This is a genomic window from Alkalimonas sp. NCh-2 (assembly GCF_039631345.1).
GTDB lineage: Bacteria > Pseudomonadota > Gammaproteobacteria > Enterobacterales > Alteromonadaceae > Alkalimonas > Alkalimonas mucilaginosa.
The window spans coordinates 171,525-228,679 of the sequence record NZ_JBDIUV010000001.1 but is presented as its reverse complement, the minus strand read 5'-3'; the positions used below and the strand labels follow the sequence as shown (position 1 = coordinate 228,679).

The window sequence follows — 57,155 nt, the reverse complement described above, 5'->3', positions numbered from 1 at the left end:
GTGACTACCACGGCTTCATCGGCAAAATACAGCGCCATCATGGCACCGGCTTCAATGCCTGCGGGTGAGTCACAAATAATGAATTCAAAGTCTTTCGCCAGCTCGTGCAAAACTTTTTCGACGCCTTCTTTGGTCAGGGCGTCTTTATCACGGGTTTGCGAGGCGGGTAAGATAAACAGGTTCTCGACCCGTTTGTCTTTAATTAAGGTTTGTTTCAGATTGGCTTCACCGTTGATGACATTGACGAAGTCATAGACCACACGGCGCTCACAACCCATAATCAGATCCAGATTGCGTAGACCAATATCAAAATCAACAATCACGGTTTTGTGGCCGCTAAGCGCCAAGCCTGTGCCAATAGCAGCGCTGGAGGTTGTTTTGCCAACTCCGCCCTTTCCTGAGGTAACCACGATAATTTTAGCCATGGTAAAAGTTCCTTCCTACAAATCGGTCAATTATTAGTACAGCTCGCTAATAGCAATGCTGTCGTCCTGCATACGAATACAGGCTGCTTTATTCCAAAAATCACCCTGCAAACTGTCACTTAGCCAATAATGGCCGGCGATGGACACCAGCTCGGCTTGCAGGTTGTGACAAAAAATACGCTTGCTGGTGTCACCACTGGCACCGGCAATAGCTTTACCGCGCAAACTGCCGTAAATATGGATATTGCCATCGGCGATCACTTCAGCGCCGGCTCCCACCGCGCCGCGTACAATCAAATCCGCACCCTTGGCATAAATCTGTTGGCCAGAGCGAATGTTTTGCTCTACCACCTTGGTATGCATAGGGACCAGCTCGGTAGGTACTTCTGCAGAGTTTTTAACGGGCTCGGTTGCGACAGCCTTGCTGTCCTGGCCCAGCCGTAACACAGCAAGCCCCGCTTGCTGTGCCTGTTGCTTTTGTTCGGTATCGGCACCTGTTACTCCGACCAATACCAGCTTTAATTGTTCAAATAGCTGTTTTAGTGCTATAAAATCAACGGCCTGATGCTCGGGTGTCAGTTGGATCACCATGGCAGCCTGATGAAAAAAACCAGGTGCCTGAGCCAGCTTTTGTTGCAGGGAAGTGCGCAGGCCAGCAACCGACAAGTCGTGGCTACGGATGACCGACAGCGGGAACAGGCTGCCTTTCAGCTCAAAGAATGGTTCGGACATAGTTTGTAATGATCATCTCAATTGGTTGAATGCAGCGCACACTCAAAGTGTTGTTTTCATTGTCATGCAAGAGCAAGGCTGGCACCGCACACAGACATGCTGGAACAGTCGATGTGGTAAGGAACACCCTTTGGGTGAATTTCATCCTGTTAACTCAGCTTCAGGGCGGGAAGCGCGGTACAAGCCAATGGCTTCATGGTATAGTTTAGCGCTGTGTTAGGCAAGTTCGATTAGAGTGATTTTACGCCATGCTGTGTGCTATCTATAAAAGTCCAAACAAAGATCAGACCTATCTCTATTTGGAACGCAGGGATGATTTTGCTGCGGTGCCTTCGGCCTTGTTGGCCAGCTTTGGCAAACCTGAATTGGTGACACTGATTAATCTGGATAATCGAACTTCTTTGGCTTTGGCGGATCTGACTAAGGTAAAGGCAGAGCTAACCAACAAAGGCTACTACCTGCAGTTGCCTCCGCCACCAGAAGATTTGCTGGCAGAGCACAAAGCATTCATGCAAACAAGATCGTAAAAGGGAGTGTTATGCGGATAAATTCCTGGTTTAAAGCCACAGCTCTGAGTGCGTTGTTGGCTTTTCCTGTCCTGGCTAAACCTAGTTTCACCGAATATGCTGAAGGGTTGCAGCAAGAAGCTGTCGAGCGTGGCTATGATGCCGCTCTGATAGAGCAGGTTTTTGCCAGCCTGCAATACCACGAGCGGGTAGTGACGGCTGATCGCAATCAGCCGGAGCGAGTAGAAACCCTGGATACCTATTTACCTAAGCGGGTCAGTGAAACCCGTATTCGTATGGCGCGGGAACGTTATCAGCGCTATGAAGAGCAACTGAAGGAAGTGGAGGCGCGCTATGGGGTGCAAGGCCGCTTTATTATTGCTTTGTGGGGGCTGGAAAGCAGTTTTGGCCGTTTTATGGGCAATCATTCGGTGCCCTCATCGCTGGCGACCCTGGCCTACGAAGGCCGGCGCGAAGCTTTTTTCCGCAGCGAGTTTTTCCATGCGCTGGATATTCTGGCCGCGGGCCATATTGAGCTGGATGAGATGAAAGGCTCCTGGGCTGGCGCTATGGGGCAAAGCCAGTTTATGCCCAGTTCCTTCTTATCCTATGCTCAGGATTTCGACGGTGATGGCCGTAAAGATATCTGGGGCAATCAGATGGATGTGTTTGCCTCTATAGCCAATTATTTGAAAAGCCTGGGGTGGGATAACAGCCAGACCTGGGGGCGGGAAGTAAAACTGCCTGAGAATTTCTCGATGGAATACACCATTCCAAGAGGCACCCCCAACCGTGCAGCCTGGTTGCGGGAGTGGGCCCGGACCGAGCGCACCCTGGCTGAATGGCAAGCATTGGGGGTACGGCGGTTGGATGGTCGCGACTTACCGGAGCGTGATATCAAAGCTGCGCTGATCTTGCCGGATAATGAAGGTGGTCGTGCTTATTTGGCCTATGATAACTACAAGACCCTAATGCACTGGAATCGATCCTATTATTTCGTTACCAGTGTTGGTTACCTGGCCGATTTAATCATAGCGGACCAATAGGTCCTTAAGCAGCGGATGGCGTATGTACCAGCATCGAACGATTTGTGGCGATAAGATTGACTTGCCCATTGGCAAAGTGATTTGTATTGGTCAGAACTATCAGGACCATATCGCTGAAATGAAAAGCCAGGTTGCTGCTGAGGCCTTGTTTTTTATTAAACCAGCCTCTGCCCTGGCCGATTTAACGCTACCGGTAGCCATTCCACTGCAGCACGGTGCTGTGCACAACGAAACGGAACTGGCGGTACTGATTCAAGCTCCGCTTCGCAAAGCGGCTGTCGAGCAAGTAGCACCGGCAATTTGGGGCTACAGTCTGGCACTGGACCTGACGTTGCGGGACATTCAAACCGAGCTGAAGCGGCTGGGCCGGCCCTGGGAAATAGCCAAAGGCTTTGATGGGGCTTGTCCGGTCGGGCCTTTTTTGCCCCAGGCCCAAGTGAAGCATCCGCAGCAGCTGGATTTCAGCCTGGCGGTCAATGGCGAGCTGCGCCAATCCGGCACCACCGCCACCATGATCCGTGGTATTCATCAGATGATCAGTGAAATGTCGCACTGGTTTAGTCTGCAGCCCGGAGATATCGTGCTGACCGGAACTCCTGCAGGCGTTGGGCCTTTGCAACCAGGCGATGAGTTGCAACTGCAACTGGCCGACTTACTGACCATTTCGACCAAAGTGGTGGCGGCATGAATCTGGCAGAGCGTTTCTGGGAGCATAAATCTCTGGCGGAGATGACACCGCAGGAGTGGGAAGCTGTTTGCGATGGTTGCGCCAAATGCTGCCTGAATAAATTCATTGATGATGAGGGGCCAGAGCTGGATTTTGCGCCGACCGATCAGCTGCATGACGATGAAGAAGTGCATTACACCAACATTGCCTGCCGCTATCTGAACTCGCACAAATGCGAGTGTACCGAATACCAAAACCGAACCGTGCTGGTGCCGGATTGCATTGAACTGACCAAAGACAATCTGAAAGACATCTTTTTTATGCCGCCCTCTTGCAGCTATCGTCGCTTGCATGAAGGCAGAGGTTTACCAAGCTGGCATCCACTGCTGAACAATGGTAAAAAAAGCCTGATGCATAAAAAACAAATGTCGGTGCGCAACAAAACCATTTCGGAAGCTCAGGTCGACATGCACGACTTTGAGGATTTCATTGTGCGCTGGCCACTGAACGACCTTGATTGAGGCTAAATGCGCTTAAAGCAGATCCGGCTGGCGGGGTTTAAATCTTTCGTCGACGCAACCTCGGTGCCTTTTCCACAGCAAATGACAGCAGTGGTTGGCCCCAATGGCTGTGGTAAATCCAATGTGATTGATGCGGTGCGCTGGGTGCTGGGGGAAAGCTCGGCCAAAAACCTGCGTGGCGATGCCATGACCGATGTTATTTTCAATGGCTCGTCACAGCGCAAACCCGTGTCTCAGGCCTCGGTTGAGCTGGTCTTCGAAAACACTCAGGGCCGGGTGCAGGGATCGATGGCCGATCGCAGTGAGATAGCCATCAAGCGCTTAGTGACCCGTGATGCCCAATCCAGTTATTTCCTTAATGGCAGTAAATGCCGCCGCCGGGATATCACCGATATTTTTCTTGGCACCGGCCTTGGGCCCCGCAGTTATGCCATCATTGAACAAGGCATGATTTCGCGACTGATTGAATCCAAACCGCAAGAGCTGCGGGTGTTCATTGAAGAAGCGGCTGGTATTTCCAAATACAAAGAACGGCGGCGTGAAACCGAAAATCGCATCCGTCACACCCGGGATAACCTGGATCGCTTATCCGATGTGCGGGAAGAGCTGGGTAAAAATCTCGATAAGCTCAAGCGTCAGGCCAGTGCGGCAGAGCGTTACAAAGAGCTGAAAGCCCGTGAGCGCACTTTAAAAGCGGAGGTGACCGCTTTGCGCTGGCTTAAATTCCATCAGCTGCAAACTCAGCTGGAGCAGCAACTGGCCGCTGAAGAAACCGAGCTGGAAAAATACCAGGCTGCGCAAATGGGCGATCAGCGGGTGTTGATTGAACTGAAAGAGCAGCAGCAGGATTTGCGCCAGCAACAAGCCATCGAGCAGGAAAGCTTTTATCGGTTGGGGGCGGAAGTCAGCCGTATCGAACAACAATTGTTGCACCAACGCCAGCAGCGTCAGTTGCGCAGTACCGAGCTGGATAAAGTGCGGCTGCACTTGCAGGATGCCAAAGCCCACTTGCTGTTGGAGCAGCAACAACTGGCAGAGCAGCAGGCACTGTTGGAAGAGGTACTGCCAGAACAGGCGATCTGTGAGGAGCAGGTCTGTCAGTTGCAGCAACAGCTGGAAACGCTGGAATTGGCACAGCAAGAAGCCGACCAAGGCTGGCAAAGCTGGCAGCAACAGCAGTTTCAGTTACAGCGACAGCAACAGCAGGTGCAACTGCAACTGGCCAATGCCCAGCAGCATTACCGTCAAAGCCAGCAACGCGCAGACAAGCTGCAGCAACAGCAATACGAGCTGCAAAGCCAACTGGCCGCTCAGACAGATACTAGCTTAGAGCAGCAATGGCTGCAGGCCAAAGCAGACACGGAGCAGCACGCAATCCGGCTGGAGCAGGCCAGTCTGGGGTTGCAGCAAACACAGCAGCAGCTGCAACAACTGGAGCGCCAGCACGACCGTCTGCAGTTGCAATGTCAGCAACTCAGGCAGGAGCAGCAGCGACTGGAGCAGGCGCAACAACAGGCCAGTCAGCAGCCATTGCTTAGCCAGTTGCAGGTGGAGCCTGGCTGGGCCGAAGCTGTGAGTCTGGCGCTTGGTGCCTTGCAGCAAGCCGCTTTACGTACTGGCTGGCCAGAGAGCCTGACACAGGCGATGCTGTTAACCGAGCCCCCGGCGCAATCTTTTCATCAGTTGTCAGGCCCTTGTCTGGCCGATAAAGTGCAGGGTACCGCGATACCCGATTATTTTTACCGTATTCTGTTGGCTGCGGATGATGCCAGTGCGCAGCAGCAACTGGTGACCTTAACCGATGGCTACACCTTGATGACTGCCGCCGGCCATTGGTATGGCCGCAATTGGTGCCTGGTCGCAGGTCTGGATGAGCAGGACAGCTATCTGGCACGGGCTGAGCGTTTAATCGAGTTAACGGCGGAACTGACCAGATCGCAACAACAGGAAGACACTTTATCGGTGGAGCTGTTAGCCACTCAGCAGCAGCTAAGTCAGCAGCAGCAAACCCTTGCATCTTGCCAGCAGGCGCACAAAGAGGCCGGGCAGCAAGAGCAGGAAGCCCGTACCCAGTGGTTGTTGCAGCAACAGCAAATGCAGCAATGGCAGCAGCAGCAACAGCAGTTGCAGCAGGAGTTGCAACAACTGACCGCGGAGTTGGAAGAGTCTCTGATGCAACAAGAGGGGCTGGCTGAACAGTTGCTGCACCATGAAGATGAGCTGCAGCAGCATCAACGCAATGAACAGCCGTTGGAACTGAAACGGCAGACAGTGCAGCACCAATTACGCCAGCATCGATCAGGGCTTGAACAGCAGCAACAACAGTTGCAGCAACTGAATGTGCAACTGGCCAGCAGCCAGCGTCAGCTGCAACTGCTTGAGCAAAGCCTGGTGCGCAGTCGTCAGCAACAGCAGCACTTGCTGGAGCAAGAGCTGCAGTTGCTGTTGCACAGTGAGGATGACGAACCCGATATAGCACTGCACGAGGCGTTGCAGGAGACTTTGTTGCAGCGTGAAGCCGTGGAGTTGCAGTTGCAACAGCTGCAAAATCAGTTATCGGATTGTGAGCAGCGCAGCCGGGAACTGGAGCAGGGGCAGCACAGTATTCTGCAACTGGTGAACCAAAAGCGTCAGCAGTTGGAGTCATTGAAGCTGGATGCGGAAGGGCATCGCATTCGTGCCAACAACATGCTGGAGCTGTTGCAAGAACAGCAGGTGCAGTTAAAGCAAGTACTGGAGCAACTGGCCACCGATGCGGATGAGAAATCCCTGCAGACGGAGCTGGATAAAACCAGCGATGCGATAGCGCGCTTAGGGGCTATTAACCTGGCCGCTATTGACGAGTACCAGCAGCAGGCCGAGCGAAAAAGTTATCTGGACAGCCAGCATCAGGACTTAACCGATGCACTGGAAACACTGGAAACGGCTATTCGGAAAATTGATCGGGAAACCCGTCAGCGGTTTAAAGACACTTTTGAGCGAGTGGATCAGGGGCTTCGTACCTTGTTTCCTAAAGTATTTGGCGGTGGCAGTGCCTATCTGGAGCTGACAGATGATGACTTGCTGGAAACCGGCGTCAGCATCATGGCAAGGCCTCCCGGGAAAAAAAACAGCACCATTCATTTGCTATCGGGTGGTGAAAAAGCGCTAACCGCATTATCATTGGTGTTTTCGATTTTTCAGCTGAATCCAGCCCCTTTTTGCATGCTGGACGAAGTGGATGCGCCCTTGGACGATGCCAATGTCGGGCGTTTCTGTAATCTTGTACGAGAGATGTCGGAAACGGTACAATTTATCTATATTAGTCATAACAAAATAGCCATGGAGATGGCAGCTCAACTGATGGGCGTGACCATGCAGGAGCCTGGCGTGTCCAGGGTGGTTGCAGTCGATGTTGATGATGCAGTAAAAATGGTTGAAGCCTCTTAGAATCAAAAGGATCCGGGAATGGCGAGTGAATTACGTATAGCGCTTTTTATTTTGATAGCCCTGGCCATCGGGGCTTTGTTGTTGCATGGGTTGTGGACGGTTCGCAAAAATGCCAGCCAGAAACACCGTTTTTATCCCGGCCGGGATGACAGCACGGCCAACGGATCTTCCGATGCAGCCGATGGTTTTGACGAGTTTGGTGTCGGCAAAGTTCGGGTGATTAAAAAAGCTCAACCGGAATCGAGCCCGCAGCAAGCGACAGCGCAAAGCAGCGAGGATGAGCGGTCTGAAACTCAGAGTGAGTTTGATTTTCAGGAGCCAGCAGAGCCACAATTGAATTTCAGTGCTCTGGATGAAAACGATGAGCCGCCGGTTCGTGCTGCGCCTGTTGCCAGCAGCAACTCTGAGTCGTCAGAGCCGGCAGATGAAAGCCAGTCCAAAGCAGAGTCGGCACCTTCTGAAGTGCTGATCCTCTATGTGTTGCTGCCAGAAGGGCGGGAAATCAAAGGTCAGGATCTGCTGCCTTTGTTACTGACGCTTGGTTTTAAGTTTGGCGAAATGGATATTTTTCACCGGCATCAGGACAGTGCGGGCTCGGGTGAAGTACTGTTTAGTCTGGCCAATATGTTTAATCCGGGTACCTTTGATATTGAGCAGATGGATAAAATCAGCACCCGCGGGATTAGCCTGTTTATGGCTTTGCCGGGACCAGGTGAGCCGTTGCAAAACTTTAACCTGATGAACAATGCAGCCAAGAAAATTGCTGAAGAATTCTCCGGTCAGGTGTTGGATGGCCAGCGCAGTGTACTTACCGTGCAGACGGTACGCCATTATGTCGAGCGAATTCGTGAATTTCAGCGTCAGCAATTGATCCGCGGCGCCCGTTAACTTGCCACAGGCAGCCCAACGGGCTGCCTGTTTTATGCCTGGCTTTATAAGAGTGATCTTCCTGTCATGACAACTCCGACGCAGTTCGATGTCGAGCAATTGCAGCAGCAATTGAATCAATACAGTTATGAATATTATGTGCTGGATCAGCCGAGTGTGCCGGATGCCGAGTACGATCGATTGTTTCGACAACTGCAAAGCTGGGAACAGCACCACCCTGAGTGGGTGCGGCCAGATTCGCCGACCCAACGGGTTGGTGAAAAGCCGCTGGGGCAATTTGCTCAGGTGCAGCATCAGGTACCTATGTTGTCACTCGACAATGCTTTCGCGGATGAGGACTTTCACGCTTTTTGCAAGCGAATGGCAGACCGGTTGGATTACAGCGGCGACTTTCGCTTTTGCTGTGAGCCTAAGCTGGATGGCCTGGCGGTCAGTATACGTTACGAGCAAGGGCAATTGGTGCAGGCCGCCACCCGTGGGGATGGCAGTACCGGCGAAGATATCACCAGTAATGTCAAAACCATTCGGGCAGTACCACTGATGCTACGGGGTAAGGATTGGCCGCCAGTGCTGGAAGTGCGTGGCGAAGTCTTTATGCCGCTGGCTGGCTTTGAGCGCATGAATGACATTGCCAGGCGCCAGGCGGACAAAGTCTTTGCCAACCCGCGCAATGCTGCTGCCGGTAGCTTGCGGCAGCTGGACCCGAAAATAACCGCCAGCCGGCCTTTGATGTTTTATGCTTACGGCATCGGTGATGTGCAGGATCCGGCAGCATGGCTGGATAGCCGCAGTCACTACCAGCGGCTGCAACAGCTCAAAGGCTGGGGATTTCCGGTTTGCCCTGAAATTGCTGAAGTGCAAGGGGCTGCTGACGTATTGGCTTATTATCAGCGAATTGCTGAGCGACGGGCTGAGTTGCCCTACGAAATTGATGGCGTGGTGATCAAGGTCGATAGTTTGGCACAGCAACAGGCGTTGGGTTTTGTCGCCCGGGCACCACGTTGGGCCATAGCCTTTAAATTTCCGGCTCAGGAACAACTGACCACCTTACTGGATGTGGAGTTTCAGGTAGGGCGCACCGGCGCCATCACCCCGGTGGCCCGGTTGGCACCTGTGCTGGTGGGGGGCGTCACCGTCAGCAATGCAACCTTGCACAACCAGGATGAAATCAATCGTCTGGGCGTGCGGATCGGCGATACTGTTACGGTACGTCGTGCTGGTGATGTGATTCCGCAACTTGTATCGGTATTGACTGAGCGTCGTCCAGCCAACAGCCAGCCGATTGTATTTCCAACCGAATGCCCGGTTTGTCAATCCAAAGTGGAGCGGGTTGAAGGCGAAGCTGTCGCGCGCTGTACCGGTGGCCTTTACTGTGGTGCCCAGCGGAAAGAAGCACTCAAGCACTTTGTTGCCCGTAAAGCACTGGATATTGATGGCATGGGCGATAAGTTGGTTGAGCAATTGGTCGATCAACAACTGGTGCAAACACCGGCCGATATTTTCAGGCTGGACCTGCCGGCGCTGGTTGGGCTGGAGCGGATGGCTGAAAAGTCGGCCAGCAAATTACTGCAGGCGATAGAAGCGGCCAAGCAGACAACCTTGCCCCGTTTTATTTATGCCTTGGGAATTCGTGAAGTAGGCGAAGCCACTGCACTTAACCTGGCGCAACACTTTGGTGAGTTAACCGCCATCATGCAGGCCGATGAAGTCGCCTTGCAAGCGGTGCCGGATGTTGGCAGTGTGGTGGCACAGCATCTGGTGGCTTTTTTCCAGGAACCACATAATCAGCAAGTAATTGCTGCACTGCTGGCAGCAGGGGTGCACTGGCCGGTTATTCGTGTGCAAGCAGTCGGTGAGCAACCCTTGGCAGGGCAGACTTTGGTGCTTACCGGCACACTCAGCAGCATGGGGCGGGATGATGCCAAGGCACGCTTGCAACGCTTAGGCGCTAAAGTATCCGGCTCGGTCTCGAAAAAGACCTATGCGGTGATTGCGGGTGAAAATGCGGGCTCCAAGCTCAGCAAAGCGGAAGAGCTGGGCGTTGACGTCTGGGATGAAACCCGGATGCAGGCTTTGTTTGAACAATACGGAGTGCTTTGATGGATTGGTTGCAAGAGATGTTGTTGCAATGGGGCGCTTTGTTTCGTCCTTATGTGCGGGATATTGCGTTGGCCATGGTGGCAACATGCCTGGTGGTGTTTGGTGATGATATCAACCGCTTTATTCGGCGTCAGATCCATAGTCTGCACTTTATCTGGCGTACACTGATTTTTGTACTGGTTTGTGCTTTTGGCTATGGCGCCGTGACCCTGTTTCTGACGCCTATTGTTGCCAAACAGCTGGCAGGGCTCAGTAATCTGTGGTTGCCCTGGGTGACCCTGGGTATCTTTACCTTGCTGGGGATCCTGGCACAGCGCAGGCGTCAGGCCTGATGCCGTCACAGCCCCACTTATGGCCACTGGATGAAGACGGTTTGGTGGTCATTCCGTTGCGGCTCTATTTGCTGATTTTGTTGTTGTTACGCCCTATAGTGAGTTGGGTGCTGGCATTGACTATGCCAGAGCAGAAAGGCGAGATGCTGGCTTTCTTTTACCCCGAGCAGCAGCAATTCTGGCTGGCTTGCCTGTTAGCCATACCAACGGTTCTGCTCTGTGTAGCCCTGACGCAGCGACGGCCAAAAGGTCAAGCCGGCTGGTTTCGTCTCTGGCGCTGGGGGAAATGGTTATTATTGCTTAATTTAATCCCTGATTTGCTGTTAACTATCCGTGCTTTACCCCCTTATGTTGCTGTCGAGCAGCCCTGGTTACTGCTGGCACCATCCTTGTTGTTTGTTGCTGGTCTCTGGCTGGTACGAAGCCGCCGTTTACCCCTTATCTTCTCCGAATGGCCAGAGCCTGCCGGCGCAAAGCACTAGCTTTTTTGCATCTTTCTTAGCGACAACTAAACTAAGAGTCTCAGGTCCGATACAGGATGTAGAGGTGAGCACTGCCATTGCTAACACCGATAAAACACTCTTTCAACTGGTTGCCAGGCTTTCTGCTGCATTAACCGGTGCCAGCAGCGCCCGGATGGATGAAGCCATTGAGCTGGCACTGGCAGCTATTGGCGACTATTTTTCTGCTGATCGCAGTTACCTGTTTGCCTTTAGTGCAGATCTGAAGTTGGCAAGAAATACCCACGAATGGTGTGCTGTTGGTGTGTGCAGCCAAAAGGCCGAGTTACAGCAACTGGATACTGCGCTCTTTGCCAGTTGGATGCATCAGATGCAGCAAGGGCTACCTGTAGCAATTGATGATGTGAGCCGCCTGTTACCCCAAAGTGCGGAGCGCTTGCTGCTGGAGTCACAACATATCCAGTCGGTCATAATGTTGCCGATGATGGCGGCAGATCAGCTACTTGGTATCTTTGGTCTGGATATTGTTCGCAGCAGAGTGCAGTGGCCCCAGGAAACCATTGCTGCCTTACAGCTTATTGCTGGGAATATTGCCGGTGGCCTGATGCGTCAACAAGTGGAAACCAAAGCTGAGCGACTGGCTTTTTACGACGAGCTGACAGCTTTGCCAAACCGGCGGTTGTTGCATGAACTGGTGCAGCAAATGCTGGCAAGTTCAGCCCGTTCTGGTCAGTATGGTGCATTATTGCTGGTTGATCTGGATCATTTCAAGCGCCTGAATGAGAGCCATGGCCATCAGTCGGGGAATCAGTATTTACAAAGAGTGGCCGAGGTTATTCGTCACAGCGTACGCGACAGTGACGTGTTGGCACGTAGTGGGGGAGATGAGTTTGTTCTGGCTCTCAGTGAGTTGGGTGACACCAGCCAGGATGCAGCTTTGCATGCACGCAAAGTAGCTGATCAGTTGCTTAGCAGCATTAACTGCCCACTGCCGTTGCAGAACCATCGATATCAGGCTTCGGTAAGTATTGGTATCAGCCTATTCCAGGGCGACAAGGGCGGTGTGGATGAGCTGTTGAAACAGGTTGAAATGGCAATGTACCGGGCAAAAGCGGCTGGCAGAAATAGTGTCGAGTTTTTTGATAGCGATATGCAACGGCTGGCACAACAGCGTGGCCAGTTGGCGCAGGATTTACACCAGGCTATTCGGCAGCAGCAATTTCATTTAGTGTATCAACCGATTATCAGGCAACAACAGCTTGCCGGGGTCGAAGCCTTGATCCGCTGGCATCATCCAGAGCAAGGTTTTATTTCACCCGGAGTATTTATTCCATTTGCCGAGCAAACCGGACTGATTGTTGCGATTGGTGACTGGGTGATGAAAGAGGCCTGTTTACAGCTGGTGCGTTGGCAACAGGATCGGCGTTTACGGCATCTTAACTGTGCCGTGAACATCAGTGCCTTTCAATTTGCACAGGATAATTTTGTCGAGAAAATGATTCAGTGCATGTTGGAGACTGGGGTGAATCCTGAGCGCTTGAAGTTGGAGTTAACCGAAGGCATGCTGGTGAATGATATTGAGGGCACCCGCGCGAAAATGGGTAAGTTGCAGACTCTGGGGGTAACATTTTCGTTGGATGATTTTGGTACAGGTTACTCATCACTAAGTTACTTGCATAAATTGCCACTCAGCCAGTTGAAAATTGACCAGCAATTTATTCGTCATATCGACACCAATGTGCAGAATAAAGCGATCACCAAAGCCATTATTGCACTTGCTACTAGTCTGGAGTTGGAGGTGGTGGCTGAAGGGGTAGAAACCCAGGCCGAACTGACTCAACTACAAGCCTTTGGCTGTGCATCATTTCAAGGGTTTTTGTTTAGCCGGCCGCTTAGTCAGGGGGCCATTGCTGCATTGAGCCCACACGCTTTGGCTAAGGTCTTTGCGTAAGAAGGCTATGGCTATCTATGAATTTAATGGGGTTGATTCCCCAAAGCGGTCCGGGTGCTTTTCTTTAAGTTTTTGGAAGCGTTTTAGCTGCTCAGGATTCAGCTTGCCTTGTTCAATAATATCCAGGCAACGCAGGATCAAGGTTTCCTGCTGGTTCTCGTTCAAACCAGGTCGCCTGGGTGCAGATAAGATGGTTTGCAGTAAGTTAAGCGAGATAGCAGCACTCTTCGGCATAACCCGCAGCGCCAACTCAAAGGCTTTAAAGGCTTCCTGCCAGTTGCCATGCTGATACAGGTGTACGGCATTGTTGTTCAGCTCGCGTGCGCCATAAGGCATTCTGGCACGTTCCTGTTGTTCTTGCTGCAGGTAGGTACTGAAATAAGGATCAGCGCCTTCTCGCTGGCAGCGTTGGCTGATCTGGCGAAATAGTTTGTTAGCGGCTTCGCTCAGGCCAACTTCATGCAATGCTTTGGCTCTATCCAGCGCATCTTCTATCGAGTCATTATCCGGTACCTTTTGCTGCAGATCTTTTAGCAGTTGCTGCGCTTTATCTTTGTTATCTTTCAGGTACAGCAAACGTGCCTGAATAACTTCCTGCTGAAAGGCTTTATTGTTATCGGCAAACTGTTGGCGAATGGTGCTCAGGCACTGAGTGATTTGACGGTTCAACCGCATGTTTTGCTCATCATCTTGCTCCAGTGTCAGCGCAAAATCAATGCCAGCCCGAGCCATGTTCAAATACAGATCGGGTTGTTCGTGCATGGAATTACGAGAAAACTTCACCATACTCTTTGCTGCCTGGTATTGGGTTTCGTAATCGTGGTTGATGCGGGATAACTGCTGCAACTTTTGCTGACGAAGTAAGTTGCGGGGAGCCAAACTACTGGCTTGCTGTAAATACTGCTGAGCCGTATCAAATTGTTGTTGCCGAAACTCCAGCTCTGCCATGCAATCCAGTGCCTCAAGCCGGGTTTCAGGGCGCTTTGCTAACTGGTGCAGCAAGCCGATGGCTTGTGAGTCTTTATGTTGCAATAACAGTGCCCGCGCTAAGCCAATCCGGGCCCAGGGGAAAGGCTGGATATCCAACATGGAGTTGAAGAACTGTTCTGCGGCTTCAAGCTGGTCCAATTGCAACAATAAATCGCCTTTGACTTTAAGCAGTAGTGGATAAAAAGTGCTGTTTGCTGATTTCGCCAGATCGTCGTTGATGCTATCCAGAGCTCGTTCAGGCTGGCCACTATCCAGCAACTGGTAGATAGGTTTAAGCCGTTGTTTGCGTTTTAACACACGCTCGATACGCACTTCCAAATCGCCGATAACAAAAGGTTTGGCTAAAAAGTCGTCTGGCTGCAATTCAATGACACTGTAAACCAGGGAGGGATCTGTATCGGCGCTGATAAAAATAAACCCGGTACTGAGTTTATGCAATCCACGGGTTTTTAACTCTTCGTACAACTGAAAACCATCTTTGCCTTTTTGCAGGTTATGGGCACAAATAATCAAGTCGTAGTGGCGGGTTTTGCACAACTGAATCGCATCCTGAGCCCGGTCTGCCACACTGATTTGTTGATAACCTAACCTTTCCAAAGCAAACTTCAGGTAGCTTTGTGCCAGCGATTGTTCATCAATGATTAGGATCTGCACATCTTGTGAAATTGTGTCTACCATGAAGTTATTAACATCCGGCCAGGAAGAGCAAGGCATGGATCAACTATAGCAAGAGATCGGTAAAGTATTGAAGCAAAAAGATGGTCTGGCTGATAATAAAAAGGTAATAAAAATGGGAAAAGTTCAGCTGCACATTAGGTTGAGAAATAGTGTATTTTAAAATTCGTCATGCGGGAAAAAAGAAAACTGCTTCCCTTGCGTGGGCAGTAGGCATGCGAGAAATGGTTGAGTACAGCTAGTCTGAAGGTGGTGCATGCTTGCAGTTGAAATGGTGGATGATACTGGGTTCGAACCAGTGACCCCCGCCTTGTAAGGGCGGTGCTCTCCCAGCTGAGCTAATCATCCACTCTGAGAGAAAACTAACGAATTGATGATGGTGGATGATACTGGGTTCGAACCAGTGACCCCCGCCTTGTAAGGGCGGTGCTCTCCCAGCTGAGCTAATCATCCGCTGCATCAATGGCGCTCATTATAGAGTTCGCTGATTGAGTGTCAACAGGAAATTTTGAAATACGAAGCGGTTGCTGTAAAAAGCGTCACTTTGCTGTCATAAAGCACAATTGACTGCTGCGTGAGGTCAAAATGGCTGCGCTGTTGGCAGCAAAACTTGCTACAATAACGCCATTTCATATTGTTTACAGGAATGCGTTATGTCGATTGTTACCCGTTTTGCTCCAAGCCCTACCGGTTATTTGCATGTTGGTGGAGCACGAACTGCGTTGTACAGCTGGTTATACAGCAAAAAAATGGGTGGCAAGTTTATACTGCGCATTGAAGATACCGATCTGGAGCGTTCTACCCAGGCATCGGTTGACGCCATTTTGCAGGGGATGGATTGGTTAGGACTGGATTGGGATGATGGCCCTTACTACCAGACCAAGCGTTTCGATTTGTACAAAGAGGTGATCCAGCAGTTGCTGGATGCCGGTAAAGCTTATAAATGTTTTTGCACCATTGAAGAGCTGGACCAGATGCGCGAAGCGCAGATGGCAGCCGGTGAAAAACCACGCTACAACGGCATGTGGCGAGACAGAACCGATCATCCAACCGATAAGCCTTACGTGATCCGCTTTAAGAACCCGCAGGATGGCACTGTGGTGATTGATGATTTGATCAAAGGCCGCATTGAAATCGCGAACAAAGAACTGGATGATTTAATTATTGCCCGCACCGATGGCTCACCCACCTACAACCTGACGGTGGTAGTCGATGATTGGAAAATGGGCATTACCCACGTGATCCGTGGTGATGATCATGTCAACAATACGCCGCGACAGATGAATATTCTGGCGGCGCTTGGTGCACAGATCCCGCATTATGCGCATGTCCCTATGATATTGGGTGATGATGGCAAGCGCTTGTCCAAACGCCATGGCGCTGTTGGGGTCATGCAATACCGTGATAATGGCTTTTTGCCGGAAGCTCTGCTCAATTACCTGGTACGCCTTGGCTGGTCGCACGGTGATCAGGAAATTTTCAGCAAAGCCGAGCTAGTAGAACTGTTTGATCTGAAAAACTGCAATCGGGCGCCTTCCGCTTTTAATACCGAAAAACTGATTTGGCTGAATCAGCACTACATCAAAACACTGCCTGCCGAGCGGGTGGCAGAGGAGCTTGCCTGGCACCTTAACGATCAACAACTGGATACCAGTAAGGGGCCAGCCATTACCGAAGTGATTAAAGTACAGGCCGATCGGGTAAAAACCTTAAAAGAGCTGGTCCAGGTAAGCCGCTATTTCTACGAAGATTTCCGTAGCTTTGAAGAAACAGCAGCCAAGAAACACTTACGGCCGGTTGCGGCAGAAGCGCTACAACTGGTGCAGCAAAAGCTCACAGCTTTAACTGACTGGACCAGTGAAGCCATTCAGCAGGCAATTCACACTGCCGCAGAAGAGTTGGGGCTTGGTATGGGAAAAGTCGGCATGCCATTACGGGTCGCCGTCAGTGGTGCTGGCAATTCACCATCCCTCGACCTTACCCTGGCACTGGTGGGTCGTGAGCGCACCCTGGCTCGTCTTGATATGGCGCTGTCCTTTATTGCTGAGCGGGCAGAGCAATCCTAATCTGCAAGGGCCGGTATGCCCAAAGTGTGCCGGCCTGCTTATCTTTCAGCCAATATAATTGGCAATTCATCGGTTCGTCAGCAAATTACGGAACCCTGGTGTTGGCGTACTGTCTGAAAAGCTTTACAATATTTCCCTTTTCAGTGGCAAGGATTTCAGGTGGTAGCAGTGCGTAATGTTGCTTTGGCAACAGTGTATATTTTGGGTGCGTTTTCTTTTGCAGTACAGGCTGCAACTGAGCTATCACAAACCGACCAGGCCATGTTGCAACCTAAGCTGGGTGGCGATGTTGAGTTGGGGTTGCTGTACAGCAGTGGTAACACCAAAGCGACTTCGGTCCGTCTAAACACTGAGCTGGTGCATGAAATCCCTTATTTTCGTAACCGCTATCAGGTTCAGGGCTTAACCCGAACCAGCAAGGTGCGTAATGCCGATGACGGTGGCTATAATCGCATTACCTCTGGTCAACGCATAGGTCTCACCGGCCAGAGCAACTACAAGTTTGCTGCCAGTAATCAAAGTGGCTTTGGCCGGGCTGCCTATTTAAATGATCGCTTTGGTGCTTTCCGGGAGCAGGCATCCATCGCGCTTGGCTACGCCAACCGGGTGTTTGACCAAAGCCCCAGTTATCTGGATCTGGAAACCGGCCCGGGTCTTGGCTATCAGCGTCGGCAAAATGGTGACAGTGAAGGCGGCCTGATTTGGTTTGCGGCGGCCAACCTGGAATACAAAGTGTACCAAGGCACCCGCTTCCGCCAGGCGCTGGAAACGATTCTTTCGCTGGATGGTGAAAGCTCCAGCGTACTTAGCCGAAGCAGTTTAACTGCCCAACTAAATGGCCGCTTGTCGATGCGCTTTAACTTTGTGGTGAAGTACGACTCTAAACCCGATCCGGGCCGCTTTAAAACCGATACCGAAACCTCTGCATCGGTGGTCTATTCCTTTTAAAACAATAAAACCGGCGCTGCAGCCGGTTTTATTGTTTAAGCATGTCACTTGTCACTTGTCGCAGCTCTCAATGCAATACCCGCGCCCGCAGGGTGCCTGGAATTGCTTTCAGTTCAGCCAGTGCCAGCTCATAATCAGCCGAGTCAATATCAATCACCACATAACCGATATCAGCGCTGGTTTGCAGGTACTGACCGGCAATGTTGATCTGATGACGGGCAAAGCTTTCGTTGATCTTGGTGAGCATACCAGGCTGGTTTTTGTGAATATGCAGTAAACGGTGGCGGCCGGTATGCTCTGGCAACGACACTTCCGGGAAGTTGACTGCCGACAGGGTGGAACCATTGTCACTGTATTTCACCAGCTTACCAGCTACTTCGTAGCCGATGTTTTCCTGTGCTTCCTGGGTTGAGCCGCCAATGTGTGGGGTTAGCAGTACATTGTCAAAAGCCCGCAGTGGTGAGCTAAACTCTTCGCTGTTGCTTTTAGGTTCAACCGGGAATACATCAATAGCGGCACCGTTCAGTTTTTTACTCTCCAGAGCCTGCGCCAGTGCCGGGATATCCACCACAGTACCGCGGGAAGCATTGATCAGAATGGCGCCTTGCTTCATCAAGTCCAGTTCGGCTTCGCCAATCATGTTTTTGGTTTGTGGTGTTTCCGGCACATGCAGGCTGATCACATCGGAGGTTTTCAGCAGGGTAGAAAAATCCACCTGGGTGGCATTACCCAGCACCAGCTTGTCTTCAATATCGTAAAACTGCACCCGCATGCCTAAATGCTCGGCCATAATGCTCAGCTGGGTACCAATGTGGCCATAGCCGATAATACCCAGAGTTTTACCGCGGGCTTCATAGGAGTTGTTGGCGGTCTTTTGCCACTCACCACGATGGGCGGCAGCATTTCGGCCGGGGATACCACGCAGCAGCATAATAATTTCACCCAATACCAACTCAGCGACCGAACGGGTATTTGAGAAGGGGGCGTTAAAGACCGGAATACCACGCTCCAACGCCGCTGTCAGGTTCACCTGATTGGTGCCGATGCAAAAGCAGCCAATGGCCGTCAGCTTTTCGGCTGCGGCCAGCACCTTTTCGCTGAGCTGGGTACGGGAGCGAATGCCAATAAAGTGCACATCGCGGATTTTCTCAATCAGCTCGTCTTCAGGCAGGGAAGTTTTCAGGTACTCAATGTTGCTGTAGCCCTGGTTTTTAAAGCTTTGCACTGCACTTTGGTGCAGACCTTCCAGCAGTAAAATCTTGATTTTGTCTTTCGCCAGCGAAAATTTTTCCATGTTTTAGTCTCTTGTTGCAAAGTGCCTGTGGATGCAGACCCGCGGTTATTTACCCATACTGGCGTTAGCGGTGATGGGTATCATTTATTATTATTTTAAAATCGTGGTGCCGGCAGGGGTGCCCACCAACACTTTATCGGCAGCGCGAATGGCAAAAATGCCATTGGTTACTACCCCGACGATATTGTTTATTTGAGCTTCCAGCTGAATAGGGTGGCGAATCTCCAGATCATGCACATCCAGAATCACATTGCCATTATCGGTAGTGACACCGGCACGCAGCACGGCACGGCCACCAATTTTATTTAGCTCGCGGGCGACATAACTGCTGGCCATCGGAATCACTTCCACCGGCAGTGGAAAGCGCCCCAGGACCGGCACTTGCTTGCTCTCGTCGACGATACAGATAAAGGTCTCAGCCACAGCTGCCACGATTTTCTCGCGGGTCAGAGCGGCGCCGCCGCCTTTGATCATGTGTTTATCCGGGTTGATTTCATCGGCACCATCTACATAGACGGAAAAGCGGTCAATGCTATTCAGATCCAACACCGGAATGCCTAAGTCTTTTAGCTTGGCTGTCGATTGCTCGGAGCTGGAAACAGCTCCTTTGATCTCATGCTTGATGGTTGCCAGGGCATCAATAAAGTGATTGACGGTCGAGCCGGTACCAACGCCGACTACGGTATGGCGGGGGATAAATTCAAGCGCCGCCCAGGCCGCTTTGCGCTTCATATCATCAAGCATAAGGACACCTTAATTAGCCGTACAGATGGATATTTTTTAACTGGGCTATTATAGCGAACTGCGCGTCAGACAACAGCAGAATCGGGTCGATTATCGTAGAAAAATTGCATCCGGGGTACAAATGGCTGGCAAAGGAACATCCCAGGGTTCACTTGGGACAGCTGCTACTTGCTGACAGCTGTGGGCCAGGCCAATCAGCTTTGGTTGGCCATCGGCACTGCAGGGCGGGTAATGTGCCAGGGTACGGTCATAAAAGCCGCCGCCCATACCCAGACGATTGCCAAGGGCATCGAAGGCAACCAGTGGGGTGCAAATCAGATCCAGTTGCGCCACCGGGCGTACATCCGGACAGCTCCAGTCTGGCTCTGGAATACCAAAACGGTTGGCACGCATGGGAGTATTGGCCTGAAAATACTGAAAAATAAGGTGACCGGATGTAAAAGGATGCAGCAATGGCAGGTACAGCTGTTTGCCTCGTTGCCACAAGGCATGGATCAGTGGCCAGGTATCGAGTTCACCATCATTGCTTAAATACAGGGCAATATGCTGACAGTCGGGTAAAAAAGACAAGCCACAAAAGCGTTCTGCCAGCTGATGCGCTGCCTGCTGCTGCTGTATGGTACTGAGTTGTTGGCGCCGCTGGCGGATCAGTTGGCGGAGTTCATGGCGACTTGGCACCCTTTGCTTCCCTGAAATTGCGAAGGTTATGTTCTCCGAAGCTGCCGTGTCGGATGGTAGCCCTTGAACCCTGGGTTCAAGGCGGGAGTCTGATGCCGCCGTAGGCTTCCCGGTACGGGCCGGGCTTGCACAAAAGCGACAAGGTGAATCCCTTGGCAATCTGAATATCGGCTCAGGGACGTCGATCCAATCACCAACAGCTCAGAGAACACAATCAGTATAGCACCGGCCTGCGTCAGGATGAAAGGGCCGGGTGCTGAAAAGCTGTGCGGTTGGTAGCAACACAATCGGCATTATCGTTGGCTGCTTCTTGGCCTGAATGGTCTTCAAGTGGTAGGATAAGGCCATGCAAGCTTTCAGGTGATCCTAAAATGCCAACCCCTTATGTGTTGCCGTACGAGCAGTGGCTGCTTCGGATGGAAGAATCGCAGCTAATGGCCTCCCCAGCCGAGTTGCATGGCTTGGTCAGTGGTTTGTTGTCGGCCGGAGTACAGGCCGAGCAAAAGCAAATTCTGCCGGTATTGTACGATTTCCTCAACGACAGCCAGGCGGTACCGGTCGCGGTGCAAAAGCAGATTGTCGAGCTGATTGAAAAAACAGCCGAGCAATTGCAACACAGCGATTATTCTTTTGCCTTGCTGCTGCCAAGCGATGACGACAGTCTGATCGAGCGGTTGGAAGCGGTGGTGGAGTGGTGTCAGGCCTTTTTGGTGGGCTTTGCTGTACTGCAAACCGACTTATCGCTGGTGCCGGAGGATATTCGCGAAGCCATCGACCAACTGACCGAAATCACCCGGTTGGATGTGCACAGCAGCAGCGATTTTTCCGAGCAGGAAAACGAAGAGTCCTACTACCTGGTGCTGGAGCATATCCGCATTCTGGCGCTAAATTGCTTTCACGAAGTCGGCCTGAAGTACCAGCAAGGTGCGGCGCCGAAAAAGACCCTGCACTGAGCCGGCACTTATACCGGTGCTAAGGAAGAACCATGAACAGGCCCCAGGCTGAGCGTCGCCAGCGATTGCTGGCTGAGTTACCTGCCTCCTCGGTCGCGGTAATTGCCGCTGGCCATGAACAGACTCGTAGTCGCGATACAGAGTATCCCTTTCGTAGCAACAGTGACTTTTGGTACCTGACCGGTTTCCCGGAGCCTGATGCGCTGCTGATTTTAGCCAAAGATGCGGCTGGGAAGGGCAGCGAGCTGTTAGTGTGCCGCGATAAAGATGTAGAAAAAGAAGTCTGGCAGGGCCGGCGTTTTGGCCCCGAGCAGGCAGAGCAGCAATTTGGCATCGCGGCAGCCTCCATCAGCGAGCAGCAGGCGCAGTTAGTGGCTGCGATGAAAGGCAAACAGCAGTTGTGGTTTTGTTTTGGCGACGATCAAGCACTGATACACTTGCTGAACGAATGCCAACAGCAGATCCGTACTACGCCACGCCAAAGCGAGCTGGCACCCCAACAACAGTGTAATTTACGGCCGCTATTGAGCGAGCTGCGCCTGTTTAAAGATGAACACGAAATCAAGCTGATGCAGCAGGCCGCCAGCATCAGCGCAGCCGCGCACCAGGCTGCTATGCAGTTGTGTAAGCCCGGCATGCAGGAATACCAACTAGAGGCCTGCATACAGTACCACTGCGCTATGCAAGGCGCTCGTCACCAAGCCTACAACGCTATTGTTGGCGGAGGCGAGAATGCCTGCATTTTGCATTACACCGAAAATAACGCCGAGCTTCGCGCTGGCGATTTGGTGCTGATAGACGCCGGCTGTGAATTTGGCGGCTATGCCGCCGACATTACCCGTACTTTTCCGGTGAATGGCCGCTTTAGTACTGAGCAGGCTGCACTCTATCAACTGGTGCTGGATGCGCAGCTGGCAGCGCTGGCCGAAATCAAGCCCGGCAGCAGTTTTGCTCTGGCGACCAAAGCCTGTTACCAGATATTGACCGAAGGCCTGCATCGGCTTGGCATTCTTCAAGGCGAGCTGACGGAGTTAATCGAGGCCGAAGCCGCCAAACCCTGGATGATCCACAGCCTGGGCCATTGGCTGGGGCTGGATGTGCACGATGTTGGTTCTTATCAACCCAAAGGAGCCACGCCAGAGCCCGGCGCAAAAAACCGCCTCTTTGAGCCAGGTATGGTGCTGACGGTAGAACCCGGCCTGTACATTCCTAAAGGCAGTGATACCGATCCCAAATGGTGGGGCATCGGCATTCGCATTGAAGACGATGTGCTGGTCACCGCAGAAGGCCACCGCAATCTCACTGTCGCTGTGCCTAAAACCATCGCTGAGATTGAAGCCCTGATGGCCATGAATACCGCAGACGCAGGAAAGCAGTATGGCCAGTTTGACTGAGACTGCTGTGGCTGGAGCTGCCGTGTCGGAGGATATTGGTTCGAAAGTCGATATCGCCATCGCTGGTGGTGGTATGGCGGGGCTGACGCTGGCCTGGGCCTTGTTGCAGGCCAGGCCGACGCTGCGCATTGCGGTGATTGAGCAGCAAGCGGCGGTGGAGCGCTCGGTCAGTTTTGATAGTCGCAGCATTGCGCTGGCTGCCGCCAGTGTGCAGCAATTACAGGCCTGGCAACTCTGGCCGGATCTTGGAGCCAAAGCCTGTGCTATTCGCCATATTCATGTATCGGATCGGGGGCATTTTGGTAAATGCTACCTGGACGCCGACCAGTTTGGTTTAACCGAGTTTGGGGCTGTGCTCGAAGTCGAGCATCTTGGCCAATTGCTGCAGCAGCGCTTGCGCACTGTGCCCAAGCAGCAACTTTTGATGCTGCAACCGGATCAGATAGCATCCTTGCACCAACAAAAAGACCAGGTAGAGCTGCAACTGGCCAGTGGCAAACAGCTGTCTGCCAGGCTTTTGGTGGTGTGCGAAGGCGGCCTGTCACCCACCCGGCAACTGGCCGGCTTTGCACTTAGCAGCGAGCACTACGAGCAAACTGCAGTCATTGCCAACCTGGCGCTGGCCGAGCCGCATCAGGGGCGCGCCTATGAGCGTTTTACCGCCGATGGCCCGATAGCGCTGCTGCCATTGCCTGGTAAGCGCTACTCGCTGGTTTGGACTACCAGCCCGGCTCAGGCTACCAGCCTGATGCAGTTGAGCGATGATGAGTTTACCGCCGCCGCCCAGCAGGCGTTTGGCTATCGGGCCGGTGTTTTTACTAAAAGTGGTGCCCGTGCCAGCTATCCGTTAACACTGCGGCGCAGCGACAGCCCGGTGCGTCATCGCATCGCGCTGCTTGGCAACAGTCTGCACAGCCTGCATCCCATCGCTGGTCAGGGTTTTAATCTGGCACTGCGCGATATCGCGGCTTTGGTGCAGCTGGTGCAAATGGCGCAACAAACGCCTACAGCCATTGGCGATTACGCCATGCTGCGGCAGTACCAGCTGGTGCGCGAGGCCGATATGCAGCAGGTGATGACCCTGACCGATGGGCTGGTGCGTTTGTTTTCCAACCGCTCCCGGCTGGTGGCACTGGGCCGCAATCTGGGCTTGCTGGGGATGTTGCTGTGTCATGACTTACAACAACCACTGGCCCGTCAGACCATGGGCTACAGCGCCATGCAGCGGATGCAGGCGCAGCTGAAGGAGTACTCAAACGATGCAGCATTGTGATATCACCATCGTTGGCGCTGGCAGTGCCGGCCTTACCTTGGCGTTGTTGCTGGCTCCGCTGAAGCTGTCCATCCAGCTGGTAGAAAAAGGCCCGGCTCCGGAGCCGGCAGCTGTAGAGTTTCAACGGGTCAGTGCGCTGAACCTGGCATCGCAGCGCCTGTTTGCTCAACTGGGGATCTGGCCGGGGCTCAGCGAGCAGCTGGCCGCTTACCAGCAAATGGAAGTCTGGCAAGCCGATAGCTTTGGCCGGATTGGTTTTTCCGCCGAAGAGCAGCAATTACCTGCCCTTGGCTGGATCTGCGACAACGAACAGATTCGCCAGCAGCTGTATCAGCGCGTTAGGCAAGCGCCCAATGTGCGTTGTCAGTTTAACGCCGGCATTCAGCGTATCAGTCAGGGCGAGCAAAATGTGGCGTTGCAGCTCGATAGTGGTGAGCTGCTGCTAAGCCGATTGCTGGTGGCGGCCGATGGTGCCAACTCCTTTGTCCGTGAGTCGCTGCAACTGCCGCTGACGCATTGGGATTATCAACACCATGCGCTGGTAGCGACCTTAACCAGCACCGAGCCACATCAGGCCACAGCCCGTCAGGTATTCTGGCCGGATGGCCCGCTGGCATTATTGCCGCTGCCGGACAGCCGCCAGGTGTCCATTGTCTGGAGTGTACCGCCCGAGCGGGCCCAGGCACTGCAGGCACTGCCAGCCGATGACTTTGCCAGGGCAGTCACTGCTGCCAGCCAATCGGTGCTGGGGCCGCTGCAGCTTGCCAGCACCCGGCAGTTGATCCCGCTGCGGATGCGCTACGCCAATCAGTGGGTGCAGGGCAGGGTGCTGCTGGTGGCTGATGCTGCGCACAGCATTCATCCGCTGGCCGGTCAGGGCATGAACCTGGGTCTGATGGATGTTGCTGCATTAGCAGAACTAATCTCAGAGCAGCTGGGGCAGCAGCTTGAATTCGATTGCCCACGCATGCTGGCCCGTTACCAGCGTTGGCGAAAATCCGAGGCACAGAGCCTGATCCTGGCGATGGAAGCCTTTAAACGAGGCTTTAGCGGTGGCGCCCTGCTGCCGAAATTACTGCGCTCTGTCGGTATGACCTTACTGGATCAGCAAGGTGGCCTGAAACAACGCATGATGGCGCTGGCCCTTGGTAATCAAGGCGATCTGCCCAAATGCGTCCGGCCTGATGCAAGGCGGGCCAGTGGTGTGGTTGAGTAGCGCCCGGGCCGCTTGAATCATTGCATTATAAAATCTAATTGAAAAGGGGCTGTTGGCACCCGGCTGCATCCGTTATAATCGGTGCATTCTTAGTCGGTCTGGCTGCATAAGTGATTGCTTTGCCGCCTTGATACCGCCGCTGCGCGACAAAGCACTGGGAGCATCGAATGTCACAACAAGCTGCATCACAACACACCGTATTACACGCCAAGCACCTGGAAGCCGGTGCCAAGATGGTGGATTTTTTCGGCTGGCACATGCCAATCAACTACGGCTCTCAGATTGAAGAGCATCATGCAGTGCGCCAGGATGCCGGTATGTTTGACGTATCGCACATGACCATCGTCGATTTAACCGGTGCCCGTACCCGTGATTTCCTGCGCTTTTTGCTGGCCAACGATGTCGCTAAGCTGACGGTGCCTGGCAAAGCTCTGTACACCGCCATGCTGAATGAAGCCGGTGGTGTAATTGACGACCTGATTGTCTACTTCCTGCAAGAAGATTACTTCCGTATTGTGGTGAACTCCGCCACCCGTGAAAAAGATTTGGCCTGGCTGAACCAGCATGCACCTGCGTTTGAGGTGACTGTGACCGAGCGGCCGGAGCTGGCGCTTATTGCTGTGCAGGGCCCCAATGCCAAGGCCAAAGTAGCTACCCTATTGGATGCCGATCAACAGGCAGCCGTGGCAGGCATGAAGCCGTTCTTTGGTGTGCAAAGCGGTGATTTGTTTATCGCCACCACCGGTTACACTGGTGAAGATGGTTACGAAATTGCCATGCCGGAAGCCAAAGCCGCCGATTTCTGGCAGCAACTGCTGGAGGCTGGGGTAAAACCGGCAGGCCTGGGTGCCCGTGATACGTTGCGCCTTGAAGCCGGTATGAATTTGTACGGCCAGGATATGGACGAAACGGTCTCGCCACTGGCTGCTAACATGGGCTGGACCATTGCTTGGGAGCCAGCCGATCGCAACTTTATTGGCCGTGCTGCGCTCGAGCAGCAAAAAGCCGCCGGCACCGACAAACTGGTGGGCCTGGTGATGGAACAAAAAGGTGTGCTACGCCATGGTCAGCGCGTGGTGGTTGAGGGCGGGGAAGGCATCATTACGTCCGGTACTTTTTCACCGACTCTGGGCTTTAGCATCGCGATGGCGCGGGTTCCTGCCAGTGTGGGCGACAGCGCCGAAGTGGATATCCGTGGCAAGCTGGTGCCTGTCAAGGTGATAAAACCGGCTTTTGTTCGCATGGGCAAAAAACTTATCTAAACTAACAGGTGGTTGTTTGTACAAAAGCTGTACAAGCCACTGCCTGCTGTATCACAATAAACTGAAACCGTCTGTGCACGCGGACAAACGACTAAAAGAACAACGTCAGGTAAGGAATTAAACATGAGCTCTATCCCTACAGAATTAAAGTACGCTTCTTCCCATGAGTGGGTGCGTCACGAAGGCGACGGCATCTACAGCGTTGGCATTTCTGAGCATGCACAGGAACTGCTGGGTGATATGGTGTTTGTGGAGCTACCGGAAGTCGGTGATACCGTTTCTCAGGGCGACGACTGTGCAGTTGCCGAGTCGGTCAAAGCCGCTTCAGATATTTATGCGCCACTGTCTGGCGAAGTGGTCGAAGTGAACGAGTCGCTGGCCGATGCGCCGGAGCAAGTGAACGCCAGCCCGTACCATGATGGCTGGATGTTCAAAATCAAAGCCTCTGATCTGGCCGAGCTGGATGAGCTGCTGGATGCTGAAGGCTACCAGAACGTGATCGACGAAGAGTAAAACCAATCTGTTGCTGCGTAAGCCCCGTATTATTCGGGGCTTACCTTTATAGGCTGTACACTTTTGTATTTATAGGACACATCAAGCATGAGCAACCCTGCTGCTAAAACGCTGTCGCAACTTGCGAATCACCAGGAATTCATACAACGCCATATTGGCCCGGATGCCAATGAAACCGCCGCCATGCTGGCCGAGCTGAATGTCGGTTCGGTGGAAGAGCTGATTGCGCAAACCATTCCGGCCGATATCCGTTTACCAAAGCCGCTGGCCATTGGAGACAGCCGCAGCGAGGCCGAAGCCCTTGCTTATTTGAAGTCCGTTGCTGCCAGGAACAAAATTTTTAAATCCTACATTGGTATGGGCTATCACCCGACACTGACGCCGAACGTGATCCTGCGCAATGTGCTGGAAAACCCGGGCTGGTACACCGCTTACACCCCGTATCAGCCGGAAATCGCTCAGGGCCGTTTGGAAGCACTGCTGAACTTCCAGCACCTGACGCTGGATTTAACCGGCCTGGAGCTGGCCAGTGCGTCTTTGCTGGATGAAGCCACCGCCGCTGCCGAAGCCATGGCGCTGGCCAAGCGGGTGTCGAAAAACAAAAAATCCAACAGCTACTTTATTGCCAACGATGTGCACCCACAAACACTGGACGTGGTGAAAACCCGTGCCGAGATGTTTGGCTTTGATATCGTCACCGGCCCGGCCAGCGACGCTGCCAAGCACGATGTGTTCGGTGCTCTGTTGCAATACCCAAGCAGCAGCGGTGAAGTACGCGACGACACTGCCCTGATTGCCGATTTGCAGGCCAATAAAGCCATCGTTGCGGTTGCCACTGATATTATGGCGCTGGTACTGATGAAATCCCCGGGTCAACTGGGCGCCGATGTGGTGCTGGGCTCAGCGCAGCGCTTTGGGGTGCCGATGGGTTACGGCGGCCCGCATGCCGCTTTCTTTGCTACCCGCGATGCTTACAAGCGCTCGATGCCAGGCCGTATTATCGGTGTATCGAAAGACCGGCTCGATAACAATGCCCTGCGGATGGCGATGCAAACCCGCGAGCAGCATATCCGCCGCGAAAAAGCCAACTCCAACATCTGTACCGCTCAGGTGCTGCTGGCCAATATGGCGTCCTTCTACGCCGTCTACCATGGCCCGGACGGCCTGAAAACCATTGCCGAGCGCATTCACCGCTCCGCCGATATTTTTGCTGCAGGCCTCAAAGCCAAAGGCGTTGAGCTTTTGCACAACCACTGGTTCGATACCATCAGCTTTAAAGTAGCCGATCGCGCTGCCGTTATTGCCCGCGCACTGGCCAAAGAAGTGAATTTGCGCACTGATCTGAGCGATAGCCTGTCGGTCAGCTTCCACGAACTGACCACAGCGGCTGATATCGCTGAGCTGTTCGCCATTGTGCTGGGCGATAGCCATGGTCTGGATGTGGCAGCATTGGATGCTGAGCTGGTGCAACAGGGCTCGACCTCTATCCCTGCCAGCCTGCTGCGTCACGATGCGATTTTGCAGCACCCGGTGTTTAACCAGTACCACTCAGAAACTGAGATGCTGCGTTACATCAAAAAGCTGGAAAACAAAGATCTGGCATTGAACCATTCGATGATTTCTCTGGGCTCCTGCACCATGAAGCTGAACGCCACCGCCGAGATGATCCCGGTCACCTGGCCGGAATTTGGCGCGCTGCACCCGTTCTGTCCACTTGATCAGGCACAAGGCTATGGCCAGATGATCACCGAGCTTGGCGACTGGCTGGTCAATATCACCGGTTACGACAACATCTCGATGCAGCCGAACTCCGGTGCTCAGGGCGAATACGCTGGCATGATTGCCATTCGCAAGTACCACGAAAGCCGTGGCGAAGGCCACCGCAATGTCTGTCTGATCCCGGTTTCTGCCCACGGTACTAATCCGGCGACAGCGGCCATGGCCAACTTTGAAGTGGTGCTGGTCGATTGCGACAAGTCCGGCAACATCGATATGGCCGATTTAAAAGCCAAGGCCGAGGAAGTATCGGACCGGCTGGCGGCCATTATGGTGACCTACCCGTCGACCCATGGCGTCTTTGAAGCCAGCATCCGTGAACTGTGCGAGATCGTGCATGCGCACGGTGGTCAGGTCTATATGGACGGTGCCAATATGAATGCTCAGGTGGGGTTAACTTCACCTGGCTTTATCGGCTCGGACGTGTCGCATTTGAACCTGCACAAAACCTTCTGCATTCCGCACGGCGGCGGCGGCCCTGGCATGGGCCCCATTGGTGTGAAAAGCCATCTGGCACCGTTTTTACCGAATCACCCGGTGGTGAAAATCCCAGGTACCGGTGCGCAAAACGGTGCAGTATCGGCCGCGCCTTACGGCAGCGCTGGTATTTTACCGATCAGCTGGATGTACATCGCCATGATGGGCAGCGAGGGCTTAAAGCAAGCTACATCCATGGCTATTCTGAGCGCCAACTACATGGCGAAGAAGCTGGATCCGCACTTCCCGGTACTGTACCGCGGCAGCAACGGCCGGGTGGCGCACGAGTGCATCATTGATATCCGTCCACTGAAAGAAGCCAGTGGCGTTACCGAGATGGACATCGCCAAGCGTCTGATGGACTTTGGTTACCACTCACCGACCATGAGCTTCCCGGTCGCTGGTACCCTGATGATTGAACCCACCGAGTCGGAAAGCAAAGCCGAGCTGGATAAGTTCATCGAAGCCATGACCACCATTCGTGCTGAAATCGCCAAGGTAGAATCCGGTGAGTGGGCGCTGGACAACAACCCGCTGCACTTTGCCCCGCACAGCATGCAGGATGTGTTCAGCAACGACTGGAACCGCGCCTACGACCGCCAGGTCGCTGCTTTCCCGGCCGCCTTTGTCGCCGAGAACAAGTTCTGGCCAACCGTGACCCGTATCGACGATGTCTATGGCGATCGCAACCTGGTGTGCGCTTGTCCAAGCCCGGAGGCTTATCGTTAATTCCGGCTTGCCTGTTGTTCCCATGAAATAAGTCGTTTAATGGGAATAAATAAGTCGTTTAAAGCCCACTTCGAGTGGGCTTTTCGTTAGGTGAATTTAACTCGAAGGCTTTACAGTAAATAAGAGCTATTCAGCGGTTGCTTGATGCGGCAGAGAGAAATCCGCACAATCCCCGTAAAGCAGATTTTCTTTGCATGGAGCGGCGATTGGCCTGAATATAGAAGCACAATTTTCTGTTCGGATACCACCATGACTGAGTTAAATGAACTGCTCGATTTGCTGAAAATATTGATCCGCGAGCCCAGTGTGGTGGGCGCTGAACATAGTTTTTTCAGGGTGCTGCAACGGGAGCTGGAAGAGCGCGGCGCAAAGGTTACCTGGTATGAAGGCTTACTGGTCGCACAGGGCAATGCCCCCTTCAGCACTATGTTTTCTGCGCATATTGATCGGCATGGGCTTATCTGCACGGGTCCCGATGAATTTCAGTATGCTGCTTTTGTGGCAGGAAACCGCTCCGATTTGCTGGGAAACTCCGTATCCGAGCAGTTAATCAATAAAATTGTGGACCGTTTTGATACTACGCCAGTGATGGCGTATGAGCCCTGGTCCGGTGCCTACCGCGGTAGCGGTAAAATTGCCTCAAGTTATGTCTGTGAGCGGCGTAACAACCTGATTTTCACCCTTGAGGGAATGTCCCATTTGGTCGCCGGCACGCCGGTGGCTTTCGCCGACAAACTCAGAATTGGTGCTGACAGCATCAGCGGTCAACTGGATAACGTGCTCACTGCCGCCTATTTGGTGCACTTGTTTAGTTTAGGTTTTCAGGGCACCGCCTTTTTTACGGCACAGGAAGAGGCAGGGAAGAGCTGGCGCTATCTGCTGGAATGGTTCCGGCGCTTTGGGAACACCACCAACCGGCTGGTCGTGGTGGATACCAGCCCCTACCCGGACAGAAAGGAGGCAGATCGCCAGCAACTGGTATTGCGACACAAAGACGCCAACGCCAGTTTCGATGCGCAACTGACCGACACTCTGGCCGCTTTGTGCCAGGCAGCAGGGGTTAGTTACAGCTTCAAGGATGAATACATTGAACAGAAAAATGCGTTGTTAGCACCCGGCCAATCTGCTCAGTCACTTGGCAGTACCGAAATGGGCAGGATTATCGCCGCCTCAGCGGGCGCTGTCACCGGTACCACACTGCAGATCCCCACGACCGGCTACCACACCATGGAAGAAACCGCGTCACTGACATCCTGCGAGGGATTTCTGATCCTGCTTAAGCGTCTGGCAGGCCTGGCTTCGTGAATTTCTAACCCTATCTTACAGCAGAAAGCACAATCATCCTCTAAACTCTGAAATATACCACTTTTGTACAAGTAAGGTAGTTTGGGAACGATGACCAAGACACCAGATGAACACGGGTTGCTACCATGACAGTTTCCTGAATTTGTCCCTGCTAAGTTGTCAGAGTGAAAAAGAAAGCGTGAACTATTCAGGAGCTTCATCATGACATTGTCTGCTAACTTTTTTTACGCAAAAAATTTGAAACGTTCCATCGAGAGTGAGGCGACCTGGCTCATTTTTTTCTTTGAAATACCTTTATTCAAACGTACATCTTAATATTGGCTCAATGTGTGGTTATCGCATCGAAGACAATACAACGCCACCGACCAGACAAGTGGGGATTATGGATTAGTTGGCCACTGGACGCATGCGGGGAAAGATCCTGAGAATGTCTAGTTTGGGAGGAAGGATGAGAAGTTTTTTGCAGTATATCGTGCTCTTTAGTTGTTTGTGTATTATTCACCGGCCAGGGTTGGCTAGTTGCCTCGGAAGCGAAGATGCTGAGATTGATGCACTTGCCAAGGACGTTGGCCGCCAGCCTCACAATGCTTTGCAAGCGATTGAGCAGGCATTGAGCCCGGAGCGTAAACTTTCTCTTGAACGTCGCACATGGCTCGAAGCTGCCCGTGCCCAGGCCCAGCGTATGACTGGGCAGGAGATGCTAGATCTGACGCAAGCGATTGAAGAGGCAAAAGCATTGTCAGCAGACCATCCTGCGCGGTTGCAGTTGTCTATCTTTGCTCTTTATGGGGCAGATATGTCTGTCTCTACCCGCGAGCGTATCGATGTTTTGAAATACCAGCTTTTGCAGCTTCCGCCTAATCAAGCGGCAACCTTGTGCCTAAAGATACGCCTTGCTTCGGTGATGGCCGACTATAACTCCCTGAATGGTGATGCCTTTCAACTTGCTGCTGATGCCTACCGAAATGCAGATAGCGAGCAGTTGGGATGGATGCGTGCTGAGGCTGCCTCGGTACTGGGCCAGGTGGTGCTCAGAACCGATAGCGACTATGCACGGACATTAAGTGAAGAAGCACTGAGCTATTTTGAGTCGCAGGCGATGCATGACATGGCCGCTAACGAGCTGTTTATGGATGCTATGTCTTGGTCTAAAGAGCAAGACACGGACTCTTTACTCAATGCAGAGCAGCAGTTCCGTCGTTCTGCTGCCGCTGCGAGATTAGCCAATAACTCCTTTGGCATAGTGTACGCAGAGGCCGGACTTTGTGATGTGTTGGGGCGGCTAGGGCGTGTGCAAGAAGCTCTGCAATACTGCAGCGTCAGTGTCGAACAACTGAAAGGCGTAAACCATGTGACTTACTTCGACACTATTATCAATTATGCGGCGGTTTTGCTGGCGGATAATCGACCAAGTGATGCGATGGAACTGCTTGCTTCTTTATCAACGGACTGGCCTGGCTGGGCGACTGGTTTTTATGGTTATCGCTTTTACTCTGTCAGAGGGCATGTGCATGCGGCGCTGGGTAATGCAGAGGAGGCAATTGCTGATTTAAAGTCTGCACTGCATGAATTGCGGGGTTATGAAAGCAGTACCAGGGCTCGCAACAACCGTTTATTCCAATCGCGCTTTCGTGTTGAACAATTGGAGCAACACTTGGAACTGAAAGCACGTGAGACTCGGGAAAAGAATCAGCGTAACCGAATACTGTTGATTACCGGTTTAGTTGTGCTAGCTCTGCTTAGTGTTATTGTTATCATACTGATCAGGTATCAACGCCTGTATCGCCAGATGGCCTTCATGGATCTGTTAACTGGGGTACCGAATCGCCGCTACACTGAAGCGCGCGCCCAGGAAGTGCTCGAGCAGGCGCGTGCGCGGCGTCAGCCTCTTCATATCGTACTGCTGGATCTTGACCATTTCAAAACCTGTAACGACCGCTACGGCCATGATGCTGGTGACGAGGCGCTTAGGCGATTTGCCTACGTGGCTAAGAATGTGATTCGTCCTGGTGATCTGTTTGGGCGCTGGGGTGGTGAGGAGTTTCTTTTGGTACTGCTGGGCACCGACAGGAATGCCGCTACTGCGGTGCTAGACCGTCTGCGCAGCGCAGCTGCAGCCGAGCGCCTGAAACTCGCCCCAGACTACTTGCTTCAGTTCAGCGCAGGTGCCGTCGAGTTCGGGCATGGTACGGAGCAGTTCAACGAGCTTTTAACGATGGCAGATCAGGCACTTTATCGAGCAAAGTCTGAGGGGCGAAACCGGAGTTGCTTCATTACTACCAAAAGTCAGGAGCAGAATTAGTAAGATCAGAAAAAATAAAATAGGCTACTTACATCAGATCTCGAGTCTCCCAAAAACCCCAGCCAGAGTGCTGGGGTTCTCGTTATTTATTTCTGGGGAGCCGTTTCCGATAAGCCCACGAAACAGGTGGGGACAGCTATTTAAGCAGCTTTAACAGCTGCTGCTCAATGGCAAATACATGCTCGTCCTGCTCATCCATCTCCCTCAGTGCTTGTGCCAGTTGCAACAGGTAGTCGCTGTTGGGGCCACTTGGCCCTTCGCTGCTGGCAATATGGGCGGCGATAGCGGCGTCCGTGTCTGGGCCCAGATAAGCCTCATTATCGGCGCTGGCTAAATACACCAGGCCTTGCGTTTGCCCTGGCTCGTCCAGCCAATGCAACTCAGTAAATACCCGCAGGTAGCCGTTTTTTTCACGGTGATCGAGGTGTTCAAAGGTATCGGGTGTTACTTCATAGGCCATGCCAGCGCAGCGGGCGCCTGGAGCCTCGATCAGGGTGAGTACCCGGCCTGGCGCCTGTGGCGTGCCACGATGATCATGCGATCCCTGCCAAAAGCGGCGTTGCCAGCCATAAATACAGGCGGGTTTGCATTGCAGGTAAGGAAAATCCGCCTTGTAAATCAGGGAGCCATAACCAAACAACCAGACGGAATCAAGGTGATCCAATGGCTGTAGCTGTTTGTTCAGGGCAATGGTGTTGTGCGACATAAAGCTCCACTCTGGCAGACAAAATCATGGCTGGTGCCTGACATAGTAACAATTTTATCGCCGGTCGTGATCAGGCAGTTGTATGGCTGGCTAAAAACACTTTTAAAAACAAGCGAACAGGGTTACCTTAGATCGATACTTTTCTATGGATGCACCTCAATGGATGCACCTCAATGGATGCACCGAACAAGGACTGGGTATGCTCACTAAGTTCGCTCGTTTAAGCCTGTTGCTGCTGGCCAGCCAGGTCAGCTTTATTGCCTCGGCCGATATCAGCCAGGCGCTGCAGCACGAAGTGCGCAGCGAAGCCAATAAAGTGCGGGACGATGCCCGCAAACCAGAACAAACCCTGCGCTTTTTTGGTGTAACGCCGCAAAGCACCGTGGTGGAAATATGGCCGGGTGCTGGCTGGTATACCGAGGTGCTGGCGCCCTTGTTGGCAGAGCAGGGTAAACTATACGCAGCGCACTTCTCAGATGCTTTTACCTTGCTGAGCTCCAATTACATGCAAAGCGTTCGTTCGGACTACAGCAAGAAGCTGGCCAGCCACCCGGTGTATCAAAATGTCACCCTTACTGAGTTTGCGCCCATCGCCGATATGACGATAGCGCCGCCTGAAAGCGCTGATTTTGTGCTGTCTATCCGCAATCAGTTTTATATCTTTGAAGGCGAGCAGTCGCTGCGCCATGGCCTGGCCAGTTTTTACCGGGCACTAAAGCCGGGTGGGGTACTGGGGGTGGTGGCACCGCTGTTGCCCGAAGATAAGCTGGAAACCGATTGGCAAGGCTCTGGTTATGTGCCCAAACAGTTATGGCTGGAACTGGCGGCAGAAGCCGGTTTTCATTTCGAGGCCAGCAGCGATTTGCTGCACAACCCCAAAGATACCGCCGACCACCCAGACGGGATCTGGTCACTGCCACCAGCTTTAGCAGGCGGTGAAACCGATAGAGAAAAATACCTGGCTATTGGTGAGGCTCATCAGATGGTGTTGCGGTTTAGAAAGCCTGTTGGTTAGTCGGAGGGAGGCACTATTAGGGATAAGATTAATTTTTTTCTGACCCCAAAATTAAGGCTACCTGCTGTCCAGATAGCCGCGGTCATAGAGCAAATCATGCATTGGGTTGCCGAGCTGGATTGGGCTGTGATCAAATTGAAAAAGAGCTGATACTATGAGCTTTAAATTCGTGGGGATCCCTCAGGTGAATATCAATCATTATTAAGTCTGAAAGGGTGATCACACGGAACTTGGCGTAATTTATAAGCTTTATCTATTTGATCATGATAGTGCTCATCTACGCTCATTAGCGGCCAGTTGCTCTCTTTTATTAGTTCAAGTTCATCAAGGGCACATGAAATTCGGGAGTTCAGTATAAGAACAATCTCATCATAAGATCTTTGACGTGACGCCACCACATAATAATCGACTGAGTTATTTACCGCATAAATTGTCTGAGTAACCATCAGCCTAGCAACAAAATAATAAGTAGTTGCTCCCCATGCCAAAAAAGCGCCTAATACAAATGCCACTACAAGTTTAAATTTTGATGTTATATTCATTTTTTACTCACTATGTTTGTAGATTGCCCCAATTAACTTAGTGCAAGTTAAATACAAATTAAATATCGGGGTAAAATATCGGGGTCAGATAAAAATTAACCTCTTAGCTGTTCTTTAGGCCCGCAGGCCTAACTCAGGAATCGAGGTTAAGCTGCTTTTTGGCTGAGAATCTTTTGCAGTAGGGTGGCGGTTTATTTTCAACCTATTAATCCTACTGGATTAGGATGTATAGCAGCATTCACACTTAAATATCAGTTAATCCCGCTGCAGTAGGATTTATCGATTCGACAGGTTAATCAAAACACTAACATCGAAGTACAAACATCTGATAAGCAAACTCAGCGCCGTACTGCTGGTAGATGTTGATTTCTTGCTGGGTATCCAGCAACGCCCGTGAATTTGGTAGCTGCGGTTTCATCGCATCAATGCGCTCTTGCAGCGGCTGGTAGTAATTCTGCCAGGCCTGGTCGCTGAGTGAGAACTGATCCACCAGCTGATAGCCTGCCTCCTGCATTCGTTGGATGCAAGACGCGATGTTTTGCATATCCGGGTAGCCTTGCTGCCAGAAATCACGCGCTTCGGGGCTTGGCGTATCTGTTAGCCAGACCAGCTCGCTTAGTACCAGATAACCACCAGGTTTTAAGAATGTTTTCCAATAGCGCAGCGCTTGCACCAGTCCCATGATGTAGGCAGAGCCTTCCGACCAGATCGCATCAAAGCTTTGTTTTGCAAAAGGCAGCTCCGTCATGCTGGCGCAAAGTGCCGTCACCCGCTTGGTGAACCCCAACGCTTGCAGTTGCTGCTGCAAAGCCTCAAGAGCCGTAGGCTCGTTGTCGATTGCGGTGATGCTGGCAGTGCTATGCTCAGCCAACAGGGTGGTGGCAATACCTTTGCCGCAGCCAATTTCCAGCAGGGTAGCTGGTGGCGGTGTCAGCAGTGCCAGTGCCCGCAAAGTATCCTCCGCGCTGCCTGGCGCCCAATAGTTTAAGCCCTGATAGACGGCCATAAAGTCCGCCATGTATTGTTCGTGTTCGTTCATATCGTGTGATAACCATTTTAAGCGCAAGGCTTCTTTTTCAGTGAAGCCCTGCTGTTTTAGCCAGGAAAAATGAGCATCCGGCGCTGCCTGGTCAATGGCCTGATGCCAGGCCCGCAGCGTTGAGTGCCCTAACAAGCTGGCCAGCAAATGCCGCGCCTGCTGTTTTTGTGCTATTTCGTGATCCAGTTTCTGCAGACGGGCCTGCAGCAAACCCTGGTTTAATTTGGCATCGAGACAGGCTTTGCACTCGCTAAGCGACAAGCCTCCCGCCTGCAGTTGTTGCAGCAAATACAGTCGCTGCCTGTCTTGCTCGCTATAGAGCCGATAGCCATTGCTTTGGCGTTGCGCGCGCAGCAATCCCTGCTTTTCGTAATACAACAAAGCGGTACGCGATAGTCCGGCCAGTTTGGCCAGTTCAGATATTCGATACATCGCCGGTTCCTTTACCAAAGAAATTGCAGCATAAACTATAAAGTTATAGACGGGTCAAGCCATGATGTGTGTTTAGCTGTGCTTTAGAACCGCAGCCGAACTCTGGCATCGAGGTTACACTGTTTTTTGGTTTAAACTCTATTTGTCAGGCACTTTTTAATCTCATCAACTAAAATAGATTTGTTATTGAGGCGCTACACAGTTGAGCACTGGGCTTCAGTGGTAAAAGCCTTGATGAATTTAGGTTAATCCACTTGAGCTGAAGGGGAATGTGTGTTTAATAATTCTTATACCTCTGGCTATCCCAGTGATGGTGTATCGTGGTGCGTTGCAGGAGATGTGATGGAAGTACAGACGTTTGAGTTGGCGGACTTTTATGCAGTGGCTGCGGGCGCAGCGGTTTTGGCCAGTGGTGGCGGGGGCGGCTATCAGGACGCGCAAGCCATTCTGAATCAACTGGCCGCTACAGGTTGGAGCGGTACTGTCCGGGTGCAATCCTATGACGGCATGACGAATGCCTGTGTTTTGGCCATCATGGGCTCACCTAATGCAGCGGAAAGTTTGTCCCTGGAAGCGGTGACCCAGGCAGCGCGCAACACCCTATCGGTATTCAATGCCAGCACCGGCGCTCGATTGGGTTGCCTGATCCCAGTGGAGATCGGCCCCATCAACTCCTTGGTGCCGCTGATTGCGGCCGCCCTGCTGCCCGGATCGCTTTGGGTCGTGGATGGCGACGGCGCCGGACGAGCCGTGCCCGAGTTGCCGCAAACCACCTTTGGCGGCAGTCTTACTTTGCCGGCCAGTCCGGCTGCTTTGGCCAGTGATCAGGCCGTGGCCGCTGAAGTCGAATCGGCGGTACTCAATGCCCGGACCGCGTCCCAGTTGGAAACGCTGGCAGGTGGGGTGGTGGCGGCTTTTGGAGGCTACAGCGGGATTGCGCTATGGCCGTCAATTTCCAGCAACGGATTCCCTTTGAAAGGTAGCTACATAGAGGGCACTTTGTCACAGGCTAAAGCCTTGGGACAGCGCCTCTTGAGCGCTACGAAACCACTGTCCACTGCTGAAGTGGCGCAGGCCATTTCGCAGATCACTGGCCGAGTGGCCACCGCTTTGGTGAGCAACTTCTACATCACCTCGGTGACCCAGTCGACCACCAGCGCCTCGCTGGATTGTGGCTTGATCCGGCTTGACAACTCGCCAGTACCGAGTCAGAGTACCCAGACGCACATCCTCTACAACCTGAACGAAAACCTGATCATGTACTCCTCGTCGAGCAGTGCGCCTGATGCCATTGCCCCCGACTCAATCTGTTACTACTCCGAAGGTACCGGGCGCGGTTTTTCCAATGCCTCTGACGACCGGGCGCGGTTTTTCCAATGCCTCTGACGACCTGGCGCTGTATTACGACGCCACCACTGGCCAAAGTACGGGCGTGCCTGTCAGCGTGATCCGTGTGCAAACTGCGGCGCAGCTTTACCAGGCGACCGGAGTGTTGTCGTCGTTTTCCGGACTGTTGCGCAATATCGGCTATGCGGGGGCCTTGCCGCCTGGCAGTTTATGAACGAGCTGAATCGTAACAAGGAGCGTTTAGCGCTGGCGCTGGAAGCCGCTGGGCTGGATTTGTGGGAAAACGATCTGGTCACTGGTGAGGTAACGTTCAAAGCCCTGAAGACATTGGATCAACTGGGCTATGAGGGCTCCGAGATGGCCGGTACGGTCGAGGAGATCTTAGGCCTTGTGCATCCCGATGACTTGCCCCACCTGCAACAAGCCGTCCAAGACCATTTGGATGGCAAAACGCCGCAATACCGCTGTGAGTTTCGGCTGCGTGCCAAAAATGGCGCATGGATCTGGTTTGCCAACTTTGGCAAGGTCATGGACGGCACCGCAACGGCCGAGGGCAAGCGCTTCGTGGGGGTTACTTTCAACATTGACGATCGCAAGCGCAAAGAACACGAAATCGAGCAGATGAACCGCCTGCTTGCCGAAAAAAATGCCTTGCTCGAAAACCTTAATCTTCAGTTGGAATTATTGGCATCCACCGATTCCCTTACCGGACTGACCAACCGTCGCAAACTGATGGAGCTGGGCTTGCAGGAGTGCAAACGGGCAGAACGTTTCCGGCATCCCTTGTCCGTGTTGATGCTCGATATTGACTATTTCAAGTCGATCAACGACACCTGGGGGCATCTGGTGGGCGACCAGGTGATTCGTGCCGTGGCCGAGGTCTGCAAAGAGCGTGTGCGGCAAGGCGTCGATACCGTTGCGCGATTTGGTGGGGAGGAGTTCATCCTGCTGTTGCCAGAAACGAACATGAAGGGGGCTTACCAGCTTGCCGAAGTGCTCCGGGAGTCTATCGCGCAACGCGAGGTGGTCGCCAATGCACAGGGCGACCATGCCCAATTCACTGTCAGTATCGGCGCAGCGTCTTGTGACGGCAGCAATATCCCGGCTTTCGAGGAGTTGCTGAATCGGGCAGACACGGCCCTCTACAAAGCCAAACAGTCGGGGCGCAACAGCGTACAGGACTGACTAGTAACATCAGGGTCGTATCAAAATAAAACCAGCAAACGGCAAGATCCCAAAGACTAATTGGTTTGCCTGGTGTACAAAGCAGAAGCTTTTGTCCTATTATCCACTAAGCCAACTGCTGATATTGCTGCAAAAAGTCGACAAAAGCGGTGACCCGGGCCGGGCGAAACCTGCCCGGTGGATAGACCGCATAGATACCGCCTTGCGCTAAGCGCCAGTGGGGCAGCAGCCGGACTAATTGGCCGCTTTGGACCAGCTCGCGGGCGCTGTAGTCGGGCAGTATGCCTATGCCGGCTCCGGCCAGCATCAATGCGGTGACCGTTTGGGTCGAACTGGTTTTAAAGGGCGCCTGCAAATACTGGCTGTGCTGCACCGTTGCGCCGCTCTGCGGATCGGTTTGACTAAAGCGCCACTGCTGGGGTTGCTGTAATGGCGTAAAGGCAATAAAGCGCAAGTAAGCCAATTCGGCCGGGTGCTGCGGTATGCCGGTTTGTGCCAGATAGGCCGGGGCGGCCAATAACCACTGCTCAAAACTGCCGAGTTTTCTGGCCTGCTGGCTGGAGTCTTTTAACCAGCCGGCGCGAATGGTTAAATCTATCCCTTCTTTAATCAGATCTTTCACCTGATCGCTGCTGCGAAACTCTACCTCCAGCGCCGGGTGCTGCGCCATAAACGCAACCACTGCTGGTGCCAGAATGCGGTTGTTGTAATCTTCCGGTGCACTGAGCACCAGCCTGCCTTGCAACACCTTGTCGCTGCTTTGCAACTGTTGCAAGGCCTGTTGCAGCTCATCGAGCAGGGGCAGGCAGTCGTGCAGCAGCTGCTCGCCGGCCTGGGTCAGGCTAAGTTGCCGCGTCGTGCGCCGAAACAACGCCACCCCTAATTGTTGCTCCAGCGCTTTTAACTGCAGGCTGATCGTGGTTTTGCTGCAGCCAAGCTGCTCGGCTGCCGCGGTAAAGCTGCCGGCAAGGTGAAGCTGCTGCACCAGTTGCAGGCTATTTAAATCGGCGTGATCCATGCTTATTGTTTTAATTAACCAAACAGTGATTTTAATATTAGGCTATTTTTCTGCGTTAATCGAGTGGGCATACTAGCGGCACACTGAAGGTGAATCACAAAGTAACGTTAGGAGCACAGTATGGAATTAGTCATTTTAGGCGCATCAGGCTTTATCGGCTCGGCCATTACGGCAGAGGCATTAAGCCGCGGCCATCAGGTAACCGCAGTGGTGAGCCGACCCGAGCGGCTTGAACCCAAAGCGGGCTTAACAGTAGTCGGGTTGGATATAAACGACACCGCAGCCTTAACGGCGTTATTGCGCGGCAAAGATGTGGTGATCAGCGCCTTTAGCGGCCATGCCCAGCAGGATGTAAAAGGCTACTATGTAAAAGCGTTTCAGTCCGTATTTACTGCCGCAAGCACTGCCAAAGTAGGTCGTTTGCTGGTGGTCGGTGGCGCTGCTACCTTAACCCTGCCCGATGGCAGTCGCCTGCTGGATAGCCCGGATTTCCCGGCAGAATACCGCGCTACCGCTGAAGGTGCGGCAGAGGTATTGCAGCAATTACGTAGCCAGAGCACCCTGAGCTGGAGCTTTTTATCGCCGGCAGCCGATATTTTCCCGGGCGAAAAAACCGGAAGCTTCCGCCTGGGATTGGATGCTTTACTGACCGACAGTCAGGGGCAAAGTCGCATTTCTAATGGCGATTATGCGGTGGCGATGCTAAATGAAGTGGAGCAGCCACAGCATAGCAACCAACGTTTTTGTGTGGCCTATTAGAATTGGCTCAGATAAAAATTAACCACCCTCTCGGGTGCTGAATGGCGACATGAACAACAGCGAGCAACGGCTGGTTGCTGTCAGTCGAAAGGAGGCAAAACAAGCGCCATAGACTCAGAGATTGAGTATATAATGCTGGTTTTTCCTCCTCAGGTCGTTTTGTTGTGACTAGTCTTGAAAAAACAGTGGATTTGCCGCCCTCGCCGATAGCAACACCTTCGCCAATTTCTACGCCTGCGATGATGGTAGTGCCGGTGGTTGGTGCAGTGAGTGTGGTGCACTTGCTCAACGATCTGATCCAGGCGGTATTGCCAGCCATTTATCCGATGCTAAAACAGGATTATGCGCTCAGCTTTACCCAGATTGGCCTGATCACGCTGATTTTTCAGCTGACCGCTTCTGTGCTGCAACCTGCTGTGGGTTTTTACACCGACAAACACCCCAAGCCCGCTTTGCTACCACTTGGCATGGTGTTTACTCTGCTGGGGCTGGCGCTGCTTAGTCTGGCCCAGCGTTATGATATGCTGCTGTTGGCATCGGCGATGATAGGGCTGGGCTCGTCAACCTTTCACCCCGAAGCCTCCCGGGTTGCACGGATGGCATCCGGTGGGCGCTATGGTTTGGCGCAGGCGATGTTTCAGGTAGGGGGCAATGCCGGCTCGGCGCTCGGGCCTTTGCTGGCTGCGATGATCATTATCCCGCGCGGCCAGGGCAGCATCGGCTGGTTTTGCCTGTTTGCCATTGCCGGCATTATGCTGCTGGCGTGGGTCAGCCGCTGGGTGGTGCAATCCAATGCCAGGCAGCGGCTAGGCAATGCCGCGAGAAAGGGCAATGGCTTAAGCACCCGCCAAACCCGCCAGGCATTGGGGGTACTGGCACTGCTGATTTTCTCCAAATACGTCTATATGACCTGTCTGAGTAATTTCTACACCTTTTACCTGATTGAAAAATTTGAAGTATCGGTAGCCGACTCGCAGTTGTTTCTATTTTTGTTTTTGGCCGCCATCGCCGTGGGCACGGTGGCCGGCGGCCCTATCGGGGACCGGTTTGGCCGCAAGTGGGTGATCTGGGTATCGATTTTGGGCGCGGCACCGCTGGCGTTAATGCTGCCTTACAGCAGTTTATTCGGCGCGGCGCTATTAACGGTGCTGATTGGTCTGGTGATGTCGTCGGCTTTTTCGGCCATTATTGTGTTTGCTCAGGAACTGATGCCGGCCAGGGTAGGGATGATTTCCGGGCTGTTTTACGGTTTGATGTTTGGCATCAGTGGCATAGCCGCGGCCGTACTTGGCATGCTGGCAGATGTCACCAGCATAGGTTTTATTTTCAAGCTCTGTGCCTGGTTTCCCCTGCTGGGCATACTGGCATTCTGGCTGCCGGATATGCGCCGTACTGTTTAGCCAGGCCAGAACAAAATTATGATCGCTTTTCCCATCAGAGCGTATTGGTCTATTGGTTTTTAGCACCATCCGAATGTCTAACCAAAAGAAGTCATGCTTATGCGATATGTTCTGTTTGCTGCTGCGGCGGGAGCCGTGGTAGCGGCTGCTGTTTATGCGGTTACTGTGAGTGGCCGGGCACCGGTCAGTGCCCAGGATTTTGTCAATTTACAACAAGGCGACTCAATTCAGGCGGGTTTCAGGCGCGCTCACGCCAAGGGGTTTTGCATCAGTGGCGAGTTTCAGGCCTCCGGAGAATTAGCTGCTTACTCCAGTGCCAAAGCATTGCAGCCTGGCAGTTACCCCTTTATTGGCCGCATTTCAATTGCCGGGAGCAACCCAACGGCACCTGATTTACGCGCACCAGTGCGCAGCCTGGCTTTAACCATTTTGCCTGACACAGTGCATCAATGGCGCACGGCGATGAATACACCGCCGGTGATGGCGGTAGCAACGCCGGAAAAGTTTTATCAACAGCTGTTGGCCATTCAAAGCAATACCGTGCCGCAGTTTTTTGCTGATCACCCGGAAAGCGCGCATTTTCTACAATGGCGTAGCCACTATCAGCCAACCCAAAGTTATGCCACGGAGCGCTACCACAGCATTAATGCTTTTTATCTGGTTGACCGGCAAGGCAAACAGCAAGCAGTGCGCTGGACGGCCTTACCACTGACGGATGAAGCTGGCGTTATTGCGGACGAAGAGGCAGCAGATGCATTGCAGCAAGAGTTTTTCAGTCGACTGCAGCAAGGGCCAGTGCGCTTTGACTTGCAGTTTACCCTGGCAACCGCCAAGGATAATCCGGCCGACGCCACTATTCCCTGGCCGGAAAGCAACCTACAGCTCAGTGCCGGTACTATCGTGATTGAGCAAGCCAGTGTGCAGCAAGAGGGCGCCTGCAATGCGCTTAATTTCGACCCCTTGGTGCTGCCCGCTGGCTTTGCACCATCGGCAGATCCGATTTTACGCGCCCGCGCAGCCGCCTATGCCGAATCGCACCGGCGCCGGGCCCGCGAAGTCTTGATGCAGCAGGTTGTCGGAGGTGCCAATGAATAAGCCGCAGACTTATCCCCTTGCCATGCGGGTGATGCATTGGCTGATGGCTGCGTTAGTGCTTAGCCTGCTATTTGCCGGTTTAACCATGGTCAAGTCACTGGGGCCCTGGCAGCAGCAACTTCTGGCCTGGCACAAAGCCATGGGGTTGATTGCCTTGCTGGCGATTGTGGTGCGCCTTATCATTCGCCTGCGCTCAGAAACGCCAACATTACCTGCTAGTGTGCCGAACATGCAGCAAATGGCTGCGAAGCTCACGCAACTTGGCTTTTATCTGTTGCTCTTTGTGATGCCGCTGTCTGGCTATTTAATGCAAAACGCGGCCGGCCGGCCACTGAGCTTGTTTGGGCTGCCGCTGCCAGCCTTACTTCATACCGATTTAGCCCTGTACGGCTTGTTCCGCGAAATTCACGGCTGGGCAGCACTGCTGTTGGTGCTGCTGATTGTGGTGCATAGCTGTGCCGCCCTCTATCACGGCTTGATAAAGCGGGATGGGGTGTTTCGCAGTATGGTACGAAAATAGTTCATAGCGTGCGAGAAGGTCACTGCACCAAGCGATGCAGTGACTTTTCTCGGAAAAGAGTCAGTCTGAATTTTGTTGCATCAAGAACTCTGCCAATGCCTGATAAGCCGGTAACGAGGTTGCATCATTGGCGCTGTTGCTGGCAACCGGATGCGAGGCGAAACGCACAATCACCATGTCAGCGGTCGGGTCGATGTAAATGGTCTGGCCATGCACGCCCCGGGCAGCAAAAGCCTGATGCGGATTATGAAAGACCCACCACATACTGCGGTAACTGCCACCGGTTAAACTGCTAAAACCGTCCGCAAAGGCCGCTTGATCACCACCGGCCTGAATGCTGCGGGCCAGCTCTGGCGTTATGACGCCGGGTTTACCTAGTGTTGCATCCAGCAGTGCTTGTCCCAAACGGCCCAAATCCCGCAGGGTGGCACTGATACCGCCACCGGCAAAGGGTGTGCCGAGCCCATCGACAGTCACGTAGGCATCCTGTTGCATCCCCAATGGCTGCCACAAGAGTTCAGACACCAACTGGTGATAGGGTTTACCGGTTACGGTGGCGAGCACCCAGCCCAATACATCACTGTTGACGGTTTTATAGCCAAACACCTTGCCATGCTCTCCCGCGGCCCGGACGGTCATCAGATACTCAAAATAACCCACTGGCCCCTGATAGCCGGCAGGCTTCGGTAGTGGGTTAGCCGCAGCACTGTATTGCCAGATATCCGCAGTTGGATCGGCATAATCTTCACTGTACTGAAGCGCAGTGGTCATATCCATCACCTGCCTTACCGTAGCATTGGCAAAGGCCGAATCCTGAAGCGCTGGTATCAGCTGGCCGACCAGAGCGCTTTCATCCAGCAGCCCCTGTGCAATCAGCATTTCCGCCAATAAGCCGGTGATGGATTTGGTCATCGACATCGCGGCATGATGTTGTTGTGGGCCCAAACAGCCCCGATAGCTTTCGTACACCACTTTGCCGAGGTGGAGCACCAAAAGTCCATCGGTATAATTGGCCGCCAGGCTATCGTGCCAACTGATGGGCGTGCTGGCCCCTGTAGGAGTGAACTGCAATTGGTCAATCGACGCAATGAGTGCTTCTGGCAGTGGGGCATAGTGGTCGATGGCGCGCGGAATGGCTGCAGTGGGCAGTAACTCACGCATGTGGCACACGCTCCAGCGTAACTTAGGGAAACTAAAGAAGTTGCTATCGGGCTGAGTGATCCGTTTTTCTACCGGCGGCGGAAAACCCTGCATCCAACCGAGCGTTCGTGGATCGGATTGTTCGGCGTTTAATGGCTCCACTGATGAAGTCGCCGCTGTAACGGGCAAAACAGCAGTTGCCATCAACCCGATGAAAACAGATACGAAGATTCGCTGCGGACTCGCAAAACGCATAGCACTGCTCCTTATTAGGCGGCTTCATTCAGCTTAACAAGGAATAGCTGTCTGCTCCAGTGTTACTGGCTTGGAAGGCGCTACCAATCGCTAAAACTCAGAAGGAACATCCACAAACACGGGGCATTATTGAGTCAGCTTTGTGGCATGCAACTCAAATGCTGGTGCATGGTTTTGCAAGTGCCTGCAAATACTTGACTAAAATACTCGGATAAATAGTTGAGTGTTTTACTCGGGTATTGTACCATCGCCTTTTCTGGCGATTTCTCAGATTATCAAACAGCGCTAATGAATACAGCACATGCTGCGGCCTTGTTTGGTGGTTGTGTTAAGCATACTGATAATGAGGGGTTTATGCGAGGTACTATCACTGAAACGGTGACTCAGGTTCATCATTGGAACGATACGCTTTTTAGTATTAAAACCACACGACGCCCTGGCTTCACCTTTGAAAATGGTCAGTTCGTGATGATTGGCATCGAAGTGGACAACAAACCACTGCTACGGGCTTACAGCATTGCCAGTGCGAACTACGAAGATGAGCTGGAGTTTTTCAGCATCAAGGTACCGGACGGTGCCTTGACCTCGCGCTTGCAGCACATTCAGGTGGGGCAGTCGTTGCACATCTCGACCCGTCCAACCGGTACCCTGGTTGCAGGGCACCTGACACCAGGCGAAAACCTGTACCTGTTGGCCACCGGCACCGGTTTGGCCCCTTTTATGAGCATCATTAAAGATCCGGCTATTTACGAGCGATTTAACAAGGTGATTCTGGTGCACGGCGTGCGCACTGTTTCTGAGCTTGCTTATCAGGATGTGATCTGCAATCAACTGCCTAACAATGAGTTTTTTGGTGACTGGGTGCGGGACCAATTACTTTACCACCCAACAGTGACCCGTGAAGCGTACCGCCATGCCTTGCATCAGCAGCGGATCACCAGCTTACTGCAGTCGGACATCTTCACCGAGCACTTGGGCATGCCACCACTGAGCCCGGAGCGGGACCGGTTTATGCTGTGTGGCAATCAAGCTATGCTGGATGACACCATGGCCATTTTAAATGCCAGAGGCTTTAGCAAAGCCAACTCCCGTCAGCGAGGTGATTACGTCATCGAGCAAGCCTTTTTGGAAAAATAGTCTACTTGTTAGCAGCGGATGCCTCATCGCACTGCCAACAGGGTTGTACACGAGGTTTGTGCTGGCCTGAATTGCCGCAAATCCTTAAAAAATTGCATTGATTAACAACCCAACACACAGAATCACCATGCAACGTATTGATTGCATGGTGATTCTAAGATCAGCCACTAACTCATTGCAGCACGCTTTTCGATATGTTCAAGCCATTCATTGCTGATGATAAGTTCACAGATCTATTTACTATACCAACCAGACGGTATATTATTCGCGCTACTGTACCAACCAGACGGTTTTTTGAGGGCGAATGATGAACAAACGAGCCAAGGTAACCAAAGCGCAGATCATTGAAGCGGCGCTAAGCGTGGCAGCCGAAAAGGGCGCTGGCAAGGTAACGCTGGATGAAGTCGCCAAAGTCAGCGGTTTTAGCAAAGGCGGCCTGCTGTATCACTTTCCCAGCAAAGAAGCGCTGATAAGCGCTATGGTGCAGCAGTTGGTGGATGACACCGAAGCTGACCGGCAGCAACTGCTGGCGCAGGGCGACAATGCACTGACCTCCATGATCAAGGCGCATGCCCGTTTAACCGAGCAAGTGCAGGGCAATACCGCCATGGCCATTTTAGCGGCTGCTGCCGAGCAGCCTGGCTTGCTGAGCCCAGTGCAGCAAGCGTGTCAGGTCCTGGTGCAGGATATTAATACTGAAAGCGGCGATAACCCGGAAGCGGTATTACTGATGCTGGCCTGCGATGCGCTCTGGTTTCAGGATCTGTTGTCAATTTCGCCCTTTACTAGCCAGCAAAAAGAGCAGTTGCAACACTACATACTACGCAGGGCTGAGGAGCTAATGCCATGAAAACTTTGTTGGTAAAAACACTGGTTCCTTTCACCTTGCTGTTAATGGTGTCACTTGGGTTGACGGGCTGCTCGAAAGCACCGGATGAAGCCGACCAGCAGACGCCAGTGACGGTAAGGCTGGTGACGGTGAATGGCGATGCTCAGCACAGCAGTCGCAGCTTTGTCGGCCGGGTCGATGCGGTCAGCACCGTTGATCTGGCATTTCAGGTCGGTGGCCGGGTGACGGAATTGGCGGTACAGCAAGGCCAGGTGGTGCCGGCCGGTGAGCTGTTGGCGGCGTTGGATCCTGCCGATTACCAGTTGGCGTTGCAACAAGCCAGGGTGCAACTGGAGCAGGCGCAGCGCGATCTGGAAAGGGCCAGGCCGCTGCGGGAGCAGGGCATTTTAACGCCGTCGGATTTTGAGCAGCTGCAAACCAGTTACGATCTGGCCAAAGTAGCGCTGGATAATGCCCGGCGCAATGTGGAACATACCCAGCTGGAAGCACCCTTTGATGCGCTGATCACCCGCCGTTTGATTGAGCGCTATACCACCGTGGCGGCCGGCACGCCGGTGCTGCGGGTGCAGAATATCAGCGAACTTCGGGTGCATATCAATGTGCCGGAGCAATTGATGCGCCTGGTAAACGACAGTGCTGATTACCGTGTGTTGGTGCGCCTGCCGGGTCTGGCGGATGGGGTGGCGCTGCACTACCGCGAGCATGCTACTGAGGCCGATGCCATCACCCAAACTTATCGGGTATCCTTTGCCTTGCAACCAGTGGCCGGGGTGAATCTGCTGCCGGGTATGACGGTGAATGTGGTAACCGAGCGTACCTTGCAGCAAAGCAGCTTATCGGTACCTTTGTCGGCGATTGATACCGGCACGCCGGAGCAGTTTTATGTCTGGCGTTACCTGAGTGACAGCCAGACGGTAGAGCGGGTTCAGGTGGAGCTTGGCCAAATCCACGGCCAGCAGGTCGATATTTTAAGTGGCGTGCAGTATGGCGATCAACTGGTATCGGCTGGTCTCGTGCATTTGCAGCCGGGGCAGCGGGTACGCCCCTTTCAGGCTTACTGAGCGAGGATAACGCATGAACATTGCCAGTTACGCCATTGATAAGCAAATCAGCACCTGGTTGCTGGTGTTGCTGTGTTTTTTGGGGGGTCTATGGGCCCTTAACACCATTGGCCGGTTGGAAGATCCGGCCTTTACCTTAAAAGAAGCCATTGTGATGACGCCTTATCCGGGCGCGACCGCCGAGGAAGTCGAGCGTGAAGTGACGGAGAAAATGGAGTCGGCCATTCAGCAGTTGTCGCAGTTAAAGCGCATCAGCTCGAAATCCATGCCGGGCATGTCGGAAATTAGGGTCGAGATTCAGGACAAATACGATGGCAGCCAAATGCCGCAAATCTGGGATGAGCTCAGGCGCAAAGTCAATGATATTCAGCCTGAGCTACCCAGCGGTGTGCTGACTCCGATGGTCAATGATGACTTTGGCGATGTGTTTGGCATTTTTTATGCTGTAACAGCCGACGGTTTTAGCGACCGGGAGATCCGCGAGCTGGCGAGCTTTTTACGGCGGGAAATGCTGACGGTACCAGGGGTAGCCAAGGTACAGACCGCCGGTGAGCCGCAGGAGGCCATCTACGTTGAAATCCCGCACGAGCGCTTGCTAGGGCTGGGGTTACCCCCTGGGGTGATTGTCGATACGCTGCAATCGGAAAATGCGGTGGCTTCTGCTGGCTCGGTGCTGGTGGGTGATAAGCGGGTGCGGCTGGTCAGCAAGCCGGGACTTGACTCTGTGGCCGCCATTGAAAACGTGCGCATAGGCAACCCCGGCTCGACCGAACAACTGAGTATTTACGATGTAGCCGAAGTGCGACGCGATGCGGTGGAAACACCGAGCGAACTCATTCGTTTTAACGGCAAACCGGCTTTTACCCTGGCGGTGGCCGGTTTAAGCGATGCCAATATTGTCGATGTGGGTAAAGCCGTTGATCAGCATCTTGAGCTGTTGCAGGCACAAATTCCGCTTGGGGTAACGCTGCAGCCGATTTACCAGCAGCATCTGGTGGTAGAAAAAGCCATCAACGATTTTATCGTCAATCTGGTGCTGTCGGTGTTGATAGTGATTGGCGTGCTGTGCCTGGCCATGGGCTGGCGGGTTGGGCTGGTGGTGGGAGCTACTTTGCTGCTGACGGTGCTTGGTACGGTATTTTTTATGCGGCTCTGGCACATTGAGATGGAGCGGATTTCGCTGGGGGCGTTGATCATTGCCATGGGTATGCTGGTTGATAATGCCATCGTGGTGGCTGAAACCATGCTGATCAATATGCAGCGTGGCCTGAGCTCGCGCCAGGCCGCCCGGGAAGCGGCAGGCCGCACGCAAATCCCGTTGCTGGGTGCTACCGTCATTGGCATTATGGCCTTTGCCGGCATTGGCTTGTCGCCAGATGCTACCGGCGAGTTTCTGTTCTCGCTGTTTGCTGTGATTGGTATTTCCCTGCTGCTGAGCTGGGTGTTGGCCGTCACCGTGACGCCGCTGTTTGGCCATTACCTGTTTAAGCCGGCCAGCGGGGCTTCGGCCGATCCTTATGCCGGGCGCTTTTATCGCCACTACGCTGTTTTGCTGCAGCGGGCGCTGCGTCATCGCTGGCTGACACTGGGTGGACTGGTATTGCTGACCCTGATTAGTGTGCTTGGTTTTGGCAAGGTGCCGCAGGTGTTTTTCCCGGCCTCGAACACGCCGATTTTCTATGTCAATTATTACCTGCCACAAGGCTCGGATATCCAGGCTACGTCGCGGGACATTGCCCAACTGGAAGACTTTTTACTGCAGCAACCTGAGGTGGAGTCCGTCAGCAGTTTTGTCGGTGGTGGTGCCAGTCGTTTTATGTTGACCTATGCGCCTGAGCTGCCCAATCCTGCCTATGGGCAACTGATTGTTCGCACCGGGCATCGTGATGAAATTCCACCCTTGATGCAGCGGCTGCGCGAGCAAATGCCGCCTGAGTTACCGCAAGGCACCATCTATTTGCAGCAACTGATGTTTGGTCCGGGGGCCGGTGCCAAGTTGCAGGTGCGGTTATCCGGTGCCGATGAAGCCGAGCTGCGTCGCTATGGCCAACAGGTGGAAGGCATCATGCGGGCCAGTGGCGTCATCACCGATATCCGGCAAAACTGGCGGCAGCGTGAGCTGGTGATTGTGCCGGATTTCAACGAAGAGCGGGCCAGGGTGGCCGGGGTGAACCGCACCGATGTAGCGCAAACGCTGGAACTCGCCACCACCGGGGTGCAAAGCGGGGTGTATCGTGAAGCCGACCGGCAAATTCCGATTGTGGTGAGGCCACCGGCGCATGAGCGGCTGAGTGTCGATAACCTGCAGGATCGGATGATCTGGAGTTCGGTCGACAATAGTTACATTCCTATTACTCAGGTGATTGATGGTCTGTACACCCGCAGCGAAGAAGCCCGTATTCACCGCCGCGACCGGGTTCGCACCCTGACGGTAGAGGCCGAGCCGGTGCTTGGGATCACGGCCGACCAGGCGCTGCGACAGATTAAAGATCAGCTCGAGCAACTGGCACTGCCAACAGGCTACCGTTTAACCTTAGGCGGAGAATACGAAGACTCGGCTGAAGCCCAGCAATCGTTGGCCAATCAGTTGCCGCTCAGCTTTTTGGTGATGCTGGTGATTAGTATTTTGTTGTTTGGCTCGTTAAAGCAGCCGCTGGTGATTTGGCTGATTGTGCCGATGGCGATTTGCGGCGTGACGGCAGCACTGCTGTTGTCCGGCCTGCCGTTTGGCTTTACTTCCTTGCTGGGCTTTTTAAGTTTGTCGGGCATGCTGATGAAAAATGCCATTGTGCTGGTGGATGAAATCGACCTGCAACTGCAGCAACTGCCAGACAAAATTGAGGCCATTGTCCAGGCCAGCATCAGCCGGATCCGCCCGGTGATCCTGGCGGCACTGACCACCATTTTGGGCATGCTGCCGCTGCTGTGGGATGCATTTTTTAACAGCATGGCGGTGACCATTATGGGGGGCCTGGCTTTTGCCACAGTGCTGACGCTGGTGGCTGTGCCTGTGCTCTATGCTGTGGTGTTTTCTATTCAAAGTAAAAAAAGCAGTTAACCTGGCCGCACCATACCCCGGCTAATCCCCGGGGATGGTGCCTGTCTTTAACATTGAGCCCCTGTGTGGCTGCTAATTTGCATTAGATTTGTCAAAAATTGCAGATAGTGGCAGTTATCTTCTACGCTTCCATGTAGAATGCGCGTTTTCTAAGCGCAGCCAGATTTTCTGATGCAGTGCATATGGGTAGGATAGGTATGAAAAAGACATTCGCGTTAACGCATCCCAGGCTAAAACCAGCACGTTGGGTAGACGCCATTAAGCATGAAATTAGAAAGTACCTGAAGCGGGAGCGACGTAAAGCGCTGCCAGCGGGTATGGACTACTGGACCTTTGATTGCCGTTTTGGTGCTACCGAAGAGGTGGCCGTCAAAATTTTCACCCCGGACATCAATAAACAGATCGATGCGGCTGTGGCGCAAGACTTGCCAGGTTTTTATGTTGAAATTCTGGCCAGAGCCTGCCCGCATCAGCCACGCGATCGTCGTGACGATACAGATAGCGATTTTGACGGTGCCAGTGATTAATTTTTTTGTAAACTGTAGCTATTCTACAGAGGAACTCTTATGCAATTTTCATCTTTAGATTTAGCGGCAGACTTACAGCGCGCTTTGATCGAGTGCGGTTACAACGAGATGACGCCGGTGCAGGCTCAGGCCATCGTACCGGCCCGGCGGGGCAAGGATTTGCAGGTCACAGCGCAAACCGGCACCGGTAAAACGGCGGCTTTTGCTATCCCGGTGCTGCAGCGCATGCTGGACAACCCGAAAGCTAGCCAGTCGCGTCGTCCAAGGGCTTTGATTGTAACGCCAACCCGTGAGCTGGCCGAGCAAATTGGCACGGCCATTACAGCTTACGCGCAGTTTGTGCCGCTAAGCGTGACGGCATTGTATGGTGGCGTCAAAATGGGCGGCCAGGCCAGTAAACTGGCGGCTGGCGTCGATATAGTCATCAGTACCCCCGGCCGTTTGCTGGAGCATATGGCGCTTGGCAACGTGATGTTAGGCGATGTGGAGTTCGTGGTGTTGGATGAAGCCGACCGCATGCTGGATATGGGCTTTAGCACCGATGTGCTGAAATTGCTGCAGATGACAGCCCGTAACCGACAAACCTTGTTGTTTTCTGCCACTACCTCGCCTGCGGTCAATGAGTTGTCGCATAAAATTCTGAAGAATCACCAGCAAATCCGGGTCACCAAAACCAACAGTGCAGCGGATACAGTCCACCACGTAGTGTATCCGGTGGAAGAAAGTCGCAAAATCGAGTTATTCGAACAGCTGCTGGCCGAGCAAAACTGGTTTCAGGTGTTGGTGTTTACCAGTACCAAAGACCAGGCAGACCGCTTATTAGCTGGCCTGCAGCAGCGCCGTATCGAGGCGGCGGTGTGTCATGGCGATAAAAGCCAGGGTGCACGGCGTCGGGCCCTGGCCGATTTTAAATCGGCCAAGTTGCAGGTGCTGATTGCCACTGAAGTAGCCGCCAGGGGCCTGGATATTCAGGGGTTGGATTATGTGGTCAACTTTCATCTGCCGTATTTGCCGGAAGATTACGTGCATCGCATTGGCCGTACCGGGCGGGCAGGAGCTAAGGGCCATGCCATTTCCTTTGTCAGCCGTGAGGAAGAGCAAAGCTTAGAGCGCATCCAAAAATTAATGGGCAGTACCATTAAGCGCATTAGCAAACCAGGTTTTGAAGTCAGCACCCGCGATTCGCTGTTAAAAAGCATTTCGCGTAAAGTGCTGACCGGGCGCGCCAACAAAGCATCTGAAACCACCATCGACCTGGAGCGCTCAGGCAAGGCTGGCTCGAAAGCCAAGGCTAAGCCGAAAGCCGCGGCTCCATCAAAAGCTAACGCCAGGCCAAAAGCTAACGCCAGGCCAAAAGCCAAAGCAGGCCGTAGTAAGTAAGGTAAGGGAGTGAGTTGGCAAAACGGCGCCCGTGAAGCCACTCCTTTACTGGGGGGCTATATTCCTGTCGCTATTTCCTTTGGTATGGTTGCGGTGCAAGCGGGCTTTAGTGTCTGGCAAAGCATCCTGATCTCGACTCTGATTTATGCAGGCGCTTCGCAATTTCTGTTTGTGGCTATGGTGGCGGCTGGGGCTCCCTGGGGCTTGGTGGTGGTGATGACACTGCTGATTAATGCGCGTCATGTGGTGTATGGACCCAGCATCGCCCCTTGGTTGCCCAAAAGTCGCTGGTGGCCGTTTTTAAGCCACGGTCTGACCGATCAAATCTTTGCCCTGGCGCTGAGTCGCCTGCCGCAGTTGCCTGCTGAGCAACGGCTAGGCTGGTACAGCGGTGCCATGTTGCTGGCCTGGTTTAGCTGGGTGGCTGGCACGGCGGCTGGAGCTATCGCCGGTGAAGAACTTAGCCGGCACTGGCCTTTGCTGGGCGAGATCATGCCCTTTGCTCTGCCAGCCCTCTTTCTGGTATTACTGGCACCGCGTTTTACCTCACGTACCTGGAGCATTGCGCTGGGCGCTACCATCGCTGTTGCCATGCTGCTTACCTTGTATGGCTTTACCAATGCGTCGATCCCTCTGGCAGCGGCATCCGGGGCTCTGTGCTTTTACCTGGCAAAGCTGACTATACGGGCTGGAGGGTATCGTAATGGATAATGGTTTTTGGCTTGCCTTGCTGTTGGTGAGCGCAGGCACCCTAGGTATGCGTTTCCTGCCGCTGCTCTGGATGCAGCGCCATCTGCTGAAACAAAAGAGCCAGGGAGGCCTGGCGTCGATCCCTGGCTGGCTGAGTGTGCTTGGACCCTTGATGATTGCCGCCATGCTTGGTGTCTCGCTGGTACCTGCTACTGCGGACTGGTCCACCTGGCTTGCCACCTTGCTGGGTGCTTTATCTGCCTTCATGGTTTGGTTATGGACCAAATCTTTGGGCTGGCCGGTACTGGCAGGAGTGAGTAGCTATGGGCTGGTGATTCTGCTGGTTCGTATCAGCACTGGTGGTTAAGGTGTTTTTGGTATCCATATCTGGTTACATTTTTATTGGTAACTAAATTCGGTTACATGCTTTACTTGTAACTTTTTTCGATTACAATTTAGGCTGTATCTAATTATGCAGCTCAGTTATGTCCGCACACGATGCCAGAAACTATGCTACTAACTATGCCGTTTTAACCGGCGATTTAGTTCAATCCCGCGCCATCAAGGCCGAGCAATACGATAGCGTGCTGTATCAGCTGGAACAGCTGTTTGCTTCGAAAGCCGAAGCCTGGGCGCTCAATTACAGTTTTTATCGCGGTGATGCCTTTCAGTTGCTGCTGGCGAAACCTCAGTATGGGGTGCGATTGGCGGTGTGCATTCGCTTAACACTGCTCAGCCTGGGGCTGGATTGCAAAATCAGCATTGGTATCGGTGAAGTGACTAACTTACGGCAGGACATTAAAAGTGCCACTGGCCCGGCATTTACCTTATCGGGCACCGGCTTGGATAGCCTGAGTGGCTCCCAGCGTTTGCAACTTGGTTGTCAGTGGAGTGAGCTGGAGAACATTTTAGCCGTACCGGTGCAACTGGCCGACGCCATGCTGACCAAGCTGACTGCCCGCCAGGCGGAAGCCGTGTTGCTGTACCTGATTAATCCAGGGCTGGCGCATGAGGCCTTGGCCCAAAAGCTCGGTACCTCCAGAGCCAATGTCACCAAGCTGCTGAATAACAGTCATTTTGATTATCAATTGCTGCAGGCATTTCTGGCTTATTGCGAGCAGCATATTAGCTGGAGTATGGCATCATGACGGATCTGAGCTTATTGCTGAGTTTGCTGCTGGCCCATGTGCTGGCCGATTTCTTCTTTCAGCCCACCGCCTGGGTGCAGGCCAGGGCCAGCCAGCATTGGCGTGCTGCTGCACTCTATTACCACAGCTTGTTGCATTTTGGGTTAACTCTGGCAGTGATTATGCTGTGGCATTGGCTCAGTTGGTCGGCACTAAGCGGCTGGCTGCTGCTTGGCTCGGCGCTGCTGAATGCGGTTAGTCATTGCCTGATTGATTTAGCCAAATCCTATCTGCAGGGGTTTCGGTACTTTTTGTTGGATCAGCTGCTGCACTTGCTGGTGATAGGCCTGATCTGGTTGGTGTTAACAGATACCAGTATCACACAGTTGCTGGCTTTGTTAGCTGGCATGCTTAGCCCTAAGGTGTTGCTACTGGTGCTGGCGTATTTGCTGGTATTAAAGCCGGCATCGGTGGTGATTGGTTTTATCTTGAATCAAATCGCGACACCTGCGACCGGTGCTGGCTCGGGCTTACCGGCTGCCGGCCACTGGATCGGCATGATGGAGCGGGTACTGGTGCTGACCCTGATTTTAGTCGGGCAATACGGCGGTGTGGGTTTTGTGATCGCCGCCAAATCGGTGCTGCGCTTCAGCGATTTACGCAATGCCAATGATCGGGCCTTAACCGAGTACATTTTGCTTGGCTCTTTGCTTAGCCTAGGGCTAACTTTGCTGCTGGGCATTGGGGTGGTGCAGTTGTTGGGATAATGGAAAAGTAATTCGTACACAGGTGCCGGTAGCAGCGCTTTCGATGTTGCAGTACAGCTGCCATTTCTGACACAAGCGGCTGACAATGGATAAGCCCATACCCAGGCCCTGACTTGTTGCGCCTTTGGTGCCGGGGCTAAATAACTGCGATTGCAATGCTGCCGGAATGCCGTGGCCGCTGTCCTTTACAAGAAGCTGCTGGTTCTGGTAGCTAATGTGGATACTGCCACTATCGGTGTAACTAAAGGCATTGGCCAGTAGATTATTCAGCAAAATCAACAGGGGCGCCTCGGCCATGGCCACCTCGCTAGTGTCAGGAATGGCCAGTTGCAGTTCAATATCTTTGCCGGCAAGCCGACTGTGTTGCTGCAGGATGCTCTGCTCAACCATTGGCAGCAACAGGCTGCGACCCGGCTCTGGCTGTTGCTCGCGGGCCAGCTCCAGCAAGGTGT

51 protein-coding genes, 2 tRNA genes and 1 other RNA gene (2 of these 54 cut by a window edge) are annotated in these 57,155 nt (G+C 53.2%); 39 read left to right on the top strand and 15 right to left on the bottom strand.

What is annotated here, in order from left to right; genetic code table 11:
* Positions 1-425, bottom strand: the 5' portion of a protein-coding gene (gene minD / locus ABC502_RS01130; RefSeq protein WP_330088099.1) for a septum site-determining protein MinD. It extends 385 nt beyond the left edge of the window; the window shows 425 of its 810 coding nt (coding positions 1-425); its start codon is at positions 423-425; its stop codon lies beyond the left edge, outside the window.
* Positions 426-458: 33 nt separating this feature from the next.
* Positions 459-1,157 carry a septum site-determining protein MinC gene (gene minC / locus ABC502_RS01125; protein WP_330088100.1) on the bottom strand — a complete coding sequence of 233 codons (699 nt, stop codon included), beginning with the start codon at positions 1,155-1,157 and terminating at the stop codon, positions 459-461.
* Between the two features lie 248 nt (positions 1,158-1,405).
* Here minC and ABC502_RS01120 point away from each other — a divergent pair, with 248 nt between their 5' ends.
* From ABC502_RS01120 to ABC502_RS01075, 10 genes are all read left to right on the top strand, one after another.
* Positions 1,406-1,684, top strand: coding sequence for a YcgL domain-containing protein (locus tag ABC502_RS01120; RefSeq protein ID WP_345914629.1), 279 nt, complete (start codon positions 1,406-1,408; stop codon positions 1,682-1,684).
* An 11-nt stretch (positions 1,685-1,695) separates the two neighbouring features.
* A complete protein-coding gene (locus ABC502_RS01115) occupies positions 1,696-2,709 on the top strand; it encodes a lytic murein transglycosylase (protein ID WP_330088102.1) in 1,014 nt (337 codons plus the stop codon).
* Positions 2,710-2,731: 22 nt separating this feature from the next.
* Positions 2,732-3,397: a fumarylacetoacetate hydrolase family protein gene (locus tag ABC502_RS01110; protein ID WP_330088103.1), complete on the top strand. Its 666-nt coding sequence runs from the start codon at positions 2,732-2,734 to the stop codon at positions 3,395-3,397.
* Positions 3,394-3,897, top strand: coding sequence for a YcgN family cysteine cluster protein (locus ABC502_RS01105; protein ID WP_330088104.1), 504 nt, complete (start codon positions 3,394-3,396; stop codon positions 3,895-3,897). Before ABC502_RS01110 ends, ABC502_RS01105 begins: the two co-directional genes overlap by 4 nt.
* 6 nt (positions 3,898-3,903) lie before the next feature.
* A complete protein-coding gene (gene smc, locus ABC502_RS01100; protein ID WP_345914628.1) occupies positions 3,904-7,326 on the top strand; it encodes a chromosome segregation protein SMC in 3,423 nt (1,140 codons plus the stop codon).
* An 18-nt stretch (positions 7,327-7,344) separates the two neighbouring features.
* Entirely contained in the window at positions 7,345-8,214 is an 870-nt protein-coding gene (gene zipA / locus ABC502_RS01095; RefSeq protein ID WP_345914627.1) for a cell division protein ZipA, read from the top strand.
* A gap of 66 nt (positions 8,215-8,280) precedes the next feature.
* A complete protein-coding gene (ligA, locus tag ABC502_RS01090) occupies positions 8,281-10,314 on the top strand; it encodes an NAD-dependent DNA ligase LigA (RefSeq protein ID WP_345914626.1) in 2,034 nt (677 codons plus the stop codon).
* Positions 10,314-10,646: a DUF3392 domain-containing protein gene (locus ABC502_RS01085; protein WP_330088108.1), complete on the top strand. Its 333-nt coding sequence runs from the start codon at positions 10,314-10,316 to the stop codon at positions 10,644-10,646. Before ligA ends, ABC502_RS01085 begins: the two co-directional genes overlap by 1 nt.
* Positions 10,646-11,128, top strand: coding sequence for a DUF2919 family protein (locus ABC502_RS01080; RefSeq protein WP_330088109.1), 483 nt, complete (start codon positions 10,646-10,648; stop codon positions 11,126-11,128). The genes ABC502_RS01085 and ABC502_RS01080 overlap by 1 nt, the downstream gene beginning before the upstream one ends.
* Positions 11,129-11,192: 64 nt before the next feature.
* Positions 11,193-13,058 carry a GGDEF domain-containing protein gene (locus tag ABC502_RS01075; protein WP_345914625.1) on the top strand — a complete coding sequence of 622 codons (1,866 nt, stop codon included), beginning with the start codon at positions 11,193-11,195 and terminating at the stop codon, positions 13,056-13,058.
* A 15-nt stretch (positions 13,059-13,073) separates the two neighbouring features.
* On the opposite strand, the gene ABC502_RS01070 is transcribed toward ABC502_RS01075, so the two are convergent.
* The 3 genes from ABC502_RS01070 to ABC502_RS01060 form a co-directional block, all read right to left on the bottom strand.
* Positions 13,074-14,726: a response regulator gene (locus ABC502_RS01070; protein WP_330088111.1), complete on the bottom strand. Its 1,653-nt coding sequence runs from the start codon at positions 14,724-14,726 to the stop codon at positions 13,074-13,076.
* Positions 14,727-14,995: 269 nt separating this feature from the next.
* Positions 14,996-15,071 (bottom strand) — tRNA-Val (locus ABC502_RS01065).
* A 29-nt stretch (positions 15,072-15,100) separates the two neighbouring features.
* Positions 15,101-15,176, bottom strand: a tRNA-Val gene (locus ABC502_RS01060).
* 200 nt (positions 15,177-15,376) lie between these two features.
* Between ABC502_RS01060 and gltX the strand changes: the two genes are divergently transcribed.
* Together gltX and ABC502_RS01050 are read left to right on the top strand one after the other, a co-directional pair.
* Entirely contained in the window at positions 15,377-16,789 is a 1,413-nt protein-coding gene (gene gltX / locus ABC502_RS01055; protein ID WP_330088112.1) for a glutamate--tRNA ligase, read from the top strand.
* Positions 16,790-16,948: 159 nt separating this feature from the next.
* The gene (locus tag ABC502_RS01050; protein ID WP_330088113.1) at positions 16,949-17,737 is read left to right on the top strand and encodes a DUF481 domain-containing protein; all 789 of its coding nucleotides are present in this window, start codon (positions 16,949-16,951) and stop codon (positions 17,735-17,737) included.
* 67 nt (positions 17,738-17,804) lie between these two features.
* Here ABC502_RS01050 and serA read toward each other — a convergent pair whose 3' ends face one another.
* The 4 genes from serA to ssrS all read right to left on the bottom strand — a co-directional run bounded on the left by serA (position 17,805) and on the right by ssrS (position 20,664).
* Positions 17,805-19,031, bottom strand: a complete 1,227-nt coding sequence (serA, locus tag ABC502_RS01045) for a phosphoglycerate dehydrogenase (protein WP_330088114.1) — start codon at positions 19,029-19,031, stop codon at positions 17,805-17,807.
* A gap of 90 nt (positions 19,032-19,121) precedes the next feature.
* On the bottom strand, positions 19,122-19,775 hold the full coding sequence (gene rpiA / locus ABC502_RS01040) for a ribose-5-phosphate isomerase RpiA (protein WP_330088115.1): 654 nt from the start codon (positions 19,773-19,775) through the stop codon (positions 19,122-19,124).
* 90 nt (positions 19,776-19,865) lie between these two features.
* Positions 19,866-20,453, bottom strand: coding sequence for a 5-formyltetrahydrofolate cyclo-ligase (locus tag ABC502_RS01035; RefSeq protein ID WP_345914624.1), 588 nt, complete (start codon positions 20,451-20,453; stop codon positions 19,866-19,868).
* 28 nt (positions 20,454-20,481) lie between these two features.
* A non-coding RNA gene (ssrS, locus tag ABC502_RS01030) (6S RNA) lies at positions 20,482-20,664 on the bottom strand.
* 160 nt (positions 20,665-20,824) lie between these two features.
* On the opposite strand from ssrS, the gene ABC502_RS01025 reads away from it, so the two are divergent.
* From ABC502_RS01025 to ABC502_RS00985, 9 genes are all read left to right on the top strand, one after another.
* Positions 20,825-21,406: a UPF0149 family protein gene (locus ABC502_RS01025; protein WP_330088119.1), complete on the top strand. Its 582-nt coding sequence runs from the start codon at positions 20,825-20,827 to the stop codon at positions 21,404-21,406.
* A gap of 32 nt (positions 21,407-21,438) precedes the next feature.
* Positions 21,439-22,800 (top strand): Xaa-Pro aminopeptidase, encoded by a 1,362-nt coding sequence (gene pepP, locus ABC502_RS01020; protein ID WP_330088120.1) that lies wholly within the window; start codon positions 21,439-21,441, stop codon positions 22,798-22,800.
* Positions 22,784-24,073, top strand: a complete 1,290-nt coding sequence (gene ubiH, locus ABC502_RS01015; RefSeq protein WP_345914623.1) for a 2-octaprenyl-6-methoxyphenyl hydroxylase — start codon at positions 22,784-22,786, stop codon at positions 24,071-24,073. The genes pepP and ubiH overlap by 17 nt, the downstream gene beginning before the upstream one ends.
* On the top strand, positions 24,060-25,289 hold the full coding sequence (locus ABC502_RS01010; RefSeq protein WP_345914622.1) for a UbiH/UbiF/VisC/COQ6 family ubiquinone biosynthesis hydroxylase: 1,230 nt from the start codon (positions 24,060-24,062) through the stop codon (positions 25,287-25,289). Before ubiH ends, ABC502_RS01010 begins: the two co-directional genes overlap by 14 nt.
* A 167-nt stretch (positions 25,290-25,456) precedes the next feature.
* Complete coding sequence (gcvT, locus tag ABC502_RS01005) at positions 25,457-26,551, top strand: glycine cleavage system aminomethyltransferase GcvT (protein ID WP_330127100.1); 1,095 nt, start codon at positions 25,457-25,459, stop codon at positions 26,549-26,551.
* A 123-nt stretch (positions 26,552-26,674) separates the two neighbouring features.
* A complete protein-coding gene (gcvH, locus tag ABC502_RS01000; RefSeq protein WP_345914621.1) occupies positions 26,675-27,064 on the top strand; it encodes a glycine cleavage system protein GcvH in 390 nt (129 codons plus the stop codon).
* An 87-nt stretch (positions 27,065-27,151) separates the two neighbouring features.
* Positions 27,152-30,046: an aminomethyl-transferring glycine dehydrogenase gene (gcvP, locus tag ABC502_RS00995; RefSeq protein WP_345914620.1), complete on the top strand. Its 2,895-nt coding sequence runs from the start codon at positions 27,152-27,154 to the stop codon at positions 30,044-30,046.
* 249 nt (positions 30,047-30,295) lie between these two features.
* Positions 30,296-31,351 (top strand): peptidase M42, encoded by a 1,056-nt coding sequence (locus ABC502_RS00990; RefSeq protein ID WP_330127107.1) that lies wholly within the window; start codon positions 30,296-30,298, stop codon positions 31,349-31,351.
* A 448-nt stretch (positions 31,352-31,799) separates the two neighbouring features.
* Positions 31,800-33,653, top strand: a complete 1,854-nt coding sequence (locus ABC502_RS00985; protein ID WP_345914619.1) for a GGDEF domain-containing protein — start codon at positions 31,800-31,802, stop codon at positions 33,651-33,653.
* Positions 33,654-33,789: 136 nt separating this feature from the next.
* Here the strand turns inward: ABC502_RS00985 and ABC502_RS00980 are convergent, their stop codons facing one another.
* Positions 33,790-34,359 carry a gamma-glutamylcyclotransferase gene (locus tag ABC502_RS00980; RefSeq protein WP_345914618.1) on the bottom strand — a complete coding sequence of 190 codons (570 nt, stop codon included), beginning with the start codon at positions 34,357-34,359 and terminating at the stop codon, positions 33,790-33,792.
* A gap of 199 nt (positions 34,360-34,558) precedes the next feature.
* Between ABC502_RS00980 and ABC502_RS00975 the strand changes: the two genes are divergently transcribed.
* Complete coding sequence (locus tag ABC502_RS00975; RefSeq protein WP_345914617.1) at positions 34,559-35,374, top strand: methyltransferase; 816 nt, start codon at positions 34,559-34,561, stop codon at positions 35,372-35,374.
* A 191-nt stretch (positions 35,375-35,565) separates the two neighbouring features.
* On the opposite strand, the gene ABC502_RS00970 is transcribed toward ABC502_RS00975, so the two are convergent.
* Positions 35,566-35,916: a hypothetical protein gene (locus ABC502_RS00970; RefSeq protein WP_330088129.1), complete on the bottom strand. Its 351-nt coding sequence runs from the start codon at positions 35,914-35,916 to the stop codon at positions 35,566-35,568.
* 304 nt (positions 35,917-36,220) lie between these two features.
* On the bottom strand, positions 36,221-37,387 hold the full coding sequence (locus ABC502_RS00965; protein WP_345914616.1) for a methyltransferase domain-containing protein: 1,167 nt from the start codon (positions 37,385-37,387) through the stop codon (positions 36,221-36,223).
* Positions 37,388-37,729: 342 nt separating this feature from the next.
* Here ABC502_RS00965 and ABC502_RS00960 point away from each other — a divergent pair, with 342 nt between their 5' ends.
* From ABC502_RS00960 to ABC502_RS00950, 3 genes are read left to right on the top strand one after another with little or no spacing between them, the layout of a single operon-like run.
* Positions 37,730-38,773, top strand: coding sequence for a DUF917 family protein (locus ABC502_RS00960; protein ID WP_345914615.1), 1,044 nt, complete (start codon positions 37,730-37,732; stop codon positions 38,771-38,773).
* Positions 38,733-38,948: a hypothetical protein gene (locus ABC502_RS00955; protein ID WP_345914614.1), complete on the top strand. Its 216-nt coding sequence runs from the start codon at positions 38,733-38,735 to the stop codon at positions 38,946-38,948. The genes ABC502_RS00960 and ABC502_RS00955 overlap by 41 nt, the downstream gene beginning before the upstream one ends.
* Positions 38,945-39,919 (top strand): sensor domain-containing diguanylate cyclase, encoded by a 975-nt coding sequence (locus tag ABC502_RS00950; protein WP_345914613.1) that lies wholly within the window; start codon positions 38,945-38,947, stop codon positions 39,917-39,919. Before ABC502_RS00955 ends, ABC502_RS00950 begins: the two co-directional genes overlap by 4 nt.
* A gap of 106 nt (positions 39,920-40,025) precedes the next feature.
* On the opposite strand, the gene ABC502_RS00945 is transcribed toward ABC502_RS00950, so the two are convergent.
* The gene (locus ABC502_RS00945; RefSeq protein ID WP_345914612.1) at positions 40,026-40,937 is read right to left on the bottom strand and encodes a LysR family transcriptional regulator; all 912 of its coding nucleotides are present in this window, start codon (positions 40,935-40,937) and stop codon (positions 40,026-40,028) included.
* Between the two features lie 120 nt (positions 40,938-41,057).
* Between ABC502_RS00945 and ABC502_RS00940 the strand changes: the two genes are divergently transcribed.
* The 4 genes from ABC502_RS00940 (at position 41,058) to ABC502_RS00925 (ending at position 44,711) form a co-directional block, all read left to right on the top strand.
* A complete protein-coding gene (locus ABC502_RS00940; RefSeq protein WP_330088134.1) occupies positions 41,058-41,696 on the top strand; it encodes an NAD(P)-dependent oxidoreductase in 639 nt (212 codons plus the stop codon).
* Positions 41,697-41,935: 239 nt separating this feature from the next.
* Positions 41,936-43,096: an MFS transporter gene (locus tag ABC502_RS00935; protein ID WP_345915122.1), complete on the top strand. Its 1,161-nt coding sequence runs from the start codon at positions 41,936-41,938 to the stop codon at positions 43,094-43,096.
* A gap of 99 nt (positions 43,097-43,195) precedes the next feature.
* A complete protein-coding gene (locus ABC502_RS00930; protein WP_345914611.1) occupies positions 43,196-44,191 on the top strand; it encodes a catalase family peroxidase in 996 nt (331 codons plus the stop codon).
* Complete coding sequence (locus ABC502_RS00925) at positions 44,184-44,711, top strand: cytochrome b (protein ID WP_345914610.1); 528 nt, start codon at positions 44,184-44,186, stop codon at positions 44,709-44,711. The genes ABC502_RS00930 and ABC502_RS00925 overlap by 8 nt, the downstream gene beginning before the upstream one ends.
* 60 nt (positions 44,712-44,771) lie before the next feature.
* Here the strand turns inward: ABC502_RS00925 and ABC502_RS00920 are convergent, their stop codons facing one another.
* Positions 44,772-46,106 (bottom strand): serine hydrolase, encoded by a 1,335-nt coding sequence (locus ABC502_RS00920; RefSeq protein WP_345914609.1) that lies wholly within the window; start codon positions 46,104-46,106, stop codon positions 44,772-44,774.
* 354 nt (positions 46,107-46,460) lie between these two features.
* Here ABC502_RS00920 and ABC502_RS00915 point away from each other — a divergent pair, with 354 nt between their 5' ends.
* The 10 genes from ABC502_RS00915 to ABC502_RS00870 all read left to right on the top strand — a co-directional run bounded on the left by ABC502_RS00915 (position 46,461) and on the right by ABC502_RS00870 (position 56,703).
* Positions 46,461-47,243 carry a ferredoxin--NADP reductase gene (locus tag ABC502_RS00915; protein ID WP_345915121.1) on the top strand — a complete coding sequence of 261 codons (783 nt, stop codon included), beginning with the start codon at positions 46,461-46,463 and terminating at the stop codon, positions 47,241-47,243.
* 304 nt (positions 47,244-47,547) lie between these two features.
* On the top strand, positions 47,548-48,093 hold the full coding sequence (locus ABC502_RS00910) for a TetR/AcrR family transcriptional regulator (RefSeq protein ID WP_345914608.1): 546 nt from the start codon (positions 47,548-47,550) through the stop codon (positions 48,091-48,093).
* Positions 48,090-49,154, top strand: a complete 1,065-nt coding sequence (locus tag ABC502_RS00905; RefSeq protein ID WP_345914607.1) for an efflux RND transporter periplasmic adaptor subunit — start codon at positions 48,090-48,092, stop codon at positions 49,152-49,154. The genes ABC502_RS00910 and ABC502_RS00905 overlap by 4 nt, the downstream gene beginning before the upstream one ends.
* 13 nt (positions 49,155-49,167) lie before the next feature.
* Positions 49,168-52,212: an efflux RND transporter permease subunit gene (locus tag ABC502_RS00900; RefSeq protein ID WP_345914606.1), complete on the top strand. Its 3,045-nt coding sequence runs from the start codon at positions 49,168-49,170 to the stop codon at positions 52,210-52,212.
* Positions 52,213-52,409: 197 nt separating this feature from the next.
* Entirely contained in the window at positions 52,410-52,739 is a 330-nt protein-coding gene (locus ABC502_RS00895; protein WP_345914605.1) for a DUF6172 family protein, read from the top strand.
* Between the two features lie 39 nt (positions 52,740-52,778).
* On the top strand, positions 52,779-54,119 hold the full coding sequence (locus ABC502_RS00890; RefSeq protein WP_345914604.1) for a DEAD/DEAH box helicase: 1,341 nt from the start codon (positions 52,779-52,781) through the stop codon (positions 54,117-54,119).
* A 9-nt stretch (positions 54,120-54,128) separates the two neighbouring features.
* Positions 54,129-54,830, top strand: a complete 702-nt coding sequence (locus tag ABC502_RS00885) for an AzlC family ABC transporter permease (RefSeq protein WP_345914603.1) — start codon at positions 54,129-54,131, stop codon at positions 54,828-54,830.
* On the top strand, positions 54,823-55,176 hold the full coding sequence (locus ABC502_RS00880) for an AzlD domain-containing protein (protein WP_330088147.1): 354 nt from the start codon (positions 54,823-54,825) through the stop codon (positions 55,174-55,176). Before ABC502_RS00885 ends, ABC502_RS00880 begins: the two co-directional genes overlap by 8 nt.
* 118 nt (positions 55,177-55,294) lie before the next feature.
* Positions 55,295-55,957: a hypothetical protein gene (locus ABC502_RS00875; RefSeq protein WP_345914602.1), complete on the top strand. Its 663-nt coding sequence runs from the start codon at positions 55,295-55,297 to the stop codon at positions 55,955-55,957.
* Positions 55,954-56,703 (top strand): DUF3307 domain-containing protein, encoded by a 750-nt coding sequence (locus tag ABC502_RS00870; protein ID WP_345914601.1) that lies wholly within the window; start codon positions 55,954-55,956, stop codon positions 56,701-56,703. The genes ABC502_RS00875 and ABC502_RS00870 overlap by 4 nt, the downstream gene beginning before the upstream one ends.
* Here ABC502_RS00870 and ABC502_RS00865 read toward each other — a convergent pair.
* Positions 56,659-57,155 carry the 3' end of a HAMP domain-containing sensor histidine kinase gene (locus ABC502_RS00865; RefSeq protein ID WP_345914600.1) on the bottom strand. 787 nt of this gene lie beyond the right edge of the window, so 497 of the gene's 1,284 nt are visible here — the last part of the coding sequence; the start codon falls outside the window, past its right edge; it ends in the stop codon at positions 56,659-56,661. The two genes, ABC502_RS00870 and ABC502_RS00865, sit on opposite strands and share 45 nt — an antisense overlap.

What these genes read in the sequence shown, in the direction of transcription:
- minC (WP_330088100.1), bottom strand. Translation starts at nt 1,157, where the DNA reads ATGTCCGAACCATTCTTTGAGCTGAAAGGCAGCCTGTTCCCGCTGTCG.
- ABC502_RS01120 (WP_345914629.1), top strand. Translation starts at nt 1,406, where the DNA reads ATGCTGTGTGCTATCTATAAAAGTCCAAACAAAGATCAGACCTATCTC.
- ABC502_RS01115 (WP_330088102.1), top strand. Translation starts at nt 1,696, where the DNA reads ATGCGGATAAATTCCTGGTTTAAAGCCACAGCTCTGAGTGCGTTGTTG.
- ABC502_RS01110 (WP_330088103.1), top strand. Translation starts at nt 2,732, where the DNA reads ATGTACCAGCATCGAACGATTTGTGGCGATAAGATTGACTTGCCCATT.
- ABC502_RS01105 (WP_330088104.1), top strand. Translation starts at nt 3,394, where the DNA reads ATGAATCTGGCAGAGCGTTTCTGGGAGCATAAATCTCTGGCGGAGATG.
- smc (WP_345914628.1), top strand. Translation starts at nt 3,904, where the DNA reads ATGCGCTTAAAGCAGATCCGGCTGGCGGGGTTTAAATCTTTCGTCGAC.
- zipA (WP_345914627.1), top strand. Translation starts at nt 7,345, where the DNA reads ATGGCGAGTGAATTACGTATAGCGCTTTTTATTTTGATAGCCCTGGCC.
- ligA (WP_345914626.1), top strand. Translation starts at nt 8,281, where the DNA reads ATGACAACTCCGACGCAGTTCGATGTCGAGCAATTGCAGCAGCAATTG.
- ABC502_RS01085 (WP_330088108.1), top strand. Translation starts at nt 10,314, where the DNA reads ATGGATTGGTTGCAAGAGATGTTGTTGCAATGGGGCGCTTTGTTTCGT.
- ABC502_RS01080 (WP_330088109.1), top strand. Translation starts at nt 10,646, where the DNA reads ATGCCGTCACAGCCCCACTTATGGCCACTGGATGAAGACGGTTTGGTG.
- ABC502_RS01070 (WP_330088111.1), bottom strand. Translation starts at nt 14,726, where the DNA reads ATGGTAGACACAATTTCACAAGATGTGCAGATCCTAATCATTGATGAA.
- gltX (WP_330088112.1), top strand. Translation starts at nt 15,377, where the DNA reads ATGTCGATTGTTACCCGTTTTGCTCCAAGCCCTACCGGTTATTTGCAT.
- serA (WP_330088114.1), bottom strand. Translation starts at nt 19,031, where the DNA reads ATGGAAAAATTTTCGCTGGCGAAAGACAAAATCAAGATTTTACTGCTG.
- rpiA (WP_330088115.1), bottom strand. Translation starts at nt 19,775, where the DNA reads ATGCTTGATGATATGAAGCGCAAAGCGGCCTGGGCGGCGCTTGAATTT.
- ABC502_RS01025 (WP_330088119.1), top strand. Translation starts at nt 20,825, where the DNA reads ATGCCAACCCCTTATGTGTTGCCGTACGAGCAGTGGCTGCTTCGGATG.
- pepP (WP_330088120.1), top strand. Translation starts at nt 21,439, where the DNA reads ATGAACAGGCCCCAGGCTGAGCGTCGCCAGCGATTGCTGGCTGAGTTA.
- ubiH (WP_345914623.1), top strand. Translation starts at nt 22,784, where the DNA reads ATGGCCAGTTTGACTGAGACTGCTGTGGCTGGAGCTGCCGTGTCGGAG.
- ABC502_RS01010 (WP_345914622.1), top strand. Translation starts at nt 24,060, where the DNA reads ATGCAGCATTGTGATATCACCATCGTTGGCGCTGGCAGTGCCGGCCTT.
- gcvT (WP_330127100.1), top strand. Translation starts at nt 25,457, where the DNA reads ATGTCACAACAAGCTGCATCACAACACACCGTATTACACGCCAAGCAC.
- gcvH (WP_345914621.1), top strand. Translation starts at nt 26,675, where the DNA reads ATGAGCTCTATCCCTACAGAATTAAAGTACGCTTCTTCCCATGAGTGG.
- gcvP (WP_345914620.1), top strand. Translation starts at nt 27,152, where the DNA reads ATGAGCAACCCTGCTGCTAAAACGCTGTCGCAACTTGCGAATCACCAG.
- ABC502_RS00990 (WP_330127107.1), top strand. Translation starts at nt 30,296, where the DNA reads ATGACTGAGTTAAATGAACTGCTCGATTTGCTGAAAATATTGATCCGC.
- ABC502_RS00985 (WP_345914619.1), top strand. Translation starts at nt 31,800, where the DNA reads ATGAGAAGTTTTTTGCAGTATATCGTGCTCTTTAGTTGTTTGTGTATT.
- ABC502_RS00980 (WP_345914618.1), bottom strand. Translation starts at nt 34,359, where the DNA reads ATGTCGCACAACACCATTGCCCTGAACAAACAGCTACAGCCATTGGAT.
- ABC502_RS00975 (WP_345914617.1), top strand. Translation starts at nt 34,559, where the DNA reads ATGCTCACTAAGTTCGCTCGTTTAAGCCTGTTGCTGCTGGCCAGCCAG.
- ABC502_RS00970 (WP_330088129.1), bottom strand. Translation starts at nt 35,916, where the DNA reads ATGAATATAACATCAAAATTTAAACTTGTAGTGGCATTTGTATTAGGC.
- ABC502_RS00965 (WP_345914616.1), bottom strand. Translation starts at nt 37,387, where the DNA reads ATGTATCGAATATCTGAACTGGCCAAACTGGCCGGACTATCGCGTACC.
- ABC502_RS00960 (WP_345914615.1), top strand. Translation starts at nt 37,730, where the DNA reads ATGGAAGTACAGACGTTTGAGTTGGCGGACTTTTATGCAGTGGCTGCG.
- ABC502_RS00955 (WP_345914614.1), top strand. Translation starts at nt 38,733, where the DNA reads ATGCCTCTGACGACCGGGCGCGGTTTTTCCAATGCCTCTGACGACCTG.
- ABC502_RS00950 (WP_345914613.1), top strand. Translation starts at nt 38,945, where the DNA reads ATGAACGAGCTGAATCGTAACAAGGAGCGTTTAGCGCTGGCGCTGGAA.
- ABC502_RS00945 (WP_345914612.1), bottom strand. Translation starts at nt 40,937, where the DNA reads ATGGATCACGCCGATTTAAATAGCCTGCAACTGGTGCAGCAGCTTCAC.
- ABC502_RS00940 (WP_330088134.1), top strand. Translation starts at nt 41,058, where the DNA reads ATGGAATTAGTCATTTTAGGCGCATCAGGCTTTATCGGCTCGGCCATT.
- ABC502_RS00935 (WP_345915122.1), top strand. Translation starts at nt 41,936, where the DNA reads ATGATGGTAGTGCCGGTGGTTGGTGCAGTGAGTGTGGTGCACTTGCTC.
- ABC502_RS00930 (WP_345914611.1), top strand. Translation starts at nt 43,196, where the DNA reads ATGCGATATGTTCTGTTTGCTGCTGCGGCGGGAGCCGTGGTAGCGGCT.
- ABC502_RS00925 (WP_345914610.1), top strand. Translation starts at nt 44,184, where the DNA reads ATGAATAAGCCGCAGACTTATCCCCTTGCCATGCGGGTGATGCATTGG.
- ABC502_RS00920 (WP_345914609.1), bottom strand. Translation starts at nt 46,106, where the DNA reads ATGCGTTTTGCGAGTCCGCAGCGAATCTTCGTATCTGTTTTCATCGGG.
- ABC502_RS00915 (WP_345915121.1), top strand. Translation starts at nt 46,461, where the DNA reads ATGCGAGGTACTATCACTGAAACGGTGACTCAGGTTCATCATTGGAAC.
- ABC502_RS00910 (WP_345914608.1), top strand. Translation starts at nt 47,548, where the DNA reads ATGATGAACAAACGAGCCAAGGTAACCAAAGCGCAGATCATTGAAGCG.
- ABC502_RS00905 (WP_345914607.1), top strand. Translation starts at nt 48,090, where the DNA reads ATGAAAACTTTGTTGGTAAAAACACTGGTTCCTTTCACCTTGCTGTTA.
- ABC502_RS00900 (WP_345914606.1), top strand. Translation starts at nt 49,168, where the DNA reads ATGAACATTGCCAGTTACGCCATTGATAAGCAAATCAGCACCTGGTTG.
- ABC502_RS00895 (WP_345914605.1), top strand. Translation starts at nt 52,410, where the DNA reads ATGAAAAAGACATTCGCGTTAACGCATCCCAGGCTAAAACCAGCACGT.
- ABC502_RS00890 (WP_345914604.1), top strand. Translation starts at nt 52,779, where the DNA reads ATGCAATTTTCATCTTTAGATTTAGCGGCAGACTTACAGCGCGCTTTG.
- ABC502_RS00880 (WP_330088147.1), top strand. Translation starts at nt 54,823, where the DNA reads ATGGATAATGGTTTTTGGCTTGCCTTGCTGTTGGTGAGCGCAGGCACC.
- ABC502_RS00875 (WP_345914602.1), top strand. Translation starts at nt 55,295, where the DNA reads ATGTCCGCACACGATGCCAGAAACTATGCTACTAACTATGCCGTTTTA.
- ABC502_RS00870 (WP_345914601.1), top strand. Translation starts at nt 55,954, where the DNA reads ATGACGGATCTGAGCTTATTGCTGAGTTTGCTGCTGGCCCATGTGCTG.